At 34.7% G+C, this 57,671-nt stretch carries 59 protein-coding genes and 7 pseudogenes (1 of these 66 running past the window's edge); 42 read left to right on the top strand and 24 right to left on the bottom strand.

Going from position 1 to position 57,671, the window contains the following annotated elements:
• The 6 genes in view from WAZ07_RS22925 to WAZ07_RS22900 are tightly spaced (at most 15 nt apart) and all read left to right on the top strand, a layout consistent with a single transcriptional unit that may run on beyond the window.
• Positions 1-2,535: the 3' portion of a DUF4132 domain-containing protein gene (locus WAZ07_RS22925; RefSeq protein ID WP_336474294.1), read on the top strand. The gene continues 894 nt to the left of window position 1, outside the view; 2,535 of the gene's 3,429 nt are visible here — the last part of the coding sequence; its start codon lies beyond the left edge, outside the window; its stop codon occupies positions 2,533-2,535.
• Positions 2,536-2,550: 15 nt separating this feature from the next.
• Positions 2,551-3,657 (top strand): ATP-binding protein, encoded by a 1,107-nt coding sequence (locus WAZ07_RS22920; RefSeq protein WP_336474293.1) that lies wholly within the window; start codon positions 2,551-2,553, stop codon positions 3,655-3,657.
• Complete coding sequence (locus WAZ07_RS22915) at positions 3,618-5,924, top strand: DUF5682 family protein (RefSeq protein WP_336474292.1); 2,307 nt, start codon at positions 3,618-3,620, stop codon at positions 5,922-5,924. The genes WAZ07_RS22920 and WAZ07_RS22915 overlap by 40 nt, the downstream gene beginning before the upstream one ends.
• Entirely contained in the window at positions 5,914-7,020 is a 1,107-nt protein-coding gene (locus tag WAZ07_RS22910; protein WP_336474291.1) for a VWA domain-containing protein, read from the top strand. Before WAZ07_RS22915 ends, WAZ07_RS22910 begins: the two co-directional genes overlap by 11 nt.
• The gene (locus WAZ07_RS22905) at positions 6,996-8,627 is read left to right on the top strand and encodes an SWIM zinc finger family protein (protein ID WP_336474290.1); all 1,632 of its coding nucleotides are present in this window, start codon (positions 6,996-6,998) and stop codon (positions 8,625-8,627) included. The genes WAZ07_RS22910 and WAZ07_RS22905 overlap by 25 nt, the downstream gene beginning before the upstream one ends.
• Complete coding sequence (locus WAZ07_RS22900; RefSeq protein WP_336474289.1) at positions 8,599-8,877, top strand: hypothetical protein; 279 nt, start codon at positions 8,599-8,601, stop codon at positions 8,875-8,877. The genes WAZ07_RS22905 and WAZ07_RS22900 overlap by 29 nt, the downstream gene beginning before the upstream one ends.
• Before the next feature lie 312 nt (positions 8,878-9,189).
• Here WAZ07_RS22900 and WAZ07_RS22895 read toward each other — a convergent pair whose 3' ends face one another.
• Positions 9,190-9,816: an FMN-binding negative transcriptional regulator gene (locus tag WAZ07_RS22895; protein ID WP_336474288.1), complete on the bottom strand. Its 627-nt coding sequence runs from the start codon at positions 9,814-9,816 to the stop codon at positions 9,190-9,192.
• Between the two features lie 180 nt (positions 9,817-9,996).
• Here WAZ07_RS22895 and WAZ07_RS22890 point away from each other — a divergent pair, with 180 nt between their 5' ends.
• The 3 genes from WAZ07_RS22890 to WAZ07_RS22880 all read left to right on the top strand — a co-directional run bounded on the left by WAZ07_RS22890 (position 9,997) and on the right by WAZ07_RS22880 (position 11,417).
• Positions 9,997-10,356 (top strand): hypothetical protein, encoded by a 360-nt coding sequence (locus tag WAZ07_RS22890; RefSeq protein WP_336474287.1) that lies wholly within the window; start codon positions 9,997-9,999, stop codon positions 10,354-10,356.
• 552 nt (positions 10,357-10,908) lie between these two features.
• Entirely contained in the window at positions 10,909-11,133 is a 225-nt protein-coding gene (locus WAZ07_RS22885; protein ID WP_090919484.1) for a helix-turn-helix transcriptional regulator, read from the top strand.
• A gap of 5 nt (positions 11,134-11,138) precedes the next feature.
• Positions 11,139-11,417 carry a hypothetical protein gene (locus WAZ07_RS22880; protein ID WP_090919481.1) on the top strand — a complete coding sequence of 93 codons (279 nt, stop codon included), beginning with the start codon at positions 11,139-11,141 and terminating at the stop codon, positions 11,415-11,417.
• 79 nt (positions 11,418-11,496) lie between these two features.
• Here WAZ07_RS22880 and WAZ07_RS22875 read toward each other — a convergent pair whose 3' ends face one another.
• From WAZ07_RS22875 to WAZ07_RS22865, 3 genes are all read right to left on the bottom strand, one after another.
• Complete coding sequence (locus tag WAZ07_RS22875) at positions 11,497-12,015, bottom strand: hypothetical protein (RefSeq protein ID WP_336474286.1); 519 nt, start codon at positions 12,013-12,015, stop codon at positions 11,497-11,499.
• 209 nt (positions 12,016-12,224) lie between these two features.
• Positions 12,225-12,623 carry a CHRD domain-containing protein gene (locus WAZ07_RS22870; RefSeq protein ID WP_336474285.1) on the bottom strand — a complete coding sequence of 133 codons (399 nt, stop codon included), beginning with the start codon at positions 12,621-12,623 and terminating at the stop codon, positions 12,225-12,227.
• Between the two features lie 30 nt (positions 12,624-12,653).
• On the bottom strand, positions 12,654-12,797 hold the full coding sequence (locus tag WAZ07_RS22865) for a hypothetical protein (protein ID WP_336474284.1): 144 nt from the start codon (positions 12,795-12,797) through the stop codon (positions 12,654-12,656).
• 157 nt (positions 12,798-12,954) lie between these two features.
• On the opposite strand from WAZ07_RS22865, the gene WAZ07_RS22860 reads away from it, so the two are divergent.
• The 3 genes from WAZ07_RS22860 (at position 12,955) to WAZ07_RS22850 (ending at position 16,120) form a co-directional block, all read left to right on the top strand.
• Positions 12,955-14,916: a bifunctional metallophosphatase/5'-nucleotidase gene (locus WAZ07_RS22860; protein WP_336474283.1), complete on the top strand. Its 1,962-nt coding sequence runs from the start codon at positions 12,955-12,957 to the stop codon at positions 14,914-14,916.
• 335 nt (positions 14,917-15,251) lie between these two features.
• Positions 15,252-15,416: a leukocidin family pore-forming toxin gene (locus WAZ07_RS22855; protein WP_336474282.1), complete on the top strand. Its 165-nt coding sequence runs from the start codon at positions 15,252-15,254 to the stop codon at positions 15,414-15,416.
• 242 nt (positions 15,417-15,658) lie between these two features.
• A complete protein-coding gene (locus WAZ07_RS22850; protein ID WP_336474281.1) occupies positions 15,659-16,120 on the top strand; it encodes a hypothetical protein in 462 nt (153 codons plus the stop codon).
• Between the two features lie 345 nt (positions 16,121-16,465).
• Here the strand turns inward: WAZ07_RS22850 and WAZ07_RS22845 are convergent, their stop codons facing one another.
• The 5 genes and pseudogenes from WAZ07_RS22845 to WAZ07_RS22825 all read right to left on the bottom strand — a co-directional run bounded on the left by WAZ07_RS22845 (position 16,466) and on the right by WAZ07_RS22825 (position 18,403).
• Positions 16,466-16,684, bottom strand: coding sequence for a hypothetical protein (locus WAZ07_RS22845; RefSeq protein ID WP_336474280.1), 219 nt, complete (start codon positions 16,682-16,684; stop codon positions 16,466-16,468).
• A 30-nt stretch (positions 16,685-16,714) separates the two neighbouring features.
• Positions 16,715-16,852: a hypothetical protein gene (locus WAZ07_RS22840; RefSeq protein WP_336474279.1), complete on the bottom strand. Its 138-nt coding sequence runs from the start codon at positions 16,850-16,852 to the stop codon at positions 16,715-16,717.
• A 70-nt stretch (positions 16,853-16,922) separates the two neighbouring features.
• Positions 16,923-17,051 (bottom strand): annotated as a pseudogene (locus WAZ07_RS22835) (MerR family transcriptional regulator); the annotation flags it as partial.
• Positions 17,052-17,366: 315 nt separating this feature from the next.
• Positions 17,367-18,089 (bottom strand): DUF2812 domain-containing protein, encoded by a 723-nt coding sequence (locus tag WAZ07_RS22830; protein WP_336474278.1) that lies wholly within the window; start codon positions 18,087-18,089, stop codon positions 17,367-17,369.
• The gene (locus WAZ07_RS22825; protein WP_090919455.1) at positions 18,086-18,403 is read right to left on the bottom strand and encodes a PadR family transcriptional regulator; all 318 of its coding nucleotides are present in this window, start codon (positions 18,401-18,403) and stop codon (positions 18,086-18,088) included. Before WAZ07_RS22825 ends, WAZ07_RS22830 begins: the two co-directional genes overlap by 4 nt.
• 685 nt (positions 18,404-19,088) lie before the next feature.
• On the opposite strand from WAZ07_RS22825, the gene WAZ07_RS22820 reads away from it, so the two are divergent.
• Positions 19,089-20,939 (top strand): S8 family peptidase, encoded by a 1,851-nt coding sequence (locus tag WAZ07_RS22820; protein ID WP_336474277.1) that lies wholly within the window; start codon positions 19,089-19,091, stop codon positions 20,937-20,939.
• Between the two features lie 1,319 nt (positions 20,940-22,258).
• Here the strand turns inward: WAZ07_RS22820 and WAZ07_RS22815 are convergent.
• The 3 genes and pseudogenes from WAZ07_RS22815 to WAZ07_RS22805 all read right to left on the bottom strand — a co-directional run.
• On the bottom strand, positions 22,259-24,109 hold the full coding sequence (locus WAZ07_RS22815; RefSeq protein WP_336474276.1) for an ABC transporter permease: 1,851 nt from the start codon (positions 24,107-24,109) through the stop codon (positions 22,259-22,261).
• Between the two features lie 16 nt (positions 24,110-24,125).
• Positions 24,126-24,887 (bottom strand): ABC transporter ATP-binding protein, encoded by a 762-nt coding sequence (locus tag WAZ07_RS22810; RefSeq protein ID WP_336474275.1) that lies wholly within the window; start codon positions 24,885-24,887, stop codon positions 24,126-24,128.
• A 135-nt stretch (positions 24,888-25,022) separates the two neighbouring features.
• Positions 25,023-25,432: pseudogene (locus WAZ07_RS22805) on the bottom strand (zf-HC2 domain-containing protein); the annotation flags it as partial.
• Between the two features lie 665 nt (positions 25,433-26,097).
• On the opposite strand from WAZ07_RS22805, the gene WAZ07_RS22800 reads away from it, so the two are divergent.
• On the top strand, positions 26,098-26,925 hold the full coding sequence (locus WAZ07_RS22800) for a MerR family transcriptional regulator (protein ID WP_336474274.1): 828 nt from the start codon (positions 26,098-26,100) through the stop codon (positions 26,923-26,925).
• A 76-nt stretch (positions 26,926-27,001) separates the two neighbouring features.
• Positions 27,002-28,141, top strand: coding sequence for an agmatine deiminase family protein (locus tag WAZ07_RS22795; RefSeq protein WP_336474273.1), 1,140 nt, complete (start codon positions 27,002-27,004; stop codon positions 28,139-28,141).
• A gap of 340 nt (positions 28,142-28,481) precedes the next feature.
• Here WAZ07_RS22795 and WAZ07_RS22790 read toward each other — a convergent pair whose 3' ends face one another.
• Positions 28,482-28,835: a hypothetical protein gene (locus tag WAZ07_RS22790; protein ID WP_336474272.1), complete on the bottom strand. Its 354-nt coding sequence runs from the start codon at positions 28,833-28,835 to the stop codon at positions 28,482-28,484.
• Between the two features lie 652 nt (positions 28,836-29,487).
• On the opposite strand from WAZ07_RS22790, the gene WAZ07_RS22785 reads away from it, so the two are divergent.
• On the top strand, positions 29,488-29,664 hold the full coding sequence (locus WAZ07_RS22785; protein ID WP_336474271.1) for a D-alanyl-D-alanine carboxypeptidase: 177 nt from the start codon (positions 29,488-29,490) through the stop codon (positions 29,662-29,664).
• A gap of 330 nt (positions 29,665-29,994) precedes the next feature.
• Here WAZ07_RS22785 and WAZ07_RS22780 read toward each other — a convergent pair whose 3' ends face one another.
• Positions 29,995-30,765 (bottom strand): alpha/beta fold hydrolase, encoded by a 771-nt coding sequence (locus tag WAZ07_RS22780; protein WP_336474270.1) that lies wholly within the window; start codon positions 30,763-30,765, stop codon positions 29,995-29,997.
• 272 nt (positions 30,766-31,037) lie between these two features.
• On the opposite strand from WAZ07_RS22780, the gene WAZ07_RS22775 reads away from it, so the two are divergent.
• Together WAZ07_RS22775 and WAZ07_RS22770 are read left to right on the top strand one after the other, a co-directional pair.
• The gene (locus WAZ07_RS22775) at positions 31,038-31,541 is read left to right on the top strand and encodes a GrpB family protein (protein ID WP_336474321.1); all 504 of its coding nucleotides are present in this window, start codon (positions 31,038-31,040) and stop codon (positions 31,539-31,541) included.
• Between the two features lie 212 nt (positions 31,542-31,753).
• Positions 31,754-32,113: a MarR family transcriptional regulator gene (locus WAZ07_RS22770; RefSeq protein WP_336474269.1), complete on the top strand. Its 360-nt coding sequence runs from the start codon at positions 31,754-31,756 to the stop codon at positions 32,111-32,113.
• Positions 32,114-32,305: 192 nt separating this feature from the next.
• On the opposite strand, the pseudogene WAZ07_RS22765 reads toward WAZ07_RS22770, so the two are convergent.
• Positions 32,306-33,097 (bottom strand): annotated as a pseudogene (locus tag WAZ07_RS22765) (Rpn family recombination-promoting nuclease/putative transposase); the annotation flags it as partial.
• Positions 33,098-33,234: 137 nt separating this feature from the next.
• Positions 33,235-33,840 carry a recombinase family protein gene (locus WAZ07_RS22760; protein ID WP_336474268.1) on the bottom strand — a complete coding sequence of 202 codons (606 nt, stop codon included), beginning with the start codon at positions 33,838-33,840 and terminating at the stop codon, positions 33,235-33,237.
• A gap of 409 nt (positions 33,841-34,249) precedes the next feature.
• Here WAZ07_RS22760 and WAZ07_RS22755 point away from each other — a divergent pair, with 409 nt between their 5' ends.
• Positions 34,250-36,496, top strand: a complete 2,247-nt coding sequence (locus WAZ07_RS22755; protein WP_336474267.1) for a glycoside hydrolase domain-containing protein — start codon at positions 34,250-34,252, stop codon at positions 36,494-36,496.
• A 452-nt stretch (positions 36,497-36,948) separates the two neighbouring features.
• Here WAZ07_RS22755 and WAZ07_RS26355 read toward each other — a convergent pair whose 3' ends face one another.
• The 3 genes and pseudogenes from WAZ07_RS26355 to WAZ07_RS22735 form a co-directional block, all read right to left on the bottom strand.
• A complete protein-coding gene (locus WAZ07_RS26355; protein ID WP_413788937.1) occupies positions 36,949-37,659 on the bottom strand; it encodes a DUF6843 domain-containing protein in 711 nt (236 codons plus the stop codon).
• Between the two features lie 248 nt (positions 37,660-37,907).
• Positions 37,908-38,777 (bottom strand): annotated as a pseudogene (locus WAZ07_RS22740) (hypothetical protein).
• Between the two features lie 438 nt (positions 38,778-39,215).
• On the bottom strand, positions 39,216-40,598 hold the full coding sequence (locus WAZ07_RS22735) for an IS1182 family transposase (protein ID WP_336474266.1): 1,383 nt from the start codon (positions 40,596-40,598) through the stop codon (positions 39,216-39,218).
• Positions 40,599-40,940: 342 nt separating this feature from the next.
• Here WAZ07_RS22735 and WAZ07_RS22730 point away from each other — a divergent pair, with 342 nt between their 5' ends.
• Genes WAZ07_RS22730 through WAZ07_RS22720 form a run of 3 tightly spaced genes read left to right on the top strand, consistent with a single transcriptional unit; the run spans position 40,941 to position 42,213 of the window.
• Positions 40,941-41,183, top strand: a complete 243-nt coding sequence (locus WAZ07_RS22730) for a hemolysin XhlA family protein (protein ID WP_272188892.1) — start codon at positions 40,941-40,943, stop codon at positions 41,181-41,183.
• A gap of 8 nt (positions 41,184-41,191) precedes the next feature.
• Complete coding sequence (locus WAZ07_RS22725) at positions 41,192-41,392, top strand: hypothetical protein (RefSeq protein ID WP_272188894.1); 201 nt, start codon at positions 41,192-41,194, stop codon at positions 41,390-41,392.
• Positions 41,392-42,213, top strand: a complete 822-nt coding sequence (locus WAZ07_RS22720) for a GH25 family lysozyme (protein WP_336474319.1) — start codon at positions 41,392-41,394, stop codon at positions 42,211-42,213. Before WAZ07_RS22725 ends, WAZ07_RS22720 begins: the two co-directional genes overlap by 1 nt.
• A 620-nt stretch (positions 42,214-42,833) precedes the next feature.
• On the opposite strand, the gene WAZ07_RS22715 is transcribed toward WAZ07_RS22720, so the two are convergent.
• The 3 genes from WAZ07_RS22715 to WAZ07_RS22705 all read right to left on the bottom strand — a co-directional run bounded on the left by WAZ07_RS22715 (position 42,834) and on the right by WAZ07_RS22705 (position 44,870).
• Complete coding sequence (locus WAZ07_RS22715) at positions 42,834-43,064, bottom strand: hypothetical protein (protein WP_336474265.1); 231 nt, start codon at positions 43,062-43,064, stop codon at positions 42,834-42,836.
• 13 nt (positions 43,065-43,077) lie between these two features.
• On the bottom strand, positions 43,078-43,662 hold the full coding sequence (locus WAZ07_RS22710) for a sigma-70 family RNA polymerase sigma factor (RefSeq protein ID WP_090919895.1): 585 nt from the start codon (positions 43,660-43,662) through the stop codon (positions 43,078-43,080).
• A gap of 1,058 nt (positions 43,663-44,720) precedes the next feature.
• Positions 44,721-44,870: a hypothetical protein gene (locus WAZ07_RS22705; RefSeq protein ID WP_170857772.1), complete on the bottom strand. Its 150-nt coding sequence runs from the start codon at positions 44,868-44,870 to the stop codon at positions 44,721-44,723.
• 204 nt (positions 44,871-45,074) lie between these two features.
• Between WAZ07_RS22705 and WAZ07_RS22700 the strand changes: the two genes are divergently transcribed.
• Positions 45,075-45,245: a hypothetical protein gene (locus tag WAZ07_RS22700; RefSeq protein WP_336474264.1), complete on the top strand. Its 171-nt coding sequence runs from the start codon at positions 45,075-45,077 to the stop codon at positions 45,243-45,245.
• A gap of 371 nt (positions 45,246-45,616) precedes the next feature.
• Entirely contained in the window at positions 45,617-45,742 is a 126-nt protein-coding gene (locus tag WAZ07_RS22695; protein ID WP_336474263.1) for a hypothetical protein, read from the top strand.
• A 33-nt stretch (positions 45,743-45,775) separates the two neighbouring features.
• Here the strand turns inward: WAZ07_RS22695 and WAZ07_RS22690 are convergent, their stop codons facing one another.
• On the bottom strand, positions 45,776-46,129 hold the full coding sequence (locus WAZ07_RS22690) for a helix-turn-helix domain-containing protein (protein WP_088046389.1): 354 nt from the start codon (positions 46,127-46,129) through the stop codon (positions 45,776-45,778).
• Between the two features lie 176 nt (positions 46,130-46,305).
• On the opposite strand from WAZ07_RS22690, the gene WAZ07_RS22685 reads away from it, so the two are divergent.
• From WAZ07_RS22685 to WAZ07_RS22640, 10 genes are all read left to right on the top strand, one after another.
• Positions 46,306-46,563, top strand: a complete 258-nt coding sequence (locus WAZ07_RS22685; RefSeq protein WP_336474262.1) for a helix-turn-helix domain-containing protein — start codon at positions 46,306-46,308, stop codon at positions 46,561-46,563.
• 12 nt (positions 46,564-46,575) lie between these two features.
• On the top strand, positions 46,576-47,307 hold the full coding sequence (locus WAZ07_RS22680; protein WP_336474261.1) for an antA/AntB antirepressor family protein: 732 nt from the start codon (positions 46,576-46,578) through the stop codon (positions 47,305-47,307).
• Positions 47,308-47,697: 390 nt separating this feature from the next.
• Positions 47,698-47,910 (top strand): YqaI family protein, encoded by a 213-nt coding sequence (locus tag WAZ07_RS22675; protein ID WP_336474260.1) that lies wholly within the window; start codon positions 47,698-47,700, stop codon positions 47,908-47,910.
• Between the two features lies 1 nt (position 47,911).
• The gene (locus WAZ07_RS22670; protein ID WP_336474259.1) at positions 47,912-48,088 is read left to right on the top strand and encodes a hypothetical protein; all 177 of its coding nucleotides are present in this window, start codon (positions 47,912-47,914) and stop codon (positions 48,086-48,088) included.
• A 171-nt stretch (positions 48,089-48,259) separates the two neighbouring features.
• Positions 48,260-48,991 carry a hypothetical protein gene (locus WAZ07_RS22665; RefSeq protein ID WP_336474318.1) on the top strand — a complete coding sequence of 244 codons (732 nt, stop codon included), beginning with the start codon at positions 48,260-48,262 and terminating at the stop codon, positions 48,989-48,991.
• 10 nt (positions 48,992-49,001) lie between these two features.
• A complete protein-coding gene (locus tag WAZ07_RS22660; RefSeq protein ID WP_336474258.1) occupies positions 49,002-50,309 on the top strand; it encodes a replicative DNA helicase in 1,308 nt (435 codons plus the stop codon).
• A 4-nt stretch (positions 50,310-50,313) separates the two neighbouring features.
• Positions 50,314-50,526: a hypothetical protein gene (locus WAZ07_RS22655; RefSeq protein ID WP_336474257.1), complete on the top strand. Its 213-nt coding sequence runs from the start codon at positions 50,314-50,316 to the stop codon at positions 50,524-50,526.
• A 155-nt stretch (positions 50,527-50,681) separates the two neighbouring features.
• Complete coding sequence (locus WAZ07_RS22650) at positions 50,682-50,879, top strand: hypothetical protein (RefSeq protein ID WP_336474256.1); 198 nt, start codon at positions 50,682-50,684, stop codon at positions 50,877-50,879.
• Between the two features lie 8 nt (positions 50,880-50,887).
• Positions 50,888-51,052: a Fur-regulated basic protein FbpA gene (fbpA, locus tag WAZ07_RS22645; protein WP_336474255.1), complete on the top strand. Its 165-nt coding sequence runs from the start codon at positions 50,888-50,890 to the stop codon at positions 51,050-51,052.
• 34 nt (positions 51,053-51,086) lie between these two features.
• Positions 51,087-51,236 carry a hypothetical protein gene (locus WAZ07_RS22640; protein WP_336474254.1) on the top strand — a complete coding sequence of 50 codons (150 nt, stop codon included), beginning with the start codon at positions 51,087-51,089 and terminating at the stop codon, positions 51,234-51,236.
• A gap of 59 nt (positions 51,237-51,295) precedes the next feature.
• Here WAZ07_RS22640 and WAZ07_RS22635 read toward each other — a convergent pair whose 3' ends face one another.
• Positions 51,296-51,424 (bottom strand): hypothetical protein, encoded by a 129-nt coding sequence (locus tag WAZ07_RS22635; protein WP_336474253.1) that lies wholly within the window; start codon positions 51,422-51,424, stop codon positions 51,296-51,298.
• Between the two features lie 682 nt (positions 51,425-52,106).
• Here WAZ07_RS22635 and WAZ07_RS22630 point away from each other — a divergent pair.
• The 8 genes and pseudogenes from WAZ07_RS22630 to WAZ07_RS22595 form a co-directional block, all read left to right on the top strand.
• Complete coding sequence (locus WAZ07_RS22630; RefSeq protein ID WP_090919933.1) at positions 52,107-52,433, top strand: hypothetical protein; 327 nt, start codon at positions 52,107-52,109, stop codon at positions 52,431-52,433.
• A 21-nt stretch (positions 52,434-52,454) separates the two neighbouring features.
• Positions 52,455-52,616, top strand: a complete 162-nt coding sequence (locus tag WAZ07_RS22625) for a hypothetical protein (RefSeq protein WP_336474252.1) — start codon at positions 52,455-52,457, stop codon at positions 52,614-52,616.
• Between the two features lie 320 nt (positions 52,617-52,936).
• Positions 52,937-53,758 (top strand): annotated as a pseudogene (locus WAZ07_RS22620) (IS4 family transposase); the annotation flags it as partial.
• 674 nt (positions 53,759-54,432) lie between these two features.
• Entirely contained in the window at positions 54,433-54,744 is a 312-nt protein-coding gene (locus WAZ07_RS22615; protein WP_336474251.1) for a hypothetical protein, read from the top strand.
• Positions 54,745-55,569: 825 nt separating this feature from the next.
• A complete protein-coding gene (locus tag WAZ07_RS22610) occupies positions 55,570-56,205 on the top strand; it encodes an FMN-dependent NADH-azoreductase (protein ID WP_336474250.1) in 636 nt (211 codons plus the stop codon).
• A 150-nt stretch (positions 56,206-56,355) separates the two neighbouring features.
• Complete coding sequence (locus tag WAZ07_RS22605) at positions 56,356-57,192, top strand: alpha/beta fold hydrolase (RefSeq protein ID WP_336474249.1); 837 nt, start codon at positions 56,356-56,358, stop codon at positions 57,190-57,192.
• A 5-nt stretch (positions 57,193-57,197) separates the two neighbouring features.
• Positions 57,198-57,323, top strand: a pseudogene (locus WAZ07_RS22600) (isochorismate family cysteine hydrolase YcaC); the annotation flags it as partial.
• 197 nt (positions 57,324-57,520) lie between these two features.
• A pseudogene (locus WAZ07_RS22595) lies at positions 57,521-57,671 on the top strand (hydrolase); the annotation flags it as partial.

Below are 57,671 nucleotides of genomic sequence, written 5' to 3'. Positions count from 1 at the left end.
TTCGCATATCGTCTTACACATCATCATTTAGGTGGTACTAACTTCGATCAGGTATATGAATATCAATTGTTGTTTCGTATGGTGGAAGAACAGCCGGAATTTGTTCAGCGTACGCTGCAATATGTAAGTCAAAGTCATTATCTTTTCGTGGCGATGCTTTTAGCAGAAAATGGATGTGAATTAAATCGAAACAGAGTACGTGAAGAATTTTTAACGATTGTCCTTCAGTCGATATCATCTGACATACGTGATACATATCGTGACTATTTAGTTGGAAAATTGTCATTTGAAGATATGAAGCAAGTATTCGAAAGTTCGAAACATCAAAATAATTACTGGAGAATGCCTGTCTTAGAAATTGCACTCCTTTGGGATATAGAGGAAGCGGCAAAGAGAGAAGCAGCGCTCGAACTTCAATTCGTGAATGATTATAATTGTAGTTTATATGAACTTCTGCACCGGTGTTCTCATATGGAAAGTTCGCTGGAACAAATGTTAGAAGATCTTCTTTCCTATGGTTTATCAAGGGAGACGCTCGTTTCTCATTCAGTTAAACAAGCTGCCTGGCACAGTGGGAAGGAAAATAGGGCAAAAGAGGCGCTCGTTAATTTGTTTATAAAAGAACGGGCATATGTGACAGAAACATTTGCTGCGTATTCTGTGGATGAACGAGTTTTCATTTTGGATGAGTTAGCAAAGAATGATGCGGCTAAAACGCGCGCGCTTCTCATTCAAAGTCTCGGAGATTCCTCTAAAAAAGTACGTACCGCTGCAGTCGAGCTTCTTACGAAAGATGAAGCAGCAGCAGAGGATGTAGCGAAGGAATTGAATAGTAGAAAGAAAGTCGTGCGCGAAAATGCAATGCAGACACTTTTATACTATAAATCTGAAAAATATACACAGCTTGTGCAGGAAGCTTTGCAAGAAAAGAAAAATGCTTCTTTGATGGAGAAGTTTGCTCCGCTGCTTGGTGATGAAGTCCTAGAAGGGGCATCAGGAAGTATTGAAGCTCTTTGTACACGTATTTTAACGCCGCAAAAAAGAAACGCACTCGTGCAGTGGCTCGGATTTGAACCACAAATTCGTCTTTGTGATTCCGATGCAATTGCAGATGCAACGCTTCCTCTTGCTTATTTTCAGCAGTATGTATCGGAGTCTGTAATTGAGAAAAAGGAAGCAGCGGAAGCAATAGGTGCTGCTCTGAATAAACAAGATTTGAAAGAACATATACAAGCGATCTATCAGCTGTGGATTTCTCAAGGTGCGGAAGCGAAGAAGCGCGGTATTCTTTCGATGTATGGCATTCATAGTGATGATGAAATGGCGCTGCTGCTCAAAAAGCAGATTGATGAGTGGGCACTTGGCATGCGCGGAGCTATCGCTGCTGCAGCTGTTCAGGCGTTGGCGTTGTCTTCATCACATCTTGCACTTATGACGATTAATACTATGGCATTCAAATATAAACATAAGCAGGTACGTAATGCTGCGAAAGAAGCGTTGAGTCTTGCTGCTAAAACGCGCGGTATAACAGAAGAAGAACTAGAAGATCAGCTTGTTCCGGACCTTGGCTTTAATAAACGCGGTGAAAAAATAATTGATTACGGAAGCAGGACGTTTACTGCCTATTTAACGCCAAACTTGAAAATCGATTTAAAAACAGAGGAGGGAAAACGGATTAAGTCGCTTCCGAAACCAAATGCAAAAGATCATGCAGAAAAGGCAGAAGAGGCTAAGGCGGAGTTATCGTCTATAAAAAAACAGCTGCGAAGCATCATTACGATGCAAACGCAGCGTCTGGAAATGGCGCTTTCTCTCAATCGCTATTGGTCACAAGATACATGGAAGTCTCTATTTGTGGAAAATCCAATTATGCAGCAATTCGCCATCTCGCTTATTTGGGGTGAGTATAAAGAAGGGAAATTGTTTGCGATGTTCCGTTATATGGAGGACGGCACGTTTAATACGATTGACGAAGATGAGCATGAACTTACGCTAGATACCGTTATCGGCTTAATCCATCCGCTAGAATTGTCTGAAGAGGAACGGGAATTATGGAAGGAACAATTAGAAGATTATGAGGTTGTCCAGCCATTCCCGCAAATTGCCCGCGAAGTATTTCGGGCGAAGGAAGATGAGGAAGTAACTGTGGAAAGGTTTGCTGGCATTCAAATGAATGGTCGTTCGCTGTTTGGTAAGCTGACGAAGTACGGCTGGAATCGCGGACCGGTTGAAGATGCTGGTGTGTACCATACTTTCTATAAGGAAGACACTCGCACAGGATTAGGGGCGGAGCTTGCATTTGAAGGTGCACCGGTTGGATATGAAGAAGAGGACGATGTCTGCTTATTTGAAATCCAATTTTATAAAGCAGGGACAGTGGACCGCGGTTCATACTCTTATGACGAAGTTGATGATGCGAGACGCATCGTGCCAAAACAAGTACCGGAACGTTTTTTCAGCGAAATTTTATATGATATAAAACGGACGACAGAATCGAATCTCGGTCGTGATGAAAACTGGCGCAGTAAGCGATAAGAAAGGAAATGACATATGCAGTCTATTAAACCGTTAATGGAAGAATTATATGAAGTAGAATTGAATGCTTTAGAAGCGAATGATTCGTTTCCAAAACCAGCTAACTGGCGGTTGTCACCACGCGCGGTTCGTACGTTTATTAGCGGACAAGAAGAACCGCTTCTTTGGCAGGGACAGGAAGTAGAAATTAGTCGTAAATTTTATGGTAATGATGCGCTTGTGGAACGAGCTATTGTCACATTAGCAGGGAATCGCGGTCTTATGCTAATCGGAGAGCCGGGAACAGCAAAGACGATGTTAAGTGAGCTGCTTTCTGCTGCGATATGCAGAAATAGTCGTAACACTGTGCAAGGAACAGCTGCTACGATGGAAGATACGATTAAGTACTCATGGAACTATGCACTTCTTCTTGCGAAAGGGCCTGTAAGAGAGGCTCTTGTGCCAGGTCCCCTTTTCGTTGGTATGGAACAAGGGATATTAACTAGATTTGAAGAGTTGACGCGCTGCCCCCAGGAAGTGCAGGATTCGTTGATCAGCGTTTTGAGCGATAAGGTGCTGAACATTCCGGAGTTTGGAGAGCAAGGAATTCTTGCGGCAAAGCCTGGATTCAATATTATTGCGACTGCGAATACGCGCGATCGCGGCGTGAATGAAATGAGTAGTGCATTGAAGCGTCGTTTTAATTTTGAAACAGTGCATCCAATTAAAGATGTAAAGCTTGAAGCAAAAATTATAGAGTCGCAAGTAACGCGCTTGTTAGGGGCTTCTGGCATCATACCAGAAGTGGACCGGACGGTTGTTCAGCTATTGGCGACTGTTTTTCATGAGCTGCGGGAAGGCGTGACCGCTGAAGGAAAACGAATTGATCAGCCTTCTTCTGTTATGAGTACTGCAGAAGCAGTATCGGTATATTATCAAAGTGCAATGGATGCGTATTATTATAGAAGCGGACAAGTGAAGATGGATGCACTTGTTCGATACTTATCCGGAACGATTGCAAAAGAAAACAAGGAAGATTTAGAAAAGCTGCGCAGTTACTTTACAAGCATCGTCAGAGCACGAAGTCAAGTAGGAGGAGAGGCATGGAAGTCGTTTTTCGAAGCTCGCAATCAGCTGAAGTAAACACATTGTTTCAAAGAACTTACAATGTAAACAACAACGTCGTATACGTGCCGATTCGCCATCATAGTCCTGCATGCTCTTTTCACGTACAAAAAATAGTTGAATTATATAAACCGGATGCAATTCTTATAGAGGGGCCGATTGATTGTAATCCGCTTATTCCGCATATCGTGAGCGCCGAGAGTGAGGCTCCGATTTGTATATATTGCAGTTATGATGATAAAGCGGATGTGCTTGAAAAAGGAGAGAGTGGAAAGTACCGTGCGTACTATCCCTTTCTCGACTATTCACCGGAACTTGTCGCACTTCGGGAAGGATCTGCACGCAACATTCCCGTTTCATTTATTGATCTTCCCTATAAGGAATATTTGTATGTAACGAAAAATGAGGAAGAGCGCGGAAAGTATGATGAACAATACTTCCGGCACAGTCAATATGTCCGTATGCTCTCAGAAAGAACGGGTTGCCGAAGCTTTCATGAATTTTGGGAGAAATACTTTGAATTGCAAGGTTTTCATATGACAAGCGAGGAGTTTATCCAGCAGCTCTTCGATTATTGTTATTACACGCGCGCGGACTATACGCGGGAGATGTTGATAGAAGACGGCTGCATGGCGAGAGAAATACATATGGCAAAGGAAATTGAAAAAGCGCGTAAAGCATATGATAAGGTGCTCGTAATTACCGGAGGCTTTCATGTGAAGGGACTTCTTGAATTGGAAGGCGAAAAGAAAAAACTGTCCAAAAGTCCGTTGTCTGCTACATATGCAAAAACGTATCTTATGCCGTACTCCTTTTTGGAAAGCGATCAGACGCGCGGGTATGAGAGCGGTATGCCTGCACCTGCTTTTTACCAACACATATGGGAGAACAGGGATAAAGCGGCAGCCGAGCAATTTATGATACGGGTTGCTAGGCAGTTAAAAACAGAAGGGATATCAATAGCAGATGAGATTGAGGCTGCGCGAATGATCCGTGAACTTGCGCTGCTTCGAGGCAAGATGCAGCCTGGATTGTATGAGCTGATGGACGCGGTGCATAGCGCATTTGTTAAGGGAGAGATATCCTCGGCAGATAAACCTTTGATGCTGCTTCAGAAGAGTCTGCAAGGGACGAAGCGAGGGAAATTGTCAAAAGAAGCGGATGTGCCGCCGCTCGTGCATGATTTTCGTGCCTCTGTTCGTTCGTTTCGTCTTCCAGCCCGCTCCACTGTACCGCATGAAACGATTCTTGACATATATAAAAAAGAACGGCACCAGCGTTTAAGTCAATTCTTTCATTGCCTCGCTTTTTTAGAGGTTCCGTTTTGCGAGAAGCTGCGAGGTCCAAACCTTGCCAGAAAGCAGAACATCAATCTTATGCGAGAAACTTGGAAATATCGTTTTTCAGCGCAGGTGGAAAGTGCTCTCATTGATTTATCTGTGTATGGTGGAACGGTGATGGAAGCCGCTCAGGAAGTGCTGCGAGCAAAGCTGTATAAGGCAAAAGGGCGTGCTGGAGAAGTGGCTCTTTTATTAATGGAAGCCTACTTAAGCGGGTTATTTTCTGATTTTGCCATGTACATTCCGTTAATGGATGAGGCGATACAAGAGGATGGAGACTTCGTGTCTATGGCAGAGTGCGCTTACTATTTATCACAAATAGAAAAAACGAATCAACAGGCGGAAAGCGCCCGAAGCAAAGCGCTTTCGTTATTTTCTGTTTTAGATAGCGGCGAGCCAGGGATCATTGCGGAAAAGCTTATCGATTTGTATACATTGCAGCCTGCAGATCAGCAGTTTATTGAAGCGTTAGAGCTTTATTTACAAAAAGAAAAACGGGAAAGTCAGGTCGAAGGAGCGGTATTTGGGTTGTTAACTTCTTTAGCGAAGAGGACGGTCGATGATGTCATTCAAGTGGCAGAAGGATACTTTTATGGAAGCGGTGATATGCAAAAGCAAGCTCCTCTATTTTTGAATGGTTTGTTTGCTGGTGCAAAAGATATTTTCTTGTATAACGAGTCGCTGCTTGGCGGGATGTCTCATGTTCTACAAGAACTTGATGAGGAGACATTTTTGCAAGTACTGCCGCATTTACGCCTCTTGTTCAGTCAATTCACTCCGCTTGAAGTCGATACGATCGCCAGACAGATTGCTCGGTTATATGACACAACCGAAGAAGTGGTGAAAGAAGAAGTGATTTCGGAAGCTGTGCTGAAGTATGCAATGCAGTTAGACCAGAAGGCACGGGAGATTTTGATGAGACGGGGGCTAGAAGATGGAGAATAAGATCTCTTTGAATCGATGGCGTCTTGTTCTTGGAAAATATGCGGATGATCAAATAACATTTCAGGAAGAAAGCCCTGTATACAGGGAAATGGACGAGGCGCTGGAGTTTTTGTATGAACGGGAGCGCGGGGAAGATCGCGGCGGGTCGCTGGATCCTTCGCAGCTAACAGTGCCCACTTGGGTTTCGAAAGTGCGCGAGTTGTTTCCGAAAGAAACAATTGAAATTATGGAAAAGCATGCGCTCGAAAAGTATGAATTAACGGCTTTGCTGCAGGATAAGCAAACGCTTGAAAAAATGGAACCAAATATGAATCTGTTAAAATGCATCTTACAATTTAAGGATCATGTAAATCCGGATGTATTGGACACCGCAAAGCGTATTGTGGCCAAAGTAGCTGAGGAGTTGCGCCTTAATTTAGAGCAGGAAGTGAAGCTCGCTTTAAGCGGTAGACCGGATCGAAACCGCGCTAGCCGTGTACGCACGATGCGCAACTTTGATTTTAAGAAAACGATTGGAAAGAACATGAAGCATTTTGACAAGGAAACGAACACCATCCATATTGAAAAACCATATTTCTATGCGGCAACGAAGCACGTTAACCCATGGCGTGTGATTCTTGCAGTAGACGAGAGCGGAAGCATGATTGATTCTGTTATTCATAGTGCAGTTATGGCTGGCATTTTTGCAAGTTTACCGACGATTAAGACAGATTTGTTCATCTTTGATACATCCGTTGTTGATTTAACAGATCGGATTGATGATCCAGTCGAAACGCTTATGAATGTACAGCTTGGGGGCGGAACGTATATTGCTCAGGCGCTGCGCTATGCAATGAATAAAATAGAGATGCCGCACAAAACAATTGTTGTGCTTGTAACGGATTTATATGAAGGCGGCAGTTACGCTGAAATGTACCGAGAAGCGGTAAAGATTGTGGAATCAGGAGCAAAGCTTATTGTACTTACTTCTCTTGATCCGACTGCACAGCCTTTTTATGATAAACAGGCAGCGAAAAAAATGGCAGCGCTTGGTGCTCATGTAGCGGCGCTAACACCAGGGAGGTTGGCACAGTGGATCGCAGCAATCATTTCTTAAATGTTCTTTCCTCTATTGATGAAACATACTTGATCGCAATGTCCAACAAAGGAACATATAAGAGGGCGATCAAAGATTTGGCTGCTGTAGCAAATGTCAAAATGGACGTAGAAGAGAATGCAGCGCAAATACAGTTTGATGACGAAATTACTGTAACGTTTACAGGTGATATCCGTAGTTACTCATGTACTTGTGACGCCCGCTCCATTTGCAAGCATGTAATTATGGCGCTGCTCGAAGCTAAGAAGATGTATGAAGGAGAAGAGGAAACGAAGGTTGATTTTTCCACTCTTTTGAATATGGACGTACGCAGCATTGTTTCTGAAAAGGTATGGGCTGAGATGATGTTTCGCGAAACATTTCAGCCGAAGTTCAGTTTGGAAGAAGAGGCAGCTTTAATTGCGTCCTTTCCAGAAGAGAATATAACTGTTCGCTTTCTAACAGCTGAATCGGTAAATGATGCAATTTGTACGTGTAAAGCAGATGGGATATGCCGTCATAAGGCGGAAGCCGTATATTGGTATCAAAAGGAGAAAGGGATCTTACATGAAACGAAACAGATGAATCCCCTTATTATTGCTCCGGAAAAGTTATCCCCTTTTAAAGAAATGATCGAGCAAGTTGTTCATTTTGGATTAACGCGGCTTACTGAAAACACAATCAATGAAATAGAACAACTTTCTGTAAAAGCTCGTTCTTTGAAACTAGTAAAGTTAGAGAACTTATTTCGTAAGCTCGCGACAGATATCGGGCTATATCGGATGAAACATGCGTCTTTTCAAATGGCATCTTATCGGCAAACGCTATCCGTGATTTATGAACACATTATGTTGTTAGAGAGGCACCGCTTGCAAGAGAGTCCGTATCGCTCGGAATATTATGAAGTACCACCGCTTACTTTGTACGCCTTCGGTGCATCCGGCTGGCAAACGAAGTCCGGTTATGTTGGTGTAACGTATTATTTCTATAATCAAGAGCAGGAAAAGTGGATGACATACACGCAGTCGCGTCCGATGTTTTATGAAGGAATGAGTACAACTCCTGAAATACTTCATGAAAAGCAAGCACCATGGGGAATTACAGGGAAAGGATATGAACTGTCTCGTTCATTTTTTCGACTGAAGCAGGCAAAACTTAACGCCGATTTTCAATTGTCATCTAGCTCACAAACAGCAGGAGAAACAGATGGAAAAACAAATGTAGCAGAGTGGCAATCTCTTTTTCTGACCTCATGGGAGGAATTGCTAGAAAAAGTAAAGCAGATAGAGACAAATAAGCAAGGAATATTTTGTATAGAAGCTGCGGAAATAGGAGAATGGCTGCTTCAGGAAAAGGAACAAAAATGGATCATTCCTCTTATCGATAAGACCGGTAAAATATTGCAAATGCAAATGCTGAAACGACCAGAAAACGAACGAATGATTAGACTGGTAAAAATGTATATGGGCTCGTTGAACGTAAAGCGAATGCTTGTCCATTCCTATCAGGAGAGTACAAAGCTCGTTGTCACACCTGTCATCTTATATACAGAAGCAGGAGAGATTGTAAATATTACACTCAATGAAGGAGAAACGTTCTATGATAGAGTTAGTGCGTATAATCGATGAAGTGGAACAATTTCTAGATGAGATGCTCATCTCGGGAGCAGGTACTGTACCTCTTTCTTTTTTTCATGATATGAAACGAGAATGCGAACGGTATGGTCTCTCTTATGCTGCCGCGCAGCTGCTTATCATAGAGGAAGAGCGAAACAAAGCACGCTTCCTTCATACAGAAGAAACAAGCAAGCTCACAGAAGCGTTTTGTAAGTTGCAGGAGTATATTCAAGTTATAAAGGCTGAAATGTTACATTTATAGATAAGGTAGAAGACGTTGCGGCAGATACTGCTATTGGCTAGCTACTAATATCATAAAGATGGAACTAAAAAAGAAGCAGGAGAATATTTTGGGGAAATCTTTACTTGATTTCTAGTTTTTAAAAGCTTTTTGATACTTGGATCATATAGCTGTTTCATTAAAAACCTATTATTATCATGATAAATCATCAGTAGTATGAATAAGAAAAGCGAAAATTTTCCCTAGTTATTGTGTTGGCAATTCGTACAATACAGGAATTTTCGCTTTTTGTATGTTTTTTCTTTCTGCCACCCTCGTGATTTGGTTCTGAACTTAATTTTCATTAATTGGTCTCATTTTTTCCATCCAGTTAGCTACTTCTATTGCAGAGACATCGTTTTCATTCTTAAGATTATTAGTAATTGATTTGTAGTCATCATTATTTCGGTTTTGACTTAACTTAAAGGAAGCTTCAACTTTCTCAACTTTTATTTTGAAGCCTACAATCCCTTTCATCTCTTGTTTTAAAAATGTTGGATCTAAAGTATCCCATAATACTCCATTATCTCTACCTTGCTCATATTTCTTTAGCACTTTTGCTAACATAAGCTCTAACTCTTCGCCTTCTACAAGCTGAGCTGTACCATATACATGGACTGATACATAATTCCATGTGGGTACATTTTCTTGCGCATACCAGGAAGAAGATACATAAGCATGCGGCCCTAGAAATGTAACTAATACTTGAGGATTTTCTTTTAACAATTTCCAGTGAGGATTGGCATAAGCGAAATGTCCTGATAAATAAGTATGTCCCTGTTTGTTATATACATCCAGTGGAAGGTGTGTTGCAATTGGGAAATCTTTCGTACTAGATAGTAAGGTTCCAAATGAATAGTTTTTGATAAATTCTAAAATAAGTTCTGAATCTTGCACTTCAAAATATTTAGGTGTATACATAAAAACCCTCCTTAAAGTGTGAAAATCTATAATGATGAATAAAATATAACACGTTTTATTTGGAATAAAATGATTTTTGGAAAATATTGTACATTGTTTGCTGGTATTCTTTTTTGCAATGGAATCAGTGATGTGTTAAAACGATGAGAATAAGAATTTTAGCAGAAAGGAGAATAATAGATGAGTAAAATCGCAATTAAAATAAGCCCTAATGATGCGCTTCATACATATATAGTTTCTTTGAGAAAGTATACTGGTTTAGGAATTACAGACATAAAAAATAAAATTGAAAACGAAGATTGTTTTGCCGAAGTGGATGCGAACGATATTGACGATATGCAGAACTTAAAAGGGTTAGTTGATAATTTGTTGAAGTTAGGCGTAAAAGTAAAACTATTTGAACGTGATGAATATGGAGATGGGATTTTTGATTATCAAGAAATTTCTCACCAAGAGTTTATGAATCATATGAACCGATTAGAAGAAATTATGGAAGAACTACAGGATTACGATGATGCGTTAGTTGATACTAGTACGTAATGAGATAAAAGGTCAAAAAATTGATAAATTAGAGAGGGAATATAATTAGAAGTCACGTCTACATTTTAATGAAAATACACGCTAAACATGAAAAAACGCTAACTTTATCCCGCTACTTTAGGGTAGTAGGACCCCGCCTTAAGATTCAGAGAAAGCGAAGAAGATAGGTGGGGGGTGAAGAAAACTCTCACTGATGGAAGTTTCACTTTATTATTCTAAGGGGTTCATCAATCCTGAGCAACGATCATTTTTGAGTTTCATTGCAAAAGAAAAAGCATGTTTTAGAAAACATGCTTTAGCCATAAAATATTTTATATGTTTAATCATGTACTTGCATAGAAAGATAATAAATCCCCCTCAACTATAACTAAGATATGGATATCTCTTCATTATAACAAGGTTCTAAACACTTCCTTATGGATATGTTTTATAGACATTTGTAAGAAAAAAACGACATAAAGTATAATTTTTTATACTTTATGTCAAAAATACTTTACTTTTAGTAAGAAATACATTACTATAAAGATAGATCAAAAAGAGGTGGTGATTTGTTTGAAAAACAAATTAAACGATACAACCGAAAATAAAGTGTATGAACTAAGAGTACTTAGAAAAATGACACAAAAAGATCTAGCTGAACTTGTGGATGTATCAAGGCAAACGATTAATGCATTAGAACAAAATAAATATACACCTTCCTTATTGTTAGCTTTCAGAATTGCCAACCAGTTTGGGGTATCTATTAATGAAGTATTTACATATAAAAGAGAGGACTGATTCATTTGTTTAATTATTTCGCTGTAGGTATTATGGTAGTTGGATTTATCGCTGTAGGTATTATGACGTACTCAAATTCTAAAATAGGAAAATCTGATGAAAGAAGTTTATTACTTCGATTAAAAATTAATAACGCTCAATATTACACACTGCTTTTTTCGCTCACTGCAATAATCTCTTGGGACCCTGCGCCTGACATGAATCGTAAATTAATTTTTTGTGCGCTAGTTTTAAGTTTTATTGTTGGAGCAATCAGCTCAACATATCATCAAGCAAAAAGCTAAACATCTTCTTACATACAATAAAAAAGGCGTATCCTGCTTATGGAATACGCCTTTTAACTATTCTTTTTCCTAATTTTTATTACCATCCAAGCCAAACGTTTCCTTCGTGCCATGATTTATCTGTATTTACTAAAGTTACAACATAATTCCCTGCTTTCATAGGGCCAAAAAAGTTTGTAACATGCTGGTTACCACTGGTTGGCTGCCCCTGTACAGTATGAGTTATTGTTTTTCCAGATGATAGACTTTTTACTACAACATTAAATTTAAAAGGTTTATTGTTTTGAAAAGCTACTCCAATATATCCGTTATCTGATGCAGGTACAGTTTTTTTCACTTGAATTGATGTAGAGAATTTGTAATTAGCATTATATTGCCATTTAAATGCTGCAGCTAGGTTTTCTTGCATAAGGTTATTTTGCTCAAAAGAATTTGGGGCAAAGGGGCTGTTAATTCCATTTGGGAATTCAGTCCCTTCTGAAATGTATTGTTGATTTACTGAAGAATTTGTTTCAGCCTTAGATTCTGATGGAGCTATTGTTGATACTCCTAAAACTCCAGATAATAGCGCACTTGTTACCATAATTTTTTTAAACATACACTCATCACCTTTCTTGGAATCAGAATTATCTAACAGTTGCTATTATAGAATAAATTTACTTTTTTTTACATATCAAAAACTTGAGAAATATTTATAGAAGAAACTTATCCGAATAAGAAGTAATTTGTTTAACTCCTCCTCCAAAATAAAAAAGCACCCAAATGGATGCTTTATGTCTTACACTAAAAATATTTTCACTGCTGTCATTAGCAATGCTGCAATTGGCCACGAATTTCGCCATTAGGATGTTGTACGGTATGAACATTAATATAAATATTTCCAGAATTAATTTCTCTTACAAGATCGTCTAATGTTTGACCAGCCAATGGACCAATCAATTCTTCTTGAGTAATTGTTCCTGTAAAAGTTGCACACTCTATCGAAACTGGATTTGTTATAGGACCAAATAAAAATACTACAACAGGACCATTTGTTCCTTTCGCCCCTAGATGCAGATGAGCAACTACTACATTCTCTATATCAAATAAATCTAATTTAAACTTTAAGCTTAGTTTATCTTGGCTTAATTTAAAGAAAGCTTTTCCTCGAGCATCTGTTTCTACTGGTGGAACTTCATTTTTACCACGTAACTTTGAGAAGAACATGTTTATCCCCCCTATGCTTTTTCTTCACTCCTAATATATGCTTGTCCTTCTTAAATGGTGAAAAGTTAAAAAAGCAACCTTTCTTAAAAGGAATGGTTGCTTTTTTCTTATTCTCTCTTTCTCTTGTCTTAGTCTTTCTCTTCTTCTTTCAGGTGTTTCTTTGTCTTCACTCATTATCTCACTCCAATTTTCTATAATTTAGATGATCAATAATAGGGGGGATAAATATTTAAAATTATCTTTTGTAGTTGAAGTTTTCCAAATAATAAGTTACATTTTTAAAGTTCAAAAAACTATATGACAGTACAAAAAGGGGAGAAACATTGTTATTATGCCAAAAATGAGATGGAAGAGCCTTGTATGTTATTTTGTTATTTTTATACTGCTTGGAGCAGCAATAACAATCAAACCAGGTATCTCTAAAGCAGAGGAATCTGATGTTAATATTACATTATTGGGTACTGCAGATATTCATGGTAGGTTTATGCCTTGGGATTATGCACTTGATGGTGCTAATATGAGTGGAAGCTTAACGCAGCTTTATACGGTTATCAAGAAGGTACGTCAAGAAAATCCAAATACCATATTATTAGATGCCGGGGATACAATTCAAGGGAACTCAGTAGAATTATTCAATGATAAGCCACAGTCTCCGATGATGGTAGCAATGAACGAAATGGGATATGATGCTTGGGCATTTGGAAATCATGAATTCAATTTTGGATTAGATACATTGAAAAAAGTTAGTGAGCAATATAAAGGAAAGACTTTAGCAGGAAATATTTACAAGGAAGATGGAGAGCGTTTTCTTCCTGCATATACGATAGTTGAAAAAGGTGGCATCAAAGTTGGGATTATTGGCATGAATACACCAATGATTAGTGATTTTGAAAAAGGGACAGATCATTTGGCTGGTTTAGTGGTGAAAAATCCAGTAGAAGAGACAAAAAAGGCAATTAAAGAATTAGAAGGTAAAGTAGATGTAATGGTAGGGGTTATGCATATGGGACTAGAAAATGAGAATGGCATCCCTGGTACTGGGGTTCAAGATATTGCAAATGCCTGTCCAGAACTAAGCGCTATTTTTGCAGCTCATATGCATAAACTTGTTAAAAAAGAAGTTGTAAATGGTGTTATTATTACAGAACCAGATAAATATGGCACGCATATTTCACGTATTGACCTTACTTTTACAAAGCAAGATGGGAAGCTGGTTTTAAAAGATAAAACAGCTACCACTTTACCTGTAAAAAATGCTGATGGAACAACGGTATTATCCGATCCTGCACTTGAAGAAACATTAACACCTTTTCACGAGTATGCGAGAGGAGATGCAAATGTTGTAGTCGCTCAATTAAAGGGGAGAAATCTTGTTCCTGAAAATGAAATAAATGGTATTCCAAGCGTGCAAATTCAAGAGACACCTTTATCAGATTTCTTTCATGAAGTCATGCTCTATTACAGTAAAGCAGATGTAGTAGCTCATCAAATTGATAACGATTATGCTCGTTTAGATGTAGGTCCTATTAAGAAGAAAGATATTGCGTATAATTATCAATATGCTTTGGGAGAAATTACAGTATATAAGGTAACTGGAAAAGATTTGAAAGATTATATGGAATGGGCGGCGGGGTATTTTAACACATCTCGTGCCGGAGATGTAACAGTTAGCTTTGATAAAACACGCCGTGCGTCTAAATACAGTACGAACGACTTCTTTGGAGGCGTGAAATACGAAATTGACTTAACAAAACCATATGGAAGTCGAATTACAAATTTGCGATCTATTCGTACAAATAAACCAATCAAAATGAGCGATGTTATGACTCTGGGAATGAATGCATATAGAATGGAGGCTCTTCAAGCAAAAGGAGGGGCCTTAGAGGGACGTAAGTTTGAACAGATTTGGTCATCTAAACAAGAGAATGCATTTGGCGAAACAGGTGGAACCATTCGTAATCTTGCTATTACATATTTAAAAGAGGTAAAGAATGGTGTATACACGCCAAAAGTTATGCATAATTGGAAAATTACCGGTGTAGATACACATTCTTCAGAGCATAAGGCTGTAGTGAATCTCGTAAATAAAGGGATTTTAGAAATTCCAAAAACAGAAGATGGAAAATATACAAATATAGCATCTATAAATACTAAAGATTCAATTACAAAAGAAGAGATTGTAGCACTCTCTCAAAAAGCTCACGTTAATCCAAATCAGTTTAAACATGTAAAAACAAAAGGTGAATTTTACAAAAAACTTAATAGGGTTATTAAAAATATAGGGGAAATCTAATACTTAGATTGTTTTAGTTTGAAAATATATTCCCTATTATATTTTAAGGAAGAATTGACTGATCCGGTATTCAAAAGAATGGTTATATAATATATAAGGTATGTCAAATAAAATCTTGTTTGTATGAATGTTTTGATTTGCATTCTAATAGGGATGTTACAGTTGTAAGTTTTGGTGTATAGATATACTATCCTGAAGGTGAAATACGAATTGGTCATGTGAAAAATATTATTAAATAGAACGAGACTGCACGTTATAAAACCGTAGGAATAATGAATTTCTACGGTTTTTAGCATATTGTAGATGTAGAGTGAAGTTTGACCGTATAAAATAAAGTGAAACTTCCATCATCATCTGCATCAGCCGGTGCATCTTGGTCTAATACTATATCATATGAACAACCAGACTATAAAACGTTTGTAACAAATAACACAGATAAAAAAGTAGATTGGAAAAATAATAAAATTATTCACCAAAGTTCTGGGCTACAATCGAATTAACAAAAAATTTTTATCTATAATAGTTAAACCTATTCCAATACTGGAATAGGTTTTTTATTTAATATTTGAATGCAAACTTTTGAATATAAATTTACATTCATAAAAATAATTAATCTTATTCAAAACTGTAAATACTAAAAGGCAAACAAAAAAAATCTATTTGTAATAAAAATCCTAGCAAAATCGCATTATGTATATTAAGATATCCTTACGCTTACAATATATGGAATAAGGAGCTTTTAATGAATAAGAAAAAAATAGGTTTATTAATTTTAGTAATCATTATTCTTTGGCTTGTATTTCCTCTTTCACCTTATTTAGCAGGTTTAAATCATACAGAACAAAAGTTATATGATAAATTACAAAAATCCCAAGATATTTATACACTAAAAGAGCAAAAACCTAAAACAATAGTAAGATTATATTTACATTCAATACAAGAAGGAAATTATGAAATAACTTATCTCTTCTATAACAATGATGAAAAAATGACCGAGGAAAAGAAACAATTTTTAAAAGAAGCACCTGAATTTCATAAAAAAATTCTATCATCTTTTATATTTGCAAGATCATCTGTAGTAATAAACGAAGATTACAAGGATTCCGCAGTTATTAATCTGCCCCCATGGACAGGTACCAACATTCAATTCCATATGTATAAAAAAAATGGAACATGGTTTATATACGACGTTCCTTTTCAATAATTAAATAATATATCTTATTGATTTATCAAAAAGAATGCTGGAATCCCAGGATTCTTTTTATATTTTTGAAAGTAAACTTTTGTTTATTAGTTTACATTCAAATCTCCTTAACCATTGACTTCACAACAAATCTCCTGATATCCTCAAAATTAACAAGAAAAGTATACATTCAAAACTATTTAATTAAAAGCTGAAAAAAGCATCTATCTTTAGATGCTTTTTTCAATCAAAAAAATATTTTTCTTTTTTCCATGATATTTGAAATTTCCCACCATGTTCTTCCGTTTTAATCTCAACCTTATATGTATCTTCCATAATTAAACATTTCTCCTGATAATTACAAAATTAATATTTCTTCAAAGAGTGAGATTTCTTAAAAAAAAACGAAACAATCTTATAAAATATAAAAGTAAATAACGGCATTACTACACAAAATACAATCGATAAAATAATTTTTTCGTTAAATGTAGCCTCTGCTCCAAACCATATAGCTAATAAACTAGCTGGAACAGCAATAGCACAAAAAATCATTAAAATTTTCTTAAATACATCCAAGGAAAACATTTTTAACCCCCTAACAAAAAATAAAGATGTTTAACCTTTTTCAACTCCAAACTGTATTCCTAAACCTATTCCCAAACCAACATCAATTTCATTCATTGATCCCAATTTAGCCTCTCCACCTATATTACCATAAGCTGCCTCTTCCCCCACCAAAAACTTAGCCGACATTAGAGCACAACAAAGAATATCAACCACATTTAATTTTTAAACAAACCGAAAAAACCTTTCCGTTTTTGTTTTTGATTTTTTCTTTTATAGCTTTTAATTCTTTAATATTTTCTTTAGAGTACCTGCAATGCCCTCCCTGGCTTCGCTCCGTTTGTATATTAAATTCGTTTGACCATACTTTTAATAAGTCGGGAGTCACACCATCTCTATCAAGCTAAGGTTATGAAGTATCCCCTAAACGAAAATTTTTATCTATCTACAATTATTTATAACAATTCAGCTCATTTTTTTGTTTAGGGGAACAATGAATTTCTTAAGTTGATGGGCATGTATGGTGAGGCCTATACCAGCAGTAATTAAAAAAACCGCTATTTTGAAAAAAAGTGACCAAAATAACGGCTTTCTGTTTAACTAAATAACACCTTTTTATAATTAAGTTTGATCATTTCTTACTTCGCTAAAGCCCACTTTAGCTCAATAACAATGTCTAAAAACTTTATTTTCGACCTTTATACTAAGCTCTCTTCCCACCCATTTTATGATAAAGAGACATGATGACCCAAATAGCAGTTGGAAGTGCGATTGCTCCAATTACCATAGACGCTAACAGGCGAACTACATTGTCTGAGCCATCGACAAATAACAAAGTAATAATAGCAATTAAGAAGAGAAAGAATGGTATAGTTTTCAATAGATTGACTAATCCTTCTTTTCCTGTTGCCTTCCATTTGTTATTGTATGTTGCGATTACAGTCCAAGCTGTTGGGATGGCAATTACACTGAGAATAACAGCTATTACATGAAGTAATGATTTTAAGGTACCAGAGCTTATCATTGCTCCAATCCATACGAGTACTGTTATTAAAACTAACGGAATTGCTAGACACTTCACGGAACGATTTGAATTTTCGTACTTTTCAATCGATGTGTCACGGTCACTATAAATTGGTTTTGTACCAGGATATGCTCGAAATAAATGAATATTTCCTTCTGAGGCAATATGCGACCATCCAGAAGATGAAAAAAAGTAAAAGTATTCCTCTTTTTCATCTTCTTTTAATGAACGATAATCTACATTGTAGATATAATCTGAGCTTTCTCCTTTTTCAAGCGTATAACCCATAAACTGAAAGTCACTGACATGCCAACCCTTCAAAGAAAATCGGCGTAATTTTTCCATGTCCTTATCCTCAGAAAAAGCTAACCCACCTGACGTAATATACTTTGTTTGTCTCATTCTTCAACCTCCTTTAATCCAGTTTCCGCTAATTGAATCATCAGTTTTCTTAGCTTCAACTCTTCTTCTAATACTTCTCTGCCCTTCTCAGTAAGCAGATATGTTTTACGTCTTGAATCCGACCCATCATGCAAATAAATCCACTCTTGTTGTAATAACTTTTTAATAATCGTGTACATTGAAGCAGGACCTATAGTAATTGCCCCTTTTGTTGTTTCTTCAATTAAGTTCATAATAGCGTAACCATGCATTGGTTTACTTAAAGTAGCCATAATATTAAACATTGAATCTGTTAATTGCTCAGTTTTCTTCAACCAATCACCTTCTATATCTTTTTAGGATATATCATAAAACGATATATATATCCAAAAACAATATATCATGATGTGATACATATGTCTAGAGTTATATCACATATTGATACATAAATATGTGATATTTTTCCTTAAGAATCAAAAAAGAAGCCTTACAATGGGCTTTTCGCTAAATCTAAAAATATAGGATGTTCTTGTTCATTATCCTTCTACAACTAAACTGTACTTTTTATAATTTTATTGGTTCATACTTTGCTGTCTATGACAGCAACCCTGTCGCTACTCCATATAAAAGTAAAAAAAGAGGCTGTCTTCAAAATACCGTTATTCAACGACCTTTTGGGACAGCTTCTTTTTACACCTAGCGTCTAGCGAATTAATATCATCTTTTTAAATTAAAAGGTAAAGATAAAAAACTCTTGAATGGGCTTCTATATCCTAGATATAAATAATATATTGCTGTGACCTAGTTTTACACGTATATCAGCTGCCCCCCAATTAGCAGCAACTTATATGTCGGAAAATTAAAATGGATGTATAAAACGATATGAAAAATTGCATATACAAATACATTGAAGTCTATTTAGATACTCCTTATAATTTATCTAGTATAAGGCTTTGTACGTAATTATTTTGATATTTTTATAGGAAAATGTTTAAAAATGAAAAAGTAGAGGGAAAATGAATGAAAATTTTTAAAGGAATGCTAGTATCTACAGTTGCAATTACAGCTTTTACGGGACTAGGAAAGACTACTCATATAGTGAGTGCTGCTTCAAACAATTCAGTAGTACAGCAAAAAGAAGCTAATGTAGAAAAAAAAGATGAAAAGCAAATCATTGTAAAGTTTAAAAATGAAATCAATTTACCGTATGAAGATGGTATAGAAAAGCGAATAAAACATGAAAAAAATGATATTGTACTAGAAAAAATTTTTTCTGAATTCCCAGATTTAACATTAACACGCTTATTTACATCTGTAAGTCCTGACGAAATCCAAAGTATAAATAAACGTGCTAAAACCGATAATAACACTTCATCTTCTAACTTATTAAATTACTATGTAATTCAAGTTTCAAAACATGTACAAGCAGAAGTATTAGTAGAAAAGTTAAAACAATCAGCTTTAATAGAGGATGTATACATAAGAGAACCAGAAAATGTAACACCACCAGAAGTACAGATGCCAAATTTATTTCTTAATCCCTATGATGACCCTAGATTTGAAAACCAAGGATATTTAAAAGAGGCACCATATGGTATTAATGCATCTTATGCATGGGGAATAAAGGGCGGAGACGGAAAAGGTATAACATTTGCAGATATGGAGTATGGATGGCTATTAAATCATGAAGATCTAGAAAAGCACAATATCGAACTTATATCCGGAAGAAATACAGATGCTCACGCTGGACACGGTACGTCGGTTCTAGGAATTGTTTCTGCGGAAGATAATCAAATCGGCAATATTGGTATTGCACCAAATGCTACTGTAAAAGTAGTATCTCAAATTAGGGATGACGGCAGTAATAACAAAGCGGATGCCATATTAAGTGCTGTAAATACTCTACATGCTGGGGATGTTTTATTATTAGAGGCACAATCAGCTTATGAAGGATATCGTGATAAATATTTACCAGTTGAAGTGCAACCAGATGTATTTGATGCGATTCGTACTGGAACGGATAAAGGAATCGTAATCATCGAGGCCGGAGCAAATGGTTGGAATGATTTAGATGAATTTAAAAATAAAGATGGAAAAAAAGTCTTAAATCGTAATAGCAAAGATTTTAAAGATTCCGGTGCAATTATGGTCGGAGCTGCTTTATCAACCGTTCCTCACGGGCGTTCATGGTTTTCAAATTATGGAAGTCGAATTGATGTATATGGATGGGGCCAAAATGTAGATACAACTTCTGCGGAACCAAATAGAAATGCTAAAAATTTATATACGTCAAGCTTTAATGGTACATCGAGCGCTTCACCAATTATTGCCGGTGCAGCCGTTTCCATACAAAGTATTGCGAAGGAGCATTTGGGTCAACCTTATAAACCAAGTGAGTTAAGAGACATCTTAAGTAATCCAAATACAGGAACACAATCTGGAGAGCCAGATTATGATAGAATTGGTGTTTTACCAGATTTAAAAGCTATATTATTAAAATTAGAATTTCAACCAAATGAAGAAGATTCAAAATACCTGAGAGAAAAAGAACCAAATAACGAAGATATAAAGGCAAATCCAATAGATTTCAATACGACTATTAAAGGAAATCTTAACGACAATGATAAGTCAGATATCTATACTTTTACGATTAATTCACCGCAAAATATAGATATTTCCGTATTAAATGAAAAACAAATTGGAATGACATGGACACTTTATCATGAATCAGATTTACAAAACCTTGTAGCATATGGGAAAATTGATGGTAATACCATTAAAGGAGAATATAATGCGAAACCAGGGAAATATTATTTGCATGTTTATAAATATGAAAATAAAAATGGGTCGTATGTATTAAATGTAAAATAGATTTTATGTATATGCATACATGAAACAAAAGGAAATCTCTAAATGAACTGTACCCCAATTGTTAGACGTAACTAATAATTGGGGTACAGTTTTTTATGACCAAATATCTATCTTCCTATTTCGCTGCAGATATTACATCATTTTCGGAGATTGATTTGCAACATTTCTTCGTGCTCCATATTGTCCTTTAATTATAAGTAACTTATTTAACTCGCTTTATGCTCAGTGAAGGAAAATCTGTTTTTATTTTTTGAAAGGGTCCCTGCCCCATCTCTATCAACTTAAAAATTTATAGCGCTCTCAGAATGAAATTTTATGTTAACTTGTAACAAAAAAATGAGCCGAACTCTCATAAATAACTGTAAAAAGGTAAAATTTTCGTTATGGGGATGTCTCAAAATATTAGCTTGATGGGCATGGGGTCACGTCACATCACATGCCCATCAACTTAAGTTCAGATAATACCCCCATAACGAAAATTTTGTGTATTTTGGGTTTCTTTGCCCATCCCCCGAAAAAGAGGGGTAATACAGAAAATACCAAATGGATGTTAAAGGGGTACGGAAACGATTACTTCTTTTTTGAGCCACTCATCAAATTTTGTTGTAACAAAAAGGATTAAAGTCAATAATGTTACGAATTATTTTTGATACAGTATTTTGTTACAACGAATTCAAGGATTATAAAATCTATAATTTTTAAGCACGTCATGTAATATAAACGGTCGTTTTTGTTACAGTGAAAACGGTGTGATGGTAATAGATTTGTAAATTCTAACTCGTTTTTCATTACCTTGTTCTCTTCAGAAAAAACAAAAATGAATCCACTATATTTGTAGATTCGTTTTGACAATTTAAATAAGAATGTTTTCAATGGCGAAGAATTGGTATTGTAATTTTTTTTATATGACCCCATATTTTTCTTTTGGTTGCCATACCCCTACTAACAATTGTATAAAATCCATCTGCAATCATCCCAACTTTTTATCTGTTAAGAAACTTTGCAACAGAACCAAATGGACAATTAACGCTTAAAAACACAAAAATCCATTATTAGGAAATGATACTGCGGACTAGAGCAGCTCCCCTGTCACTAGGCCTAAAAAAGAAAATTGTACGTTAAGGAAATATTTCACATAAAAAATCCGATTCTCATGTATTTAAAGAATCGGATTTTTATTACTTTCTTTTTATTTGAGTTTCCCGTAATGGACGTAAATTTTCAAACTGTTTTTCTTTAAAATACTCCTTATATCATTCTCCTCCGCACACTTTTTCTAAAAATTAGCTCAGTTTAGAGATCTTTGCAACAGAACCTTCTTAGTCCTCTTTCGGAAGAACAATTCTTTTATACAATTGAACTGTAATGAAGTAGTAAATCGCGTAAATAACTACGAACATAACAATCGGAACCCAAATACGGAAATACGGATCATGTAATATAAATCCAAACATATTCATACCAACTAAAACGTGAGCAATACCCACAATCGCTGGGAATAAGAACACTAAAAATAACTCTTTATAAATAGACTTTGTTAATAGTTCGCGGCGAACACCGATTTTACGAAGCATCTGATAACGTGTAATATCTTTTGATGCACCAGATAAAATCTTAAACATTAAACAACTTGCCATCATCGCTAAGAAGGCAAGTCCTAGAAAGAAGCCCATGAATATAGTTCCGCTTGTAAAGCCGTAAAACTCAGTGTATATAGAATATTTACTTGTCAACTCGACTTCTGCTATTTTATATTTAGCTAATTGCAATTCGTCAATTTTTTTCAATTCTTTTTTATATGTTAACAAATCATTTGTTTTTCCAAGAAATGCAATGTTCTCTTTACCTTGCAAACCATCATACATTTTTTTATCTACAATTTTGATTGTTTGATCAGTGTATAGATAATGTGGTTGAATCTTTTTAAATGCGGTACGCCACTCCTCAGGAATCACATTATCAGATGTATTCTTAATATAACTTAAAGTAGCACCTACTGGTAATTCTCCAGAAACGCGTTTGATTTTACTGGCATCTGCCAGTCTTTTAGCATTTTTTGAATTTTGTACTAAAGGACGATTTTTCTCTAATTCTTCTTTTATATAATACACATATTTATCGTCTGTTTTGTAATGATATTCATTTTTCTCTTGGAATGTCATACCATCTAATATTTTCTTTTCCTCTGTGCTTGGATTATGAATCGCTACATCATAAATGGCCAAAGTATCTACAGTACGCATAACGTTATTTTTAAAGGCCATACCAGTTGAAATTGCACCTGCTCCAAGTGCAACTAACATCGCTATTGTCGCTAGTACTTTTGTTAAACTATTAATACGGAAGTTTAATTGCGCGAATGTAAAAGCATTAAGACCTTTTTCACTACGTTTTTTATTACTCTTTAGTTTTTTAATCATAAATGGAAGGGCGGATCCAAATAACATGTAAGTCCCTGATGTTATTGTAATTAATGCAATGATAACTCCCATTTCTTGTAACTTAGATATATTAATCATGGAAGTATAACCAACGCCTAGTAAAATGATTGCAAAGACTGCAACTATTCCCGTGATTTTCCCTTTAACCACAGGACGTTCGGTTTGCGCATCTGCATGTACAAGTTGTAATACTGAAATACGTGATAATTTAATGCTATTCATAATGGCAGCTAACACAAATAGTGCACAGAAGAAAATACAAGTAACAGTTATTGATGGAACATAAAAGGCTTGATAACCACCTCCAGTAAACTCAAGTTGCTTCATAAGTAACTGTCCAACCCCTTGTGAAAGACCTACACCGACTGCAATTCCGATTACAAGGGACGCCGCACCTAACACTACGGTCTCAATAAACATAAGAAATGTAATCTTATGCTTCTTTGCTCCTAACATCATATACATACCAAATTCTTTTTGCCGAAGTGATAGTAAGAAAGAATTCGCATACAAAATGTAGAAGAATGTGATGATTGCTAGTAGCACCGTACCAGCATGGAAGACGAATCCAATTTGACTAATAGTAGAATTTGCTTTAAGAAATGCTTTATTCTGCGCTAATGTTTGGAACATGTAAAAAATTGAAATTGACATAACGAGACCAACAAGTAAGACGATATAATCTTTTAGCTTACTTGTTAGTCCTGACATGGAAAGCTTAAATAACATGCTTGAACCTCCTTTCTTATGCTTTTTGTGTACCTAAATCTGCAAGCACATCTAAAATTTCTTTATAGAACTTTTCACGCGTACCAGTACGGTGAATTTCTTTATATAATTCGCCATCTTGAATGAATAGAATACGTCGGCAGTAACTTGCACTAAACGGATCATGTGTAACCATCATAATGGAAACACCTTGTTCTTCATTTAGATTTGTCATCGCATCTAAAAGACTCGTTGCATTTTTAGAATCAAGTGACCCTGTTGGCTCATCTCCTAAAATAATTGCTGGTTCATGTACAAGCGCACGGGCTGCTGCTGAACGTTGCTTTTGTCCACCAGATACTTCAGATGGATACTTTTGAAGTATTGCTGAAATTCCTAACATGTCCGCTACTTTTTCCACTTTCGGTCCAATCTTACGAGACGGAACACCTTGAAGTGAAAGCGGCAATGCAATATTTTCATAAATTGATAGGTTCTCTAGTAAATTAAAGTCCTGGAAGATGAATCCTAATTTTTGAGAACGGAAATCCGAAAGTTCCCCTTGTTTCATCTTTGTGATATCGATACCAGCGATTTCAACAAGACCGCCCGTTGCTTTATCTAATGTTGAAATTACATTTAGTAACGTTGTTTTCCCTGAACCAGATGGTCCCATAATGCCAACGAATTCTCCCTCTTGAATCGAGAATGACACTCCTTTTAACGCATGTGATTGGCTTTCGCCTTTTTTACCGTATACTTTTTGAACGTTTTTTACGTCTACAACTGGCTTGTTCATCGTTGTCCTCCTACGCTTGTTTTCTTTTCCTATTCTGCGTTTTTTCGACATAATCTGCTATTGATTCATCTTACATTTATCTTACATCTGTGTAAGGTAAACGAAACGGCTCGATATGTTACTTGTAACATATCGATAGGAAGCCACAATCGTGGTTGCCACTCGCACCTGTGGAATCAAGGCTGTTGTAAAAAGTCTTGCTGCCGCTACCGCCGTATACATGAAATGTTTTGATTCTTTATTCATATTTGTAAACAATTCCTTCTTCTGTTCAGTTTTTGATTTATATAATAAACATTTTCTAGTTTTGTGCGATTTTCAAATGTTTTCCACGCTTGATCTACATCAATTTTGATTTTCTTTGGTGAATGTACTGTTTCTTCCTCTAACATGACGTTTTCCCATTGATTTAATTTACTAATTTCTAGTAATAAATCTTGATATACTTTACATGTGTCTACATGTTTTGTGAATTCTTTTCTTGTATCATAAGAAAGCTCCCCATCCATATATGCTTGAATAACCCCCTTATCATAACAATTCATTTGTTCCCCCTCTAATTGTTTATAAATCTTACGAAATTTTTGTTTGACTCGGACCAAAACCTCACTCTCATTTGATGCCTATATTATAGAGAAACCAGAAAAATAAATTTTATGACAAAAATTTTATTTTTTATTATGTGCGAAAAAAAACATTCATCTTTCGATCAGATGAATGCAAAAATTAAAATCATTTTGGTCTCTTAGATTATGTGTGGAGTTTAAACCAAAAAACAAATTTTAATAAGTTGTGACCATTACGGGAAAAAACTCAGTAAAAGATCCGTAAAAGCAATAACCGGTTCCCTGTACGTTAAGGAAAAAGAAAGCTATATTGATTCTACTAGTTTTCTTTTTTTGAAAGAAGATTGATTGAAAAGAATTCTTCTTTCAAAAAAACTCCGTTCAAATTTTATAATAAAGTCTGATTAAAAGATTGGTTGAGTGACAAAGAATGGTACCCTTGTATAAAGCAATGCGGACCAGGGGAATCATAAGGTGATGGATATGTGGGAAAAAGAAGATATTTTAATTGCCCTGAAGAAGCAGTATGTCTCTAAAGGTGAAATTGCGAAGATGTAGGGGTAGTGACAGGGTTACCATGTCACTATTCCTACTACCTGGTCATTTGATTGGAAAATTTTATCAATCCAAGTAAGGAGAGAAATATGTACACGATTAGCAGATTTTCTCAGCTATGCAAAATGAGCGCTCGTATGTTACGACACTATGACAAAGAAGGACTCTTAAGACCGGTATATATAGATATAACGAACGGATACAGATATTATGAGAATAGCCAATTAGAAATGGCACTACTAATTAAAAAACTGAGAGAATACAAATTTTCTTTGCCGGAGATTAAAACAATCCTTCAGACATCAGATAGAAAATTGTTTGTCAGATTAATACATTTGAAAATGAATGAATTATCAAAGGAAATCAATCAATATAGACAGATCATTACAGAAATGCAAGAGATGATTGAAAAAAAGGTGGATTTGATTCAAGGAGAAAGAAGATCGTATGATATATTGCTCGGAATGAGAAAAGAGGTAAGTGTCATAAGTCAAAGATTGCAGATTAATATTGCTGATGTAGACAAGTACATTGATTCCTTATACGATAAGGCGGAAGAAAGTAACATTCAGTTACATGGTGTACCCTCTGTCATTTTTTTTGATGAAGAGTTTAGCCCTGACCATAGCGATATTGAATTAATGATTCCGATTATTCCTGGGGATGAAAGAGATATATCAACAGAATGGCAAATAAAAAAGCTCCCTGAAAAGTTTATTGCCACTACATTGCATATCGGAAGTTATGACTATATCGGATATGCACATATAGCGCTTGAGGAATGGGTGGAATCCAATGGTTATTGCTTAGATGGTCCGCCTTATGAAACCTATTTGAAAGGTCCAGAATGTGACTGCTGCGCGGAGGAGTATGTGACACAAATCTGTTTTCCTGTTATTAAAAAAGAAAAACAATAATTGCTTGACCTTGACACTATGTCAAAGCTTATTCTACTTCCAAGAGAAAGTAAAAACATAATAAGGAGATTATGAAATGAATAAGATAATTATACTGTGCTCAGGGGCTGTATTAGTAGCTGGAATCTTAACTGGATGTATTCAAAGTAAAGCTGATGAAAGCCAAAGTATAAAAGGACAAAGTGTAGGCAAATACTCAATGCCTGACGAAAGAGGCAAACATGAAGGTACATGGTTACAATGGCCTCATGACTTGACATATGGTAAAGGTTATAAAGAAGAGGTTGAATCAATTTGGATAGAGATGACAAGTGCTTTAAGCGAAGGGGAAAATGTTCATATTATTGCATATAATGAATACGAAAAGAATTATATTTCTAATCTTCTGTATGAGAAGGGTATAAATATGGATAAAATTGACTTTTATATTATTCCTACTAATGATGTATGGGCAAGAGATTCTGCACCGATTTTTGTATATGACAAGGATAAAAATATTAAAATCATGAACTGGGGATTTAATGGATGGGGCAAGAAAACCCCGTATAAAAAAGATGCATTAATTCCAAGCAGTCTTAGTAAGCAATTAGGTATGGAAAGAATTGATCTAACTGATGTAGTACTTGAAGGTGGAGCCTTTGAACTAGATGGTAAAGGTACATTTTTATCCACACGTAGTGCTGTCGTTAACAAAAACAGAAATCCTAAGTTATCAGAAGCAGAAATAGAGGAGTATATAGAAGAATATCTTGGTGCTACTAATTTTATTTGGCTAGATGGTGTCCCAGGTTTGGATATTACGGATTTCCATATTGATGGCTTTGCTAAATTTCATGATCAGTCTACAATTATTACAATGAAAGAAGATGATTTAGAGGAATGGGGTGTTTCAAATAAAGATATTAAAACATTAATGAATGCTAAAAATGCCTTTGGCAAGCCTTATCAGCATGTGTATTTACCAATTAGTAAAAACAATGTAATTTTAGATAATGGAAAAGATTTAGGATACAAAGGTTCATATATAAATTTTTACATTGGGAATACAGTTGTATTAGTTCCGAATTATAATGATCCTAATGATAAAATAGCAAACGATAGAATCCAAAAACTATATCCTGACCGTAAAGTGATTGGAATTGATGTAAGGGAGCTGTATAAAAATGGTGGTATGATTCATTGTGTTACACAGCAACAACCGGTCAGTTTAAAGTGATAGAGTTTGTTACTGTGAATTCCAATATATTCAAAAGTTAAGTATAAAGGGCTACATTAATATCAATTAAGGCTTGGAACCTTTCGGATTTTATTTAAAATAAACTATGCGGGATAAATAATCCCAACGTACATAAAAAAGGAAGACTCTCTAAATTTGAAAGGTCTTCCTTTTTTATGTACGTCAATAATGTCTGCTAATGCTTATTGTGTGATTTGGTTACATTGATACATAGCCCACATTATAAAAGAAATACAGAAAGCTGCCAAATTTCAATCGAGATAACTAGTAATAACACTCATATAGTAAACCCCATTAAATGCGGATTCTTTAATAGGGGTCACCATGAACAGAATGGAACAACAGGGCTTGATGAACCAGTTTTAATGAAGTAATCAGGAGCAAAACCATTGTCTATATCGCCACCGTATCCTGTATCACCTACCCAATCCCAAACTGTACTTCCCTTATAAGATTCACCTCTTACATAGCAATATAAGTCGAGTTTATATCCGTCTGGAATATTTCTTTCAGTTCGTGTGCCATTTATCGTTGGAGTCTTACGAAGGTCTAGACCAGCACCATTTGTATTTTGTACTGGATATAGTTCAGCATGTGTTACCGTTTGATTAGAAAACAAAATAGAGCCGGCTATTGCGAAGGAGAAAAATGACAATAAGACTTTTTTAAACATATGTTGCCTCCTATTAATTAATTTGTAATGCTTATGAAGAATCTCCTCATGTTTATGATCATGTGATAGATTGCTTGGTACACACTAGGGGAATTCGTATAAAGTAAAAGAATTAATAGATTAAGTTAACGTATACGCTCCACAATCCAAAAATAAGACAGGAGAATTCGATCTTATTTTTCGCATAAGGAGAAACACTAGGATGATAACCGTCATTTGTATCATATTATATTAACTGTAAATTTTTAACACTAAAACTAGAAATAATAATGATATCCATATTGAGAAAATAAACACAAAAGTTGTTATAAATTGAATAAATCTGAATGAAAACTCTAGTAGGCCTGACGCGGCAAAAAAAAGAAAATTGTGCGTTAAGGAAATATTTTAAGTTATGAGCCTCTTTATAGGAATTTATTAAGGATGGAAAAACAAAAATAGGAGTCACTATACATGTCATTTTTTAAGCTGATGGCGATGTATGGTAAGGCCTTTAAGGGGTACGGAAACGATTCGTAGATTGAGGGTATTCGAATTAATTGGTTGTTAGGGAGAGCGTAATTCTCCCTATTCTTATAATATATAACAGGATTTTCCATGTCTTTTCCCGAATATAGTTATTTTATTTACTAATAAAAAAGGAGAATACATAATGAAATTTCATCCATTATTTTCATTTATAGTTGGGGTACTTGTATGCTCTTTAGTATTTAATTTTTTCACCGGTAAATCTGATTCGGATGTCTTTTTCTTATTGATACTTGGGGCTATTTCAGGTTATCAAATTGGTAAAAATGAGATCAAAAAACAGATAAGCAATATAAATTAATTATGTCAACTTTACATGAGTACAATATAGGGCTACAGATCCATCGTTATCAACCTAACAAAAATAAACTACCCCAAAACGATAAAGTGAAACTTTAATCAGTGGGGGGTTCTTCATCCCCCACTGATTATTAGCCCTCCCAATCGGGCGCATGCCAGCAGTTTATCTCCCACCGAACATTCTAGCCACTGGAGCTGGATAATGCTTTCGCTGAATTTTGAGGTGGGAGTATTACTGCCCACGAATAGCGGGATAAAATTGAGAAATTTTCATTTTTTATTTTGGGGTATTTCAAAATCTTAAGTTGATGAGCATGTATGGTGCCCCCTATTACAAAGTAGAATGTTTGTTATTATTTTTCACCATATCTAATATATCCCTTATTATCTCAACAACAACTTGAGGCTTATCAATATGTATTGCGTGTCCAGCATCTTCAACAATAATATGTTTTTTATTAGTCGACAAGTTAGCGAGCTCTCTTTGGAATTTCATCCAAGTAGCCATGGACTCCGTTGTATGAAAAGGCTGTAGTCCCCCTGTTACAACAATGAGTGGAATATTTCCAAGTGATTTAGAAGTACGAATTTGCTCTAAACTTTCTTCCACCTCAGTAAGAGAACCCTCCAAAGTAAATTGATTATAATAAGCCTCTTGAACTTCTTTTGTAAATAAAGAAGGTAATATTCTGTTCTGATCCTCATGAGTTGAGTCTAAGAGAACTACTCCTACTACTTCCTCTGGATAGGTGCTTGCGAATAATCTTGTATTTAAACCTCCAAATGAGTGTCCGACCAACACATATGGGGGTTTTATACCTGCTTTATTAAGTAAGATACGTAGATTTTCGACACTTTGTTGACTATGGCGAGGTCTTTCATTCATTTCACTTTTGCCAATACCGGCTCTATCATAAATAAACATTTTTGAGAACTTTGAAATATCATCTCTAATAGAATTCCAGCTTTCTAAAGTGGTTCCATATCCAGAATCAAAAACAAGGGTTGGACCTTCATTATTTATCCCTAACAATTCATAGTATAATTCAATACCACCTATATCTAGTTTTTTTCCTGTTTCATTCACAATAAATTTACTCATATCTACTCCTCATTCTTCATTTTATTTATTTAAAAATCCAAATTTAATAAGTTCAATTTAATTGAACTTATCGTAACATATACAAATTTTCTTTCCAAGCTGGATGTTTTTTCCCATCCCCCTTTTCGGGGGATGGGAAAAAACATCCACAATTATATCAATATATTTCAAATACAACTTAATAATATCTGAAACATGTCAATGTAATTGTATATATTTTGAAACACCTATTTTTAAAAGTAATCAAAAATCCTTATACATAAGGACTTTTCATCATACTTTTTTCTTATTCCCCCATTTCGAGGGGATGGGCAAAAATACCCAATAAAGAATTTTTATTAGAGAGAGAAAAAATACAAGATAAAATAGGTGAATATATAATGAATATTCACCACATAGGAAGTACATCAGTAAAACATTTAAGTGCAAAACCAATTATTTACATAGTCATAGAAATCAAAGATTTTAAAGATGGTGGGAATACTTTCTCACCTTTAGAGGAGTTGGGATATTCGTATAAAGGAACAAATATTTTGCCTGATAGACATTATTTTAGTAAGGGTGAACCAAGAGCCCATCAAATCCATATGTACCAATGTGGAAGTAAATATTTACTTGAACAGCTAAAGTTCAGAGATTACTTGAGAGATAATGATGAAGCAAGAATTGAATATGAACAGCTCAAACTTAATTTAGCAAAGTTAAATAAAAATAATAAACATAAATATGCAGAAGAGAAAACTGCTTTCGTTAAATCAATTTTAGAAAAAATTTAATGGTTTTTTTATTAAGATAACAGGGAACTAAGTTGAAGAAGAAAGGACATAACATATTTTATATGACTAATATGTTATGTCCTTTAATTTATCTATCTTTTTTCAATTTAGGTCTTGATAATGTACGATTTTCTTTTTTTGATATGGTGAGGCCTATTTATAAAAACTGTTTTCAGTTAAACTAAAGGTAAAGAATTAAGGAGTGTTAATATATGGGTGCTTGGGGAACAGGAATATTTGATGACGATACTACTTGTGATGTCAGGGATGAATTTATTGATTACTTAGAAGAAGGTAAAACACCTAAAGAAGCAACACAAACAATCTTAGAAGAATATTTAGATGAATTTAATACTGACGATGACTTGGAAGTAATGTCTTTAGTATATATCGGTTTGGCATCAATACAATTGGAGAAAAACTGTATTCAAGAACAAGTACGTAAGAATGCTATTGAATTGATTGAACGTGGTGCAGACCTTGAACTTTGGGAAGAAGCCGATGAAAATGATTATGAAGAACGGAAAAAAGTGTTGAGTGAGTTTAAACAGAAGTTACTTAATGTTAAATAATAAGTAGCTTAACTTCAGGAACAGGACTGTCAATAGACGGTCTTTTTTTATGCCATTTAAGGGTCATAACTTAGTGTCTAAAATTAACCCCAAAAAGAGGTTCAGCCGAGATAAATCCCAAAACGGTTATATAGATGGATAAAATAAAAAGCTTTGCGGGAGTTTTCGCAAAGCTTTTGCCATGATATATAATTATAATAGTAATTTTCGTATTTCTTCTGTACTGAGACCAGTGAATTTTGCAATATCTTCTAATGGCATGCCATTTTTATACATACCACGAATTAATTGGATTTTTCCTTGTTCAATACCTTCTTCTCTTGCATGAGCTATTTTAGCTTGTTCATCTAGAAGTATTTTCTCACGGGCTTCATAAGCTGTTCGGAAGGAAGAATCATGGCTCATATTTTCCCATTTAGTTATTGCCTTTTGTAAAATTGGATCTTGATTCATCGCAATCTCCTCCAATGTTTGAGTTAAATGTTCATCTTCGTGGGCTGGCAACAATAACATCCAACGGACAAATGAATTTTCCCATGGATTTACTTTTTCTTCACGCCATTGTTTCACTAATTTTGGAATCTCTACAAAATGAATTTCAATATCATCACTTAGTATCTGTTGTGTTTTGACATTCCATAATTGGCCGATGGTGTGAAATAAGTCGTCATGAGAAAATAATATGAAATCTAATAAGTTAATGGTAATTGTTTTCCGAAGTGAACGATACGGCATCCCCTCTTGCATTTGGGATGTGTAGAGCTTACTCCAATAATATAGAGAGCGTTTCACCATATCATGTGTATTTCGAAGCTGAATTTCTATATTCACTTGTGTTCCGTTGTCGAGTGTTGCTAATAAATCTAATATGGATAACTTATCATCTTCATAAGATTTATGAAGATGTGGATCTTCCAATTGTAAAGATGTAATGGGTGCATCTAAAAATTCCTCTAAAACGGCATTCAAGAAACCAAAAGTAATGTGCAATTAGCTAAGGCCTTTATGTATTACGGTGAAATTCCTTTTTAGAAAACAAGAAATTTACCCAATTCTCTCATAAGGACCAATACCAGCACTTTTGTAACTAAGGACAAAGTAAAATTTTTTTGTAGATAAGATTATTTTCTATTTTCATATCTTTTGACTACCCTATAGAATGTTGGGCTAGTCATATTACATCTTCTCATTGCTTCTAATGCTGAAATTTCGCCTTTTTTCCACTCTGTGTAAGCTGCAATAAATTCTTCAGTAATTTCAGTTCTAGGTCTTCCTAAATGTTTCCCTTGTTTCTTAGCGATTTCAATTCCTTCTCGTTGACGAGTCTTAATTTTTGTTCGTTCCTCTTCAGCAAGCCAAGAAAGAATTTGTAATACAAGATCTGTAATCAAATTCCCTAAACTATCCTTGTATTGTGTCGTATCAAGCAAAGGCATATCCAAGACAATAATGTGTGCTTGAATATTTTTTGTGATGTCTTTCCACTCCTGAAGGATGGCTTCTTTATTTCTTCCAAAACGATCAAGTGAGTGAACATATAAAACATCCCCTTTTCTTAGCATTCGTTTTAAAAGTTGATATTGTTCTCGATTAAAATCTTTACCACTTTGCTTATCGATAAAAATGTCCCATTCATCTTCTATATATTGCTTCATAATTTCAAGCTGTCGGTTTTCGTTTTGATCTTTACTACTTACACGTATGTAACCAAATTTTCTAACATTCATATTTTAGTAACTCCTTTATCCTTTCTATAAATTTATTATAACAAATTCACTTCAAAAGGTATTTATTTTTTAGAAGTACTTCAAATGTGTAGTTTTTGATGTTTTGAAGCAATGTTTTTCATAGATATCTAAATACTTCAAAAGGTGTACCTTTGTAAACACATTGTAGAAATCTCACAAATACAGTGATCATAACACTTCGAATAATTTAATCTTTATAAAAATTCAAAATTTTATATTATCGAAGTAGTTACAAAGTTTTTTTCTATTTTTTTTAGTTATTCTACTTTCTTTTCACTTAATAGTGTAAGAGCGTAATTTACTTAATAATTCGCTTGAATATGTATATTTATTTTCAATCACATTATTAAGTTAATCTTCATTAATGAGAAAAAGGAGAGAATTTCTAATGGCAGAGCAAAAGGGAGATCCAGCAGTATTTGCAGTACAAACATGGGTAAATTTAAAATATGGAAAAGTCGCAGGTTTTCAACCGGCGCCTTTAAATGGTAAAACAGGTTGGTCAACTGTTTATGCTTTAACAAGAGCTCTTCAAATTGAATTGGGTATTACTGCGCTTGCAGATGAATTTGGATCAACTACAACTGCTAAATATAAGCAGTGGGGTGAAATGTCACTAGGGAATGTTCCTACTGATGAAAAAGGAAAAGCGATTGTTCAAATTTTAAAAGGTGCTATGTATTGTAAAGGATATAATCCGGGGAAATTTGATGATGTTTTTGATGAGAAAACGAAAAATGCAGTTGTAAGTTTACAAAAAGATGCTGGTCTTCCAGTAACTGATGGTAAAGTGTATGACTATATTTTTAAGGCTTTCTTACTAATGGATGCTTACCGTCTTACTCCAGGGGGAGATGCAAAAGTACGGCAAATTCAACAAGATTTAAATAATAAATATTACAAAACGTCTGGTGTTCAACCAACAGATGGTCATTACCAAGCAGGTACAAATAGAGCTTTAGTGTATGGTTTACAAACAGAAATGGGAATTGATGCAGTTAAGCAAACTGGCAAGATTGGTGATGCGACAAAGGCTGGACTACCAATTCTAAAAGAAGGTAGTTCGGGTAGATTTGTTACATTATTCCAATATGCTTTATATTTCAATGGTTATGATTCTGGTTCATTTTCAACAACATATAATACGGCCATAGCAGATAAAGTTAAGGTATTCCAAGAATTCACACTACTTCCCAAAGATGGTGTTGCCAATAAGTCAACTTGGTTATCAGCATTACTTAGTACGGGGGATCCCGATCGAAAAGGAACGGCTTGTGATTGTATAACGGAAGTCACTTTAGAGAGAGGCAAAGCTTTAAAGGCTGCTGGTTATCAAACTGTAGGACGTTATCTTACTAATGTTTCAGGTGGTATAAATAAAAAAATACAACCAGGTGAATTGAAAAATATTTTTGCTGCTGGATTATCTGTATTTCCAATTTTCCAAACTAATGGTGCAAAGGCTTCATATTTTAGTGCAGAACAAGGTGGATTGGATGCAGCATCAGCATTCAAAGCAGCCAAAGAATATGGATTCAAGGATGGTACTACTATTTATTTTGCAGTCGACTTTGATGCATATGGAATAGATATTACGGATAATATTCTTCCTCATTTCAAGGCTGTAAGTGAGAAAATGCTTGAGCTTGGTGGATCTTATAAAGTAGGTGTTTATGGGGCTCGAAACGTATGTATTCAAGTTTCAGAGAAAGGTTATGCAAGGACAAGTTTTGTTAGTGGAATGTCCACAGGATTTAGTGGGAATTTAGGATTTTCGCTACCAAAAAACTGGGCTTTTGATCAAATTTCAACGATTAAAGTTGGATCAGGTAGTGGTGCTATTGAAATAGATAATAATATTAAATCAGGTCGAGATAATGGTGTTTCTGAAACAGGAATTGATAGTAGTGAGTTATCCTTTACACTTCAACTTGCTGAAATGGCAAGACATACGTATAATGATAAACTAAAAACTGATGAAAAAAACCCTGCTGAGGCCTTTACGAGTCCAGGAGGCTGGGTATTACACAAAAAAGGCACAAATGAAAGAACTTCTTTTGATGTATATGTGTATAGAAAAGAAATTTCTAAAGATAAATATGCTTATACAGTTGCATTTAGAGGTTCACAGCAGTGGAAGGACTGGGTAGTAGATGTCTTACAGGTAGGGCAAAATGTTGACAATTTACAAGCTGAAGACGCTGCTAATTTTGTTAAAGAATTAATAGAGACTGATCGTCAATGGATGAGTCATTTGTACATTACAGGTCATTCACTTGGTGGGTACCTAGCACAATGGGTACAAAGTGAAATGATTGATGGAGCTATACCTTGGGTTGAATCATTCACAGTGACATTTAGTGCGCCAGGTTTTATGCCTTCCGCGAATGCTGATAATCCATATAAATTAAAAGTACTCGCTAAAATTAAAAATGAGCACTTTGAAAAAAAATATGATAGTCTTATAATTAATCATCGTATTGAACAAGATAGAATAGCTCGTTTTGGAGATGACTTGGGAACAGTCCATGTTTATGACGGATATAACCCATTAATTTCAAACTCTAACAATCCATTACTTATTGCTCAATATTATCATGATCTAGAGCGCTACAAAGAACTAAAATTAAAATAGAAGTGTTTCTAATAAGGTCACTATATCCTTATAGGAAAATAGTAAAAACCAGCTATATTGTGCGTAATTTGTATAATATAACTGGTTTTTTGTGAATATTTAACAGTAAACTGTACGAATTACAAAAAATTATAAACTGAACTTTACTTTTTGTCCCTGGTTACAAGAATGCTGGTACTGGGCCAACAATAAAGTTTTTGAGAAAAGTGAAATTTTGATGATTCGCTAAAGATATGAATGAAATTCAATATATTTAGAAGACTATTAAAAGTCCTCCGGATTGTTTAGCTGGAGGACTTTCATGTCCACATAATTATCGAATGCGGAAGTTCCATCTTTCAAAACCACCCTATTAAATAGGATTAGGTGTATAAAACACGGTAATAAAGGATTGCACCCGACTTGGGGATATCGCAGATGCTTCCTTCTAGTCATCCATATAAATGAATGATTTACTTATGATAAATTTGCAGTTGTTGTTCTTCGTTAAAACAAAATGAGAATTGCGGATGTTTTTCTGCTTCTTTCTTTGTTCCTATAAAGAATTGCGAATATGTCAATCCCGATTGCGATGTTACTGATGTATTGTGAATATCTTTGCCTTCCTCTAACCTTTGAACTCGGTTTCCGTTTTTGTCTACATAATAGTATTTTACATTACGCCACCCAGAATTATGTTTATATGCCTTACCAAAATTTTCATTCGATGATGTTTTCAATATTCCATCTTTAGTTACTCTATATATCATTTTCTTATCTTCAATTTTTAGGGGTGGTGCATCCTTGAAGTTATAAAAGACACCTACGCATCCTTTGTAACCATCAGGTATCAAATAGACCTCATTTATGGAAGACTTATACATATCATTAATCCAAACAAAGGCGGTACCTAGAATGATAGCACACACAAAAAAGGCTATTCCAGCATAAGCATATCTATTCTTATGGATAAAGTACCATGTCAAAAATATAAACAGTATGAGGAGTGGTATTGCTTGAATGAAGAGAAATCCTTTCAAAAAATCAAGTTCAGTACTGTCTGGAGGGTCTGTTGCAAAACCGCCTATAAACAAAGCTAATGGACTTGTGAGGAGATTCAATCCTAAACTAAGATAAATCAATAACAACAGGTTTTTACTTTTATTTTTTGGTGCTCCATCCATCCGAATTCCTCCTACACTTAATTCAATAAAATTCTTGTTGCACAGCAAACCCCTCTCTATTTGGGGAGAGGCACGATCCGTTCTCAATATTTTTTCTTTTTAAGTAAGTAAAGCCCTGTTAGACTAGCTCCTGCTGCAATGATGAGCATAATAATAGAAATGCATCGATACTAATAATCTTGATAAACGAGCAAAAATTAAGAACGTGTTTTGAAAAAAGATTGAACAAATCAACCTAAAATTCTATTCTATATTTTTTTAGCTGCATAATCTCCGTAAAAGTAAGAATTATCTAAATCATTATATTTAGGAGTAGCAATTATGGTATATTTACCATTTTCATCGACTTCAAACAAAGCTACATTATTATATTCCCATCCCACAGAATGATCTGGATTTGAATCATCTACTAACATATCTATATTGTATATCCACTTTTTTAATATCCCACTTTTTTGAAAGTCCTCAATTAGATCTTTGGCCTTTGGAATAGGATGTTTATTTTTATTCATGTCAAATTCAAATTGAAAATTCACCACACCTACATACCTGATATTATAATTTTCACGTCGGGGATCACTTGGTATTAATGTAGGTAAAAGTCCAGTAGTATCAATCTTTTGAGTCTTTTTAAAATCATCAAGTAGCTCTTGAGAATTATTTATATTTAACTTAATGTTATCGTAAGGAAAGATACGAATAGGGTTATGCCCTTCTAGGACAACTTTATCAGGATATTTCACTAATCCATATTTTTTAATAATCTGTTTCATTACTTGAACTACTTCTGGGTGTTGCTCAATATATGCACCCTTGAATTGTTCAAGATAGATATCGTCACTATCATCTTTTAAGATTTTCAAAGTATCTCTTTCAATCATTAAGAACGGATAAGCACGATATGGCTTTTTCATTTCTACATAAGTTTGATGGCCAATCCCTCCAAATCAATTATTACCTGTCTGAATAACAGAAAACTCGCCTTGTATTCCATAGTTTGTTTTTAAATATTCTTGTATTGGTTGATTCAGTTTATCTTTAGGGAAATAACATCCACTAAGAATTAGGAATGATGTACTTACTAAGATGACTTGAATCAATTTTTTAATACTCTTCATTTTCCACCCTACATTTCTTAAATTTTAATAATATTATAACATTTTTTATTTAACTAAACTGCCACGTTGGTTTAAGTGCACTTCTTCACAATCTTAACGAAACAATTAATAAAGTCACTCCATAATCTGGCCCAATTGTTAAATAACATGACCGGCGTTTTTAAAACAACTTTATTATGTTTTAAACGGCTTTATTGTAAATTAAACAACTTTATTATCTCTGTACAAATGGTTATAAAAAAGGCGGTAACTGGGTATATGACAGCAACCTTTGGTGCGATATTGATATTGAAGTTGGTTATTCAAGTAATCCAATTGTTTATGGAAACTTTTAATCAACAAGCGTCTTCCTTTTGGAAGACGCTCACTTTGTTGAAAAAAGATTATGTCAAAGAAAATGCCAAATTTTTTTGGCATTTTCTTTGATTTGTATTTGTTTTATAAAGTAGTTTCTTCTATAATTTGATGTGTTAGGTGTAAACCAACTCGCTTAAGTGAGCGAAGTTTGGTCCACTTTTTTAAGCTTTGTATGATGGCCGTCATCAAAACTTGTGCTTTAACTTTTTGAACTCCACGGTATCGCGCGTAGCGTAGACCGTGGAGTTCTTTACTATGTGCGAAACTCAGTTCTACCGTAGATGGACGAACAGAACGGAGAATTTTCCCTCTCATCGACAAGCGCTGTTCTCTTAATTGATCGTAAATGTCTTGATGAATTGAAATTCGTAACACACGGTCTTCGTTTTCTTTTTTCGCAAATGGACAGAATTGGCAGCTTCCTTTAGGTGGTTTGAATTCATGATATCCTTGACGATTTGTCGTTTTATAATAAAACGGTACACCACAAGGACAGGCATAGAGATCCTCGTTTACTTGTTTAAAGTGGTAACGACGACACTGCGGATGTTCTTTTGTGGTGAATCGGCGATAAGATATGTAGACAAAGAAGAGACGTTGAAACAATCTGTATGCGAGGGAGGCGTTATAGTACCCTGAATCAAGGGCAATTTCTCCCGCATACTTTCCAAATAGTTGTTTTAACCATTCAATTTGTTCAATCAACTTGCGATGTCCCGGAACATTCGCAGCGGTGATATCTGTGGCAATGATAAAGTTATGAAGCGAATCGACTACTCGATGTTCAAAATACGCAAATCGGCCGCGTTTATCGTGTTTGACGGATAAACGTGCGTCAGGATCTACTGGGCTAATATTCGTCTGTTTTTCCTCTATTTTTGAACGTTTCGCTGGAAGCGGTTTTTTTCCACGACGCAAGCGATGATTGTTAATTATCGCTAAATCTGTACCTTTTTCTTCTATTACTTTCTCTTCTACCAAGGTTTCGCGGATACGTTTATTTGCATTCGCTTTTAATTCTGTTTCATCCGCTACCCATGTTTCGTTCGCAATAAATCCTTCTTGATGAATCAAACGAAGACAATGCTGAAAAAGCTTCTCCCAAAACGCCGTATTTCGTAAACGTTGCGAAAGAAACTTAGAGATTGTTGAATGATCTGGAATTTTCTCTTTTGGAGAAATACCTAAAAACCAACGATACGTCGCATTCTGTTTTACCTGATTACATGTAAAACGAACCGAACGAAAGCCTTCCAAATACTGAATTAATAAGATTTTTACTAACATAATTGGATCTTTCGTTGGGCGACCGATACGATGTGGATAGAACACTTCTAACTGTCTTGTCACAAAATTCCAATCCATTACTTGATCTATCTTTACTAAATGATGCGAAGCATCATACATCATTTCATAGTACTTTCGATTCTCTTCAACTTGTTTTATGGAATATGTAACATACATAAAAACTCTCCTCGCTTCATTTCGTTCACGAGGAGAGTTTATCGAAATTTTTAATTTTTGTCCATTGACTAGGTTGTTTTTCAACAGTATGAGCGTCTTCCTTTTGGAAGACGCTCTTTTTGTACGCCCAGCATGCGCATATTCTTTAGGGTTCAAGTCTCGAATCGTGAAGGCAGTAGTAGCGATTAGCTTAAGACAAGGGTGTCCGTGGTGACGCGGAATCTGAAGGAAGTCGGCAGTAAATCCCAGGTCTGAGGAACACGAATTTTATATAAAAATGCATCAGTTATAAGAAAATAAGTTGCATTGTTTCTCTTTTTATTGTAAAGGAGGGATGAATCAATGAATGAACAAATTAAGCAAGATGATTTTAAAGAGCTTTTAGTTGGACTAACGAGGGTAGAAACAAAACTTGATACATTAGGAAACGTAAAAGAAGTTGCGATTGAGGCCCAACAATTTGCTAAAAATGCGCATTTACGTATAGATAGGTTAGATAAATTAGTTTTTTGGATTGGAACAACTGTAGTGGGTGCAATCATTACAGGGGCTATTATGACTCTATTTAAAGTTGCAGGAAAGTAGGTGAAAATATGAATAAAGAAAATATCCAAAAACGTCTTCGTAACTGGCAAATGTGGGTTGCAACTTTTTCATTAATTGGGTTTCTATTTACTAAATTAGGAGTTCCGGAGGCAAAAAGTTTCTTAGACGAATTGGCGCCTTATTTATTGTCGGTCGGTATCGCACTTGGTATTTGGACAGATCATGAAGAGAAAGGAAATACTGAATGATGACTAAACATATCGTAGACTTATCAAAATACAATAATAATATCGATTGGGATATAGCTGCACCGCAATTGGATTTAGCAATCTGTCGTGTACAATATGGATCAAAAAAAATAGATACACTGTATAATGAGCATATCCAAAATTTAGAAAAACATAGAATCCCCCATGCTGCTTATGCTTACGGGTGCTATGTAAGCATTGCAGATGCTCTTGTGGAAGCGAAAGACTTCTTAGCGCGTGTAAATCCAAATGCACAATTTCTTGTACTAGATGTTGAAGATGACACTCTAGCAAGTTGTGGAAGTACTTACCTAGCAGAAGCAACACAGGTATTTATCAATACTTGTCGGGATGCTGGTTGGAAAGTTGGCTTATATGTATCGCACCATATGTATGGATCTTATGGGTTACAAAATATAAAAGCTGACTTCTTATGGATTCCACGATATGGGGGAAATAAGCCTGAATATGAGTGTGATTTATGGCAATATGCAGATGGTGAAACAGGAGGATGGCTTGATGGAATAGGAAAAGTAGATCTAAATGTTTTAAATGGGGATAAAACGATCGAATGGTTCACGAATGATCAGGAACTTTATCGTATCTTTATAGGAGACTTCAATTCAGTTGAATGGATAGAAGAAGTATATCAAACAATCAAAGATATTTTCCCAGACTACGGGATATGGACACAATCGCTTGATGATGGTAATCAGCGTATCATCATTGGTGATTTCAACTCCAAAGCGTGGTGTGATGAAACATTTGCAAAGTTGAAAGATACTTTTCCGTCATATGGTATGTGGGTTGAGAGAATTTAACTACCTATATTTATACTATCTCATATGATATTACTTTTTTAGGTTCATCACTGCAACATGTGATTGATTTTGTGAAAATGAATCATTTTTCATATACGGAACGGAGAGTGGCGATTTCTGCGGGAATAGCGTGGAGAGTGAGACCCCGCAGGCGGAGGCTTGCTCTTGCCCGCGGAAAGCGTCCACTCGGAGCAGAGTGTACATCTCATCCCGTCTTTTGGTGATGAACCATAAAAATTGGGGAAATCTTCTTGTTTAAGAACTTTAAAATCTGGCAAATCTAGTGATACAAAAATCATTTATGAACCCTCCTAATGTTTGTTAGCTAACATTAGGAGGGTTCATAAATGTTTTCTTTTTTTATGTTTAAATCACAAAATTTGATGGTTACCAGTGGACACTAAAAAAGATGGCTTTAGTAGAATACCGAAACCATCTCTTAAGTGCTTGATTTTTTATGGTCTTTTTATTAAACTGTCCATTTTATAGGGTACAGTTCATTATCAAGAAGTGTTTTTTAGGAAGTTCAGGTTATTAAATTAGAACTTTTTTAGTTTGATGAAAAAACGAAGATTATTAATCTTTCATAAATTCATTATGCAATAGCTTATCGACACGGTTCAGTTTTGTCGTTTTAAGCCATTTACATTTAAAAAATCAAAAAAACCAGGAACTTCTAAATTATTAATAACATTAACTTTTTCAAATATTTTCATGTGAATCTCTTGTTCTAAATCTTCTCTTTCTTGATATGGGGTATTTTGTAAACATTTACGGATTTTAAGATTGAAAGATTGTAAAATGTCTTCATAATTATAGTTAGTTACATTTGAGTCTTTTAGTTCTAACATTTATTTTTTCACCTCATATTAATTGTGATTTAAGTTTTTCTAAGGCTTTTTTATGATTATAAGAAATTGTTTGTTCCGATTCTGATAAAATTCTCGAGATTTGTTTATTATTATATTCGTGAACATAATATAAATTTAGTATATGTAACTGCTTTTCTGTTAATAAATCTAAAGCTTTGTATAGCAATTCATCTGTAATATGTTCTTTTAAATGAATTTGATTTTCTTCGAATTGTTTACAAGTTCTATCTGTTAAATCATTGTTCATTACTTCTAACATGGTGGTATTATTATTTTCATCGCTAGTAATTGTCTTATCTAAAGTTAACAAATTCCTATTCTTATTAAGGGTAACTTTTTTATCAAAATCTATTGAATAAAAATAAATTAATTTACTAATATAGCTTAGCATTTTAACTTTTTTAAAATGGAGTTTAAACGCTTCATCTAGTAATTGTTTGTTTTTGCTTGTTGGCTCTTCTATTGCTTTTATAAATAATGAGTGATTCTTAGGATCTTTGAGAAACTGTTGTACAATAGGTTCTTCTAATTTTTTTTGGTATTTACTGTAGAACAATGCTAATTCCTTACTATTCAAAAAAACAACCTCCCAATCTTTAAAAATATAAATGAAGGTATAAAAAATATCTAATTATAAATAATGATATAAATTTAGCTGTATTTTAAAATTTATATCTTATTAATAAAAGAAGTAAAAAGGGATGGAAAATAAAAAAACAGTCTATTTATTTTAATTTGCTAAGGAATTATATGAATATAAAAGTAGCTTTATATAAAATAATTTTAATTTTTATATAAAGATATATAAAAGTTAAAAAGAGAGTGATTTTTTATATGATAGCTATTCATTACAAAGACTCTCTTCTAAATTATTATTTTGGGTTTCTTATGATAAGAAACAATAAGCTTGTCTATTTTTCTTATCAGACTTCTAATTAAAATAAATTATTCATGAACCTTTTATGTAGCAGAGCATTTGGATAATTAATAGATAAATTTTTTGTAAACGAACACTTGTTCTATACTTATTTTACCACTTTTTTCTTTAAAATGAAAGATATTTTAGAGTAAACCAGGGGATTTAGAATAAATTTATTTCAAGAAAAAGCTAGGAAACTTAGGTGTATGAAGGAATACTTTTTAGAGGAGCATGAGATGAAGTATTCTAATAATTCCCCAAGTAAATAGTTGTTATTTTATAGACTGATGTAAAGATGTAAGCTTCCTTTGGTTGCATAATTAAGGGAATATATAGAAAAATAAATTATTTCATATAATAATGATGAATGTAAGTTTTGTATGGAGATAAAAGCATGGGCAGAAAAATGTATCCCATTTACTATGAAAGATACAATGATACGAAATTTTAAATTGGGTGTAATAGGTCGGATAGGATATTGGAGTCTGATTTGCTATGATCAAATGAAGTTTCTAAATAGAAAAAGACCACAAAGCTTTTTTGAAAAAGATGCCTTGCAGCCTGATGATTTCGTGCCTTTCCTAAATGAAATCAATCGTATTTCTTTTTGAATCGACAGCGTGATATAAATACGTCTATTAACCTTATTATTTAATAATAGGAGCAGAAGCTAGTATGTTTGAATTGTGATCAAATGAATAGAAAAAGAGAATTCTCTATTTTTTTTCTTCTATTTTCACTTCTATGTATTCAAAGAAACTTGGTGGTTCATTTAAGGCTTCTTGTTTCAATTTTTCAAGCTCTTTTCGTTGGTTTGGATTTAATTTATCTAGTAGGTTCTTATCATTAGATATTTTTTGGGACAACACACTTCCCTCCTCAGATATTGAAGTTAAATTCATTATACTATATTAAAGTTTTTTTTCTATTTTTTTTAGTTATTCTACTTTCTTTTCACTTAATAGAGTAAGAGCATAATTTATTTAATGATTTGCTTGAATATACGTACCTACTTTCAATCACATTATTAAATTAAGATCAATTGGTTGGAAAAAAGGAGGGAATTTCTAATGGTAGAACCAAAAATGGATACAGCAGTATTTGCTGTACAAACATGGGTAAATGACAAGTATCATAAGGTGAAGGAAATTCTTAATTTCACGACAAAAGCAACTTTCCACCTTCCATCTAGCATTGGGCTATCGCTCTGCACGCGTTTGGGGAAAAATTCCTTCAGATAGAGTGTTAAATTTAATTTTTGTATAGAACAATTGTTCTGTTTATGGTAAAATATACATATGGAAGATAGTTAAATATTCGAAATCAGGCATTGTTAAAAGTTACTTTAACAGTAGTTGCAGAAAGGATTTTCGCTTTTGTTCCAGTTACAAAATATAAACAATCTCAAAAGGTATCAGCATGGATGCAACATATACAAGTCGATTCTAGTTAGATCGAGGGCTGATTTTTTATAAATATATAAAATGAGACTATTTTAATTGATAGTCTCATTCTTACTTTATATGGAGTGGAGAGAAACCAACCATCTAATTAAGTACTTTTTAGCTAGAAAATGAAAAGTTTTATTATTAGCTTGAGGGGGCATATGTTGATGAAAAAGGAACAGTTAGCAAAAATGGCAGTTAAGTTAGGTTTGCAAGTGAATGGAATTACAAAAGCAACTGATATTTTAAAAATATGCCTAGATGAATCTTATAAAGATAAACAAAATACATAAAAAAGAAGACTTCTTCTATAATAGTCTTCTTTTTTAATTATTCTTTTTCATTTTCATGTAATTCACATACATTTCTAATTGTTCCCAAGCTTTTTTCCGTTCTTCTTCTGGAAGACTCTCGATTATTGCCATTATATTTTTTCCTTCTTCACTTACTATTTTATCTTCTTCTGTAGTAAGTTCTGGTTCTTCTGACCTGCCTAATAAATAGTCTGTAGTTACATTAAAATAATCAGCTATTTTTTCTAAAGTTTCACGACCGGGGGCTTTCATTCCTTTTTCGAATTTAGAAACACTCGCCTTAGTTATTCCTATAGCTGTAGCAAATTGTTCTTGAGTAAGTTTATGTTCAGTTCTTAATAATTTCACACGCTCATTTAATTCCATTTTTGAATCCTCCTCTTTTTACGTATTTAAGTAAGTTACTTTTATTATATTGTTTCCTAATAGGAAACGCAAACCCCTAAAAAGTTAACCTCTAGGAAATTTTTTATAAAAAACACTTGAAGTTTCCTGCTGGGAAACTTATAATAAGTATATAGACATTAGAAGGGAGTAATTAAGTGCTAAATAACAATAAAAAAACAAAGTTAAAAATAGCTTTTGATAACTCTGATTTCACATACGAAAAATTAGCCGAGATTGTTGGTATATCAAAGAGTTATTGCTATAAAATCATAAATGTTCATAAATATAAAAAAAATATTTATTATGGAACGGCAGCTAAAATTGCAAGAGCTTTGAATGAAGATATGTCAGAATTGTTTAATGAACACCAAATTTTTTTTAATCATATAGTTTCCCTTAGGGATACATTATAAGGAGAGAAGAAAATGGATCAATTAAAAGTCGTTGCTAATGAAATGCTTCCAATTTATCAAAATGAGGTAGGAGAAAAGTTCGTAAATGCTAGAGAATTGTATGAGCAACTTTTAGTATCAACTCCATTTCCTAAATGGATCGAAGGAAGAATTGAAGGCTATAGTTTCACTGACAATGAAGACTTTTGGACATATTTTTCCGTAAGCACTGATGGTAGACCTTTAAAGGAATACATATTCACTTTAGATGCTGGTAAAGAGCTTGCAATGATTGAGAATAACGAAATAGGAAAAGCAATTCGCAAATATTTCATCGAAGTAGAAAAACGTTCTTATCAGCAACAACCAAATTCACCATTACAAGCTTTACAAATCGCTATTAATCAAATGGTATTACAGGAACAAAAAATAATTCAACTTGAACAACAAGTAACAATTGTGCAGCACCGTATTAATAGCTTAGACACAATCGATACAGATGGTGATTTACAGCAACGATTAAACAAAATGATTCAGCGTTTTGCTTGGAGCGAAGGCATTAACTTCAATAAAGCTTGGAAAATGTTCAGAAGTACATTTAACAAAGTATACAGAACGAATTTGAAAACAAAAGTAAATAATTACAAAGAAAAGCATGGTTTAAAACAGCTGACAGTTCCTCGGTACTTAGCGCTTACAAATCAATTAGAAGATGCAGTTAGAGTAGCAGATAAGCTTCTGAATAAGGAGAATGAGATAGCATAAGAAAACTACATAACGTGACTATATAGCAGAACAAACCACTTCACTCCCCATTTTTGGTGAGTGAAGATCTAGCACCTATGAATATCATTATAAATTGATATTCATAGGAACACCTTCTTCCGTTGAACGTATTTGACAAAAGGCGGGAAATCCTACAACAATAGACGGGCTCTGTACCTGTCGTAATGATCGAGAACGACATATTGATGCTCTGATGTATGTTGTATCCCCATTCTGTAACACAAAGTTCTCGATCATTACGATGCGTACAGCATCAATAAAACGAGAAAAGCGTCCCGATGCCGCGGGACGCTTTGGAGAATAAAACTCATTTTTTTGATACATCTATTGTATCATGCTTGTTCTCCCAATAAAAGGAGGAAAAGAAGGATGTTAGAAAATGCCATAATTATGCACAACGGTTACGGAATTAAAGACCCGCAAGAGTATGAGCCAGTACCAGTTGAAGATGAATGTGGGGTTGAAGTTTTTTATGGTGATGAAATTCTTGTATCCCCAAATGGAAGTGTCGTCTTAAAAGAAAATGCAGTTGAGTATTTAACAAATGTTCTTGGCTACACAATTAGAAAGGCGGGCGAGTGAGATGTCATTACAAAACAAAATCCAAGCTGAAATTCAAATTTTGATAAACATCATCGAATGTGAGAGGAAAAATCCAGATAAATATACCGCAGCATCGTTAGTCGCTTATGAACACGGTTTACAAGCACTCATGGAAGTCTATGAAGCAAGTAGGCAATTAGAAGTAGCACCATTTTAAGGAGAATGCGGGGTACGGACATGTTACCCCAATCCAAAAGATATATAGACATGGTAAACAGCATAAAAATGTGGATCAAAAAATTAACGGATTGAGCAAGAAGAGAACTTCAGTGTATGCAGGTCAATGTGATGAATTTAGTTACATGTGCGTTATGAGGAAGGTGGATTAATGGCGACATTCAGGGTTAGTAAAAATAAAAACTATACAACAATTAATAATACAGGTCTTCGTGATGAACGCTTAACTTGGAAAGCTAAAGGGATTTTGGTATATATCCTTTCTCTTCCGGATGATTGGGTTTTCTATATGGAAGAAATTGCGAAACATTCTAAAGATGGAATTGCAAGTTTGAAGGCGGGCATGAAGGAACTAAAAGAATGTGGTTATGTTAAACGGTTCCCAATAAAAGGAGAAGACGGAAAAATTCATAAATGGGAAACGATTATTTATGAAGTACCACAAGTCGAAAAACCACAAGTAGAAATTCTACCCATGGAAAACCTACCAGTAGAAAATGAACTGCTACTAAGTACTAATATACCAAGTACTAATAATATTAATTCTGCACAAAAGAAAAGTCTACGTAAAAATATGTGCGAAAGTTATTCAGATGAATTTGAACAACTATGGAAGATATACCCTAAGAAGATTGATAAAAAACAAGGATATAAGTCTTTTAAAGCAGCTAATAAGAAACATTCATTTGAAATAATTCTTTTTGGTGTAAAAGGTTATGGGGATTACATCAAAAGAAACGGAACAGAAACAAAGTTTGTAAAACACGCTTCTACCTTCTTTAATAACGAATGCTACCTCGAATATGTAGAACAACCTAAACCACCAGTACAAAATGAACCAAAAGTAACAACTACCTTCTCTATAGACAATTTACTCGATTGAGGTGTAACAGATGGACAAGTACCAGATTCATTATGAAAACGAATGCTACATTCTTGGAATGATGATGCGTGATAACAGTTTGGTAGATGAAACGAGATTAAAACCAAAGCATTTCTTAAATACACATAATCGAAATCTCTTTAAAGTCATGAAGGAATTGCGAAATGAAGAAAAGCCAACTGACATGATGGCACTTTCACAAATTGGCGAGAACAGAATGGCAATATTTGGCGGGATCAATACACTGAGCAACGTATACGGATTGGGAGTGCGTGGTCATAATTTCAATTTTATTCAACAAAAAATGATTGAATTTGTGGCAATTGATGAAGCGCTACAAGAGGTAGAAGCTTTCATTGATAAAACGAAGTATGCCCACAGCTCGCAACAGTTAAACGAACTAATTTCAAAGATTAATAATGTACAAGTTACCACTATAAAGCCGCAGTCTTCATTTAAAGAGAAATTACAGCAAAGGATCCTACAGCATAGCGCTATGCCAGAACAAGGTTTGAGTGGAACTTCAACAGGTTTTATTAGCTTGAATAAAGCTTTAGATGGATGGCAACCATCAGATTTAATTGTCGTGGCGGCACGGCCATCTGTGGGTAAGACAGCCTTCGTATTAGAAACGATGCGACGCGGAGCAAGGGCAAGCAAAGACTACATGGGGACATTCTTCTCATGTGAGATGAGCGAAGAAAAGATTATCGATCGTTGGATTGCATCAGAAGGAAAGATTCCCGTAGCAGCGATGAGTAATCCAAACAAGTTCTTTAGCGGAAGGCAGGAATACTGGGATAAATATCACAAGGCTTGTGGAGAACTGGCAGAGTTTTCAATCAATGTTCGTTCGGAAAAAGATATTAATGAAATCCGCGCAGTGATACGAAAGATTGTGAAAGATAATCCGAATAAAAAGCACCTATTTGCGATAGATCACTTAGGACACATTGATATTGATGAATCTTTTGATAGCAACCATCTCAAGTTTACATACATCATGAAATACCTAAAAGACATGCAGAAAGAGTTCAACGTACCGATTATTCTTGTAGCACAGCTTAATCGTAGTGTGGAAGGGAAGCAGGACAAAGCACCGACAATGGCAGACATTCGAGAATCTGGAAGTATTGAGGAAATCGCAGACGTGATTATCTTCCCGCATAGACCAGCTTACTTTGATCGTGAGCAAAGAGAAGTACAGGAAATCCACGATGTGGAGTTGATTATAGCGAAGAACCGAAATGGATTTGTTGGGACATTGCCGTTTCAGTTCGTTAAAAAAACCAATCTATACCTCGATAAAGGGATGTGATGTTATGACGCTTTTAGAAATGTATACAGAAGCGAAGAAGGAAAATATAGTAAGTGCTTGGATGCTTATTGAATTCCTAATTTTTGAGAAGAAAGCGTTAATTTTTACGGATGATGTGAGCAAGTTGGATTATTACTATGAACCACGTTTCCGAAACAAAATGAACGAGTATCTAAACGGGTACATGAAACAGCGCGGTATTAAAGCGGCGGCATAATGATGAGGAATATGGAAGTGTGCGAGTATGCAAAGTCAACTTTCGTTTGCTAATATATTCGGAACTTTCGACTATACAACCCGAAGCACAGCAGAGAAGTTTTTGCAGCGCGGCAGGGAAGCCTGTAAGAAAAAAACTAGCTAAGGGGACAAGCAATGACAATGAAAGAAAAAGCGCAATTACGTGGTTTCTGGACACATAAGCTAACGGGTGAGCATATCGCTATAACGCGTGTGATAGACTTTAGCACAGTTTATATCAGTAAGGTGGATTTGCTAGGCAATGAACTTGGGTCGAAAGAAATTATGTTACTGCGAGATGTAAAGGCGGACTATGTGAAAGGCAAGCATTAGGAGGAACAATGGATAGAAAACAAATATTCATCGATGTTTTACTACATAAAGGGATTTACAAGGAAGAAGATACAGGGCGGCAGCTTTATGAAATGAGTGAGCGGGAGTTATGGAATCTATTGAAAGGAGATGAAGAAATATGCAACCAATCGAACATGGAGTTTACGAAGTGACTTTGTTGTTAGCAGGATCTAAAGGAGGTAAGTAATGAGAACAGAAACTGTGGTGCAAGTGCAGAGTGAAATCAAAGCAGTAGAGAGCGAGATTCATAAGTTGGAGTACCATCTAAACGGATTGAATAGTGAGAAGCAGAATACAAAACACAAGTTGCATGAATTGAAGACAAGAATGAAATAATTACCAATTAAAAGAATGAAGAGAAGAAATGGAATAGCAAGTGTAGTTAATGATTAAATTCACAATACTAATTGAACTTGTCGTACGGTTCTCCCGTGGTCAGGAGCCAGAATAAAACCATCTTTTCCTCCATAAGTGTGGTTCACCCATAATTGGGCTGCTTGTACCATTTCATCCACTTTATCCATTTTAAATCCCTCTTCCTGTAGATATATTTGAGTTGAATTTATTGGAACAATGCAGTAAGTGGCTAATTAATGTATCTGTATACCAAATAAATTCTGCTCATAACATAATAAGTGAAATGAAAGAAGGAAAATTAAAATAAATAATATTTTAGTGATATTCCCCTCTAAAATAAGGAATGTTTTTATTCATCCATATATATAAAACAAATAAATGTTTGTTAGGATTTTCCGGTTCATGAAGCCTCACCATACATGCCCATCAACTTAAAAATATTCACTATCCTCAAAAGTAAAAAAATCATTCTATCTAAACAAACTAAATTATTAGAAAGAATAATGTTTTCATGAATCTTTCGATTTATATTGTATAGACTTCATTTGTTGGTGAAATTTTCTTTTTCCATACTGATTACATACCTTTTTAGGAGTAATATCGTATATCCAAGTTTAAGAGATTACTTGCAAAAATTTTAGGGTTTTGTAACAGAATCCTTATTTATCCTAAATTATTCTTTTTTAAAATTTTTTTCTTATATTTTTTGATTTATTCTACTTTCATTTCACTTAATAAAGTAAGGGGCGAGTTTACTGGAAAAGCTGATTAAATAAATATTTCTCTAAGTTATACCAATAAATTAAGCTCCATTAACAAAAAATAAAAAATTGAAGGAGGAATTTTATTATGCCAGGAGTTGATGAAGGGATTGGAAAACCGAATCTTAGAACGTCTGTATGGACTGATTCAAACAAATATGGTCCCGGGGCGACAACAGTTGATATCACGTTGAGTGATGCATATGGTGACGTAAACTGGTCATATACAGCGGCTTTAGAACGATATGCAAATGGCTCATGGACAGCAACGGATCTTACGAGTGGTAGTTTTTACAACAATGTAAGCAAATCATTCAATATCACGGACAATCTCCCTGGGTTGTACCGTGTACGTGTGTACTTATCTCCAGGGTCATATCAAAATATTACGTATTCATTTAATATTTACCGATAAAAGTGCAAGGGAGGCGTTGAAATGTTCGAAGATATCAAGGATTATTTGAGAAAAATGCCTCCAAATGCACTATCTACATTACCTCCCGGGGAGCTTGACAAGTATCTTTTTCAAGTGAAAGAAAACTTATCAGAATATCATCTACGGGAGATTACACCTTTCTTCATTGTAAGGAATATATGATGAAGATGGAGTAGCACAATATGCAAGCCTTAAACGACCACCTGCTTTAACGGGTGGTCGTTTAAGGCTGAAGTCCTACTCAAACTCAAAGAATTTAAGCTGAAGCAGACTCAAACTTAGACTAAACTCATTCTTCAATCTTGAATATTTCGTCCATCCTTTCATTGAATTGATTTGCTATGTAATTTCTGGTTCTGTTGCAAAGTTTTCTACATGGGGTCCCGCCACATCGCTATCAAGCTAATAAAACAAAATACCCCCTAAAATGAAAAAATACGCTATTCTTTCTGTAGAATCATAGGAAAGGATGGCGTTTTTGTATGTCTATTTTTGTATCTGATGAGTTACAACTATTTGCTCAAGAAATTCAAAGTTTCTTATCCCAAAATATCTTACGAAATCTTGCTAGAGATGTTGGTTTTGTACAGCGAACCAGTAAGTACCAGGCAAAGGATTTAGTCGCTTTATGTGTATGGATGAGCCAAAATGTCGCTACAACTTCTTTAACTCAGTTATCCAGCTGTTTAGAAGCATCAACAGAAGTACTCATCAGTCCTGAGGGATTGAATCAACGGTTTAATAAAGCGGCGGTCCGATTTTTACAACACATATTAGCGGAACTACTAAACCAAAAATTGGGCTCATCTATACCGATTTCTTCTCCATATACTTCTGTTTTCAAGCGTATTCGTATTTTAGATTCAACTGCATTTCAACTCCCAGATTCCTTTTCATTCGTTTATCCAGGTGCAGGAGGCTGCAGCCATACAGCGGGGGTGAAAATTCAGCTTGAATATGATTTATTAAGTGGACGGTTCCTACATATTCATACCGGTCCAGGTAAACAACATGATCGAACCTACGGTTCTCTGTGTGTCCCAACTGTGACAGCGAATGATTTATGTATTCGAGATTTAGGATATTTTCATTTGAAAGATCTTCAACATATACAGGATAAAAAGGCTTACTATATCTCTCGTATCAAGTCGAATACACGTATTTATCAAAAAAATCCCGATCCTAATTATTTTCGAGATGGAAGAATCAAAAAAGGTACGGAGTATATACAGATAGATATGGAGGTGTTAATGAACTCTCTTCAGCCAGGACAAACATGTGAAATACTCGACGCTTATGTAGGCCCAGTACCAGCGTTCTTGTAACCAGGGGCAAAGTAGCGAATTTTATTAATATATACATGTTTTTCAGTAACAAAAAGGTATTTAGTCAATAAAGTTACAAAATATTTTTGATACAGTATTTTGTTACAACAACTTCAATAGTTATAAAAGTGGTTGTTTTTTCAAACGAAACGTAACAAAAATGATCGTTTATGTTACAAAATAAATTACTTTGCCCCTAATCGCAGCTACGCTGGTATTGGGCCTTTATGTACTGATATTATAACATTCCAAAAATAGAGCCAAAACTTTTAAGTTATGAGCATGATTTTGTTAGAATTATATTTTTCCTAAAATCTTGCAAGTGGAAGGAGTATCGCCAGCATTTGGGAAAAAAACACGCTAAGCGGTTTTGAAATAAAAATAAGTAGTTTCAATAATGTTAAGAGCATGCAGGATTTTATACAGTTTTTCGGCTAATCCAGTAAAAAACGGAACCATTGCGGCAATGTATAAAATTCTGTATATTTTATAATATCGGAGAGTAAGAGAATCCCTTGGTATAAAAGGATTCCTGACGATATCCAACTTTTTATAATGAGACGTTATGTTAAATTTGCATGAATATCTTATTCATCCAAATTTGTACAAAAACGTCCTTGCTAATGGTACAATTAGGATAACGGAGAAATATTATGGGATATCTTAATCAGCTTTATGTAATACTGTATTTTATAATCGGCATTGCATTATTCTCATTCTTCAATTCTGATTCACCAAAAACTAAGGATAAAAATCTAACATTCATAATGGTCAGTTTAGGGGTAAATCTATTCACAATTCCAGTGGCTTTATTTATAGGTGTGATGGCAACAGACTCTCCATATAGTACTGAACTTGATTTTTGGGGAGGATTTCTCTTTATTCAGGCAATACCGCTTCTCATACTACTTGTAGCTTTGATATGGTGGTTTATCCGCAAGGGCAAAGAAAAAATCGACACATAGAATTTTAAAATGACTTTCGCTAACGAATTTTACGTTAACTAGCCCCTCTTGTGGGGGGCTAGTTGTTTTTTTACAGTAGCAAAGATGAGATTTCACTTTTAGAAACTGTCTTAGCGTATAAAATCTGCGTTTTGTCGGCAGGACTACAAATAGTTCTGTTGACGGTACCCCTATGAGCACTCGAAAGGGTGCTTTTTCTACTACAATAAAAAGACCCCGTTACAAAACGGAGCAAGAAGATGAATAGTGAAGCTGTACATTGAATATAACGCTGATCCTCCAGCGATGCAAAAACGCAAAATCCACTTTTCCTCTTAATAACATGACATTTTTATTTCTCAATATCTCAACACCAAGCACATGATAATATCAATTTATCGACAGATTGATACCCTCCAAAAACGCAAAAACGAACTCTCTTTTATGATGGTTTGTTTTTGCATATTTGAGTACACAAACCTAAATATAAAAAACACGCTAAATGTATTAGCGTATGTTTTCCGCGTAATGTTGTCGAGACCCCATCGTCATCAACTTAAGAAATACATTCTTCCCAAAACGAAAAAAATGAGCCGAACTCTCATAAATAGCTGTAAAAAGGTGAAATTTTCGTTACGGGGGTATTATGAGATTTTAACTTGATGGGCATGTGGCGATACCACGTTTAACAAAACGAGATAGGAGAGTTTGTTCACTTACGAAAAAAAGTAACTATTTCTATTGACAGGAAAATAATGGTTTTGTATTATACTTACATAAGGTAAGTAATTTACTTTTTGAAATAAAATCTTTAATTAAAGATATTTACTGATGGAGGGAATAAAAATGAAAAAAGTACTATTTATTACAGCAAATCCAAATTCAGCAGAAGCATCTTTCGGTATGGCAGTAGGGGAAGCATTTATCGAAGCGTATAAAAATGAACATCCACAAGATGAAGTTGTAACAATTGATCTATTTAACACAACTGTACCAGAAATTGATACAGAAGTATTTGCAGCTTGGGGGAAATTTGCAGCAGGTGAAGGCTTTGAAACGTTAAGCGAAAGCCAACAGCAAAAAATTGCAGCAATGAATACAAACTTAGAAACATTTATGAATGCAGATCGTTATGTATTTGTAACACCAATGTGGAACTTTAGCTATCCACCAGTAGTAAAAGCATACTTAGATAACCTATCTATCGCAGGTAAAACATTTAAATATACTGAAAATGGTCCAGTTGGATTATTAGAAGGTAAAAAAGCACTTCACATTCAAGCTACAGGTGGCATTTACTCTGAAGGAGCATATGCAGTAATGGACTTTGGTCGTCAACACTTAAATGCTGTATTAGGATTTATGGGTGTATCTGATACAGAATATCTTGCAGTTGAAGGAATGAATGCAAATCCTGAAAAAGCACAAGAAATTAAAGAGGCAGCAATTGTAAATGCACGTGAAGTAGCAAAACGTTTCTAATATAGAAAACTCAAAAATGTCCAATTGGTTCTGTTTTGTTAGCTTTAGGTACAAGTATCATCATTGGCTTTATTTATAAATAGGTTACGAGATTCATCCGGATTATTGACAAAAAATACATATATCAGACTATTTTTTGGAGGTAGAAGAATGGCAAAAATTACTGTAGGAACCGAAAATCAAACACCCATTGAACTATATTATGAGGATCATGGTACAGGGAAGCCAGTAGTATTAATTCACGGTTGGCCATTAAGTGGCCGATCTTGGGAATACCAAGTTCCTGCTCTCGTTGAGGCTGGATACAGAGTCATAACTTATGACCGTCGAGGGTTCGGGAACTCTTCTCAGCCATGGAATGGTTATGATTATGATACATTTGCTACTGATTTACATATGTTACTAGAGCATATGGATCTCCAAGATGTCACACTGGTCGGATTTTCAATGGGGGGTGGAGAAGTAGCTCGCTATATCGGAAACTATGGCACAAATAGAGTAGGGAAGGCTGTATTTGCAGGAGCTGTACCACCATTTCTTTACAAGTCAGCAGATCATCCTGAGGGACTATTAGATGATGCAGCAATTCAAGGATTTGAAAATGGAGTAAAAAATGATCGCCTAGCATTTCTTGATGAGTTTACGAGAGGATTTTTTGCTGCTGGAGATAGAACTGACTTAGTCAGTGAACCATTCCGGCTTTACAATAGAGATATTGCAGCGGTTGCATCGCCTAAAGGAACACTAGATTGTATCGCTGCTTTCAGCAAAACGGACTTCAGAGGAGATTTAGCCAAGTTTAATATACCTACCCTTGTTATTCATGGTGATTCAGATGCAACTACTTCATTTGAATATAGTGGGAAACTAACACATGAAGCAATTCCTAATTCTAAGGTAGCTTTAATAAAGGGTGGTCCACATGGGCTCAATGCAACACATGCCAAAGAATTTAATGAAGCACTGCTATCATTTTTAGAAGACTGATTACATTACAACGTGACTGGCGAAATGACGTGGAAGGCTTTGGAGCCTTACTTGTTAACAATCTTCCCGGTTATCAAAATATCATTGGAAGCTATAGGGGAGCTCAAAGAGATTTTAGTCAAGTAAAATAACACTAAAAGAGCTATGTAGACGGACCGTAGTGTACTCAATTCGCCATGATTCAACAATATCTCTGAATTCATTTAGGTTTTTAAACCAACGTTCTTCAAATTTATTGGATTTCCAATGTATAAATAATTACTTTAATAACCATTTTGTTCCAAAAAACTATTAAGTTTCAAACAAAATTAAAAAGGAGTGTTTTATTATGAGTAATTTAGAATTGTTAACACCGGAGAACAGTGCATTAATTTTGATCGATTTTCAGCCTCAAATGACTTTTGGAGTTGCAAGCATTGACAGACAAACATTGATTAATAACGTTATGCTGCTTGCTAAATCAGCAAAAGTTTTTAACG

Source organism: Bacillus bruguierae, assembly GCF_037104725.1.
GTDB lineage: Bacteria > Bacillota > Bacilli > Bacillales > Bacillaceae_G > Bacillus_A > Bacillus_A bruguierae.
Note: the sequence above shows the minus strand (reverse complement) of the source record. Positions and strands in the feature narration are given on the sequence as shown.

Excerpts from the sequence above, each read along its gene's own strand:
- WAZ07_RS22615 (WP_336474251.1), top strand. The coding sequence starts at position 54,433 with ATGGGATATCTTAATCAGCTTTATGTAATACTGTATTTTATAATCGGC.
- WAZ07_RS22680 (WP_336474261.1), top strand. The coding sequence starts at position 46,576 with ATGGATCAATTAAAAGTCGTTGCTAATGAAATGCTTCCAATTTATCAA.
- WAZ07_RS22815 (WP_336474276.1), bottom strand. The coding sequence starts at position 24,109 with ATGTTATTTAAGCTTTCCATGTCAGGACTAACAAGTAAGCTAAAAGAT.
- WAZ07_RS22840 (WP_336474279.1), bottom strand. The coding sequence starts at position 16,852 with ATGTCGGCTAAGTTTTTGGTGGGGGAAGAGGCAGCTTATGGTAATATA.
- WAZ07_RS22640 (WP_336474254.1), top strand. The coding sequence starts at position 51,087 with ATGAGAACAGAAACTGTGGTGCAAGTGCAGAGTGAAATCAAAGCAGTA.
- WAZ07_RS22720 (WP_336474319.1), top strand. The coding sequence starts at position 41,392 with ATGACTAAACATATCGTAGACTTATCAAAATACAATAATAATATCGAT.
- WAZ07_RS22715 (WP_336474265.1), bottom strand. The coding sequence starts at position 43,064 with ATGTTAGAACTAAAAGACTCAAATGTAACTAACTATAATTATGAAGAC.
- WAZ07_RS22795 (WP_336474273.1), top strand. The coding sequence starts at position 27,002 with ATGAATAAGATAATTATACTGTGCTCAGGGGCTGTATTAGTAGCTGGA.
- WAZ07_RS22660 (WP_336474258.1), top strand. The coding sequence starts at position 49,002 with ATGGACAAGTACCAGATTCATTATGAAAACGAATGCTACATTCTTGGA.
- WAZ07_RS22810 (WP_336474275.1), bottom strand. The coding sequence starts at position 24,887 with ATGAACAAGCCAGTTGTAGACGTAAAAAACGTTCAAAAAGTATACGGT.
- WAZ07_RS22630 (WP_090919933.1), top strand. The coding sequence starts at position 52,107 with ATGCCAGGAGTTGATGAAGGGATTGGAAAACCGAATCTTAGAACGTCT.
- WAZ07_RS22635 (WP_336474253.1), bottom strand. The coding sequence starts at position 51,424 with ATGGATAAAGTGGATGAAATGGTACAAGCAGCCCAATTATGGGTGAAC.
- WAZ07_RS22890 (WP_336474287.1), top strand. The coding sequence starts at position 9,997 with ATGAGTAAAATCGCAATTAAAATAAGCCCTAATGATGCGCTTCATACA.
- WAZ07_RS22760 (WP_336474268.1), bottom strand. The coding sequence starts at position 33,840 with ATGAATGTTAGAAAATTTGGTTACATACGTGTAAGTAGTAAAGATCAA.
- WAZ07_RS22870 (WP_336474285.1), bottom strand. The coding sequence starts at position 12,623 with ATGTTCTTCTCAAAGTTACGTGGTAAAAATGAAGTTCCACCAGTAGAA.
- WAZ07_RS22900 (WP_336474289.1), top strand. The coding sequence starts at position 8,599 with ATGATAGAGTTAGTGCGTATAATCGATGAAGTGGAACAATTTCTAGAT.
- WAZ07_RS22605 (WP_336474249.1), top strand. The coding sequence starts at position 56,356 with ATGGCAAAAATTACTGTAGGAACCGAAAATCAAACACCCATTGAACTA.
- WAZ07_RS22915 (WP_336474292.1), top strand. The coding sequence starts at position 3,618 with ATGGAAGTCGTTTTTCGAAGCTCGCAATCAGCTGAAGTAAACACATTG.
- WAZ07_RS22650 (WP_336474256.1), top strand. The coding sequence starts at position 50,682 with ATGACAATGAAAGAAAAAGCGCAATTACGTGGTTTCTGGACACATAAG.
- WAZ07_RS22700 (WP_336474264.1), top strand. The coding sequence starts at position 45,075 with ATGGTAGAACCAAAAATGGATACAGCAGTATTTGCTGTACAAACATGG.
- WAZ07_RS22670 (WP_336474259.1), top strand. The coding sequence starts at position 47,912 with ATGTCATTACAAAACAAAATCCAAGCTGAAATTCAAATTTTGATAAAC.
- WAZ07_RS22665 (WP_336474318.1), top strand. The coding sequence starts at position 48,260 with ATGGCGACATTCAGGGTTAGTAAAAATAAAAACTATACAACAATTAAT.
- WAZ07_RS22655 (WP_336474257.1), top strand. The coding sequence starts at position 50,314 with ATGACGCTTTTAGAAATGTATACAGAAGCGAAGAAGGAAAATATAGTA.
- WAZ07_RS22865 (WP_336474284.1), bottom strand. The coding sequence starts at position 12,797 with ATGAGTGAAGACAAAGAAACACCTGAAAGAAGAAGAGAAAGACTAAGA.
- WAZ07_RS22800 (WP_336474274.1), top strand. The coding sequence starts at position 26,098 with ATGTACACGATTAGCAGATTTTCTCAGCTATGCAAAATGAGCGCTCGT.
- WAZ07_RS22725 (WP_272188894.1), top strand. The coding sequence starts at position 41,192 with ATGAATAAAGAAAATATCCAAAAACGTCTTCGTAACTGGCAAATGTGG.
- WAZ07_RS22755 (WP_336474267.1), top strand. The coding sequence starts at position 34,250 with ATGGCAGAGCAAAAGGGAGATCCAGCAGTATTTGCAGTACAAACATGG.
- fbpA (WP_336474255.1), top strand. The coding sequence starts at position 50,888 with ATGGATAGAAAACAAATATTCATCGATGTTTTACTACATAAAGGGATT.
- WAZ07_RS22610 (WP_336474250.1), top strand. The coding sequence starts at position 55,570 with ATGAAAAAAGTACTATTTATTACAGCAAATCCAAATTCAGCAGAAGCA.
- WAZ07_RS22780 (WP_336474270.1), bottom strand. The coding sequence starts at position 30,765 with ATGAGTAAATTTATTGTGAATGAAACAGGAAAAAAACTAGATATAGGT.
- WAZ07_RS22690 (WP_088046389.1), bottom strand. The coding sequence starts at position 46,129 with ATGGAATTAAATGAGCGTGTGAAATTATTAAGAACTGAACATAAACTT.
- WAZ07_RS22730 (WP_272188892.1), top strand. The coding sequence starts at position 40,941 with ATGAATGAACAAATTAAGCAAGATGATTTTAAAGAGCTTTTAGTTGGA.
- WAZ07_RS22820 (WP_336474277.1), top strand. The coding sequence starts at position 19,089 with ATGAAAATTTTTAAAGGAATGCTAGTATCTACAGTTGCAATTACAGCT.
- WAZ07_RS22695 (WP_336474263.1), top strand. The coding sequence starts at position 45,617 with ATGAAAAAGGAACAGTTAGCAAAAATGGCAGTTAAGTTAGGTTTGCAA.
- WAZ07_RS22625 (WP_336474252.1), top strand. The coding sequence starts at position 52,455 with ATGTTCGAAGATATCAAGGATTATTTGAGAAAAATGCCTCCAAATGCA.
- WAZ07_RS22735 (WP_336474266.1), bottom strand. The coding sequence starts at position 40,598 with ATGTATGTTACATATTCCATAAAACAAGTTGAAGAGAATCGAAAGTAC.
- WAZ07_RS22895 (WP_336474288.1), bottom strand. The coding sequence starts at position 9,816 with ATGTATACACCTAAATATTTTGAAGTGCAAGATTCAGAACTTATTTTA.
- WAZ07_RS22675 (WP_336474260.1), top strand. The coding sequence starts at position 47,698 with ATGTTAGAAAATGCCATAATTATGCACAACGGTTACGGAATTAAAGAC.
- WAZ07_RS22830 (WP_336474278.1), bottom strand. The coding sequence starts at position 18,089 with ATGAGACAAACAAAGTATATTACGTCAGGTGGGTTAGCTTTTTCTGAG.
- WAZ07_RS22770 (WP_336474269.1), top strand. The coding sequence starts at position 31,754 with ATGGGTGCTTGGGGAACAGGAATATTTGATGACGATACTACTTGTGAT.
- WAZ07_RS22860 (WP_336474283.1), top strand. The coding sequence starts at position 12,955 with ATGCCAAAAATGAGATGGAAGAGCCTTGTATGTTATTTTGTTATTTTT.
- WAZ07_RS26355 (WP_413788937.1), bottom strand. The coding sequence starts at position 37,659 with ATGGATGGAGCACCAAAAAATAAAAGTAAAAACCTGTTGTTATTGATT.
- WAZ07_RS22790 (WP_336474272.1), bottom strand. The coding sequence starts at position 28,835 with ATGTTTAAAAAAGTCTTATTGTCATTTTTCTCCTTCGCAATAGCCGGC.
- WAZ07_RS22875 (WP_336474286.1), bottom strand. The coding sequence starts at position 12,015 with ATGTTTAAAAAAATTATGGTAACAAGTGCGCTATTATCTGGAGTTTTA.
- WAZ07_RS22920 (WP_336474293.1), top strand. The coding sequence starts at position 2,551 with ATGCAGTCTATTAAACCGTTAATGGAAGAATTATATGAAGTAGAATTG.
- WAZ07_RS22845 (WP_336474280.1), bottom strand. The coding sequence starts at position 16,684 with ATGTTTTCCTTGGATGTATTTAAGAAAATTTTAATGATTTTTTGTGCT.
- WAZ07_RS22785 (WP_336474271.1), top strand. The coding sequence starts at position 29,488 with ATGAAATTTCATCCATTATTTTCATTTATAGTTGGGGTACTTGTATGC.
- WAZ07_RS22910 (WP_336474291.1), top strand. The coding sequence starts at position 5,914 with ATGGAGAATAAGATCTCTTTGAATCGATGGCGTCTTGTTCTTGGAAAA.
- WAZ07_RS22850 (WP_336474281.1), top strand. The coding sequence starts at position 15,659 with ATGAATAAGAAAAAAATAGGTTTATTAATTTTAGTAATCATTATTCTT.